General features: G+C 57.0%; 43 protein-coding genes. 29 read left to right on the forward strand and 14 right to left on the reverse strand.

Features of this window, described 5'->3' with window-relative positions:
* Positions 1-22 precede the first annotated feature (22 nt).
* Positions 23-748 (forward strand): HAD family hydrolase, encoded by a 726-nt coding sequence (locus ACEQWH_RS13560; protein ID WP_370231765.1) that lies wholly within the window; start codon positions 23-25, stop codon positions 746-748.
* Here the strand turns inward: ACEQWH_RS13560 and ACEQWH_RS13565 are convergent.
* Positions 745-1,023, reverse strand: coding sequence for an SCP2 sterol-binding domain-containing protein (locus tag ACEQWH_RS13565; protein ID WP_370231695.1), 279 nt, complete (start codon positions 1,021-1,023; stop codon positions 745-747). The genes ACEQWH_RS13560 and ACEQWH_RS13565 overlap by 4 nt on opposite strands.
* A 76-nt stretch (positions 1,024-1,099) precedes the next feature.
* A complete protein-coding gene (locus ACEQWH_RS13570; RefSeq protein WP_370231697.1) occupies positions 1,100-2,326 on the reverse strand; it encodes an argininosuccinate synthase in 1,227 nt (408 codons plus the stop codon).
* A 134-nt stretch (positions 2,327-2,460) separates the two neighbouring features.
* Here ACEQWH_RS13570 and ACEQWH_RS13575 point away from each other — a divergent pair, with 134 nt between their 5' ends.
* Complete coding sequence (locus ACEQWH_RS13575; protein WP_370231699.1) at positions 2,461-3,252, forward strand: hypothetical protein; 792 nt, start codon at positions 2,461-2,463, stop codon at positions 3,250-3,252.
* A 71-nt stretch (positions 3,253-3,323) separates the two neighbouring features.
* On the forward strand, positions 3,324-4,562 hold the full coding sequence (gene ilvA / locus ACEQWH_RS13580) for a threonine ammonia-lyase IlvA (RefSeq protein WP_370231700.1): 1,239 nt from the start codon (positions 3,324-3,326) through the stop codon (positions 4,560-4,562).
* Between the two features lie 27 nt (positions 4,563-4,589).
* Here ilvA and ACEQWH_RS13585 read toward each other — a convergent pair whose 3' ends face one another.
* The gene (locus ACEQWH_RS13585) at positions 4,590-5,033 is read right to left on the reverse strand and encodes an NUDIX hydrolase (RefSeq protein WP_370231702.1); all 444 of its coding nucleotides are present in this window, start codon (positions 5,031-5,033) and stop codon (positions 4,590-4,592) included.
* A 92-nt stretch (positions 5,034-5,125) separates the two neighbouring features.
* Here ACEQWH_RS13585 and ACEQWH_RS13590 point away from each other — a divergent pair, with 92 nt between their 5' ends.
* From ACEQWH_RS13590 to ACEQWH_RS13610, 5 genes are all read left to right on the forward strand, one after another.
* Positions 5,126-6,127: an Hsp33 family molecular chaperone HslO gene (locus tag ACEQWH_RS13590; protein WP_370231703.1), complete on the forward strand. Its 1,002-nt coding sequence runs from the start codon at positions 5,126-5,128 to the stop codon at positions 6,125-6,127.
* Positions 6,124-6,720 (forward strand): CoA pyrophosphatase, encoded by a 597-nt coding sequence (locus ACEQWH_RS13595; protein WP_370231705.1) that lies wholly within the window; start codon positions 6,124-6,126, stop codon positions 6,718-6,720. The genes ACEQWH_RS13590 and ACEQWH_RS13595 overlap by 4 nt, the downstream gene beginning before the upstream one ends.
* The gene (locus ACEQWH_RS13600) at positions 6,717-7,871 is read left to right on the forward strand and encodes a CCA tRNA nucleotidyltransferase (protein ID WP_370231706.1); all 1,155 of its coding nucleotides are present in this window, start codon (positions 6,717-6,719) and stop codon (positions 7,869-7,871) included. Before ACEQWH_RS13595 ends, ACEQWH_RS13600 begins: the two co-directional genes overlap by 4 nt.
* A 49-nt stretch (positions 7,872-7,920) precedes the next feature.
* Positions 7,921-9,138, forward strand: a complete 1,218-nt coding sequence (locus ACEQWH_RS13605; protein WP_370231708.1) for a class I SAM-dependent RNA methyltransferase — start codon at positions 7,921-7,923, stop codon at positions 9,136-9,138.
* A 67-nt stretch (positions 9,139-9,205) separates the two neighbouring features.
* The gene (locus ACEQWH_RS13610) at positions 9,206-9,694 is read left to right on the forward strand and encodes a murein L,D-transpeptidase family protein (RefSeq protein WP_370231709.1); all 489 of its coding nucleotides are present in this window, start codon (positions 9,206-9,208) and stop codon (positions 9,692-9,694) included.
* Here the strand turns inward: ACEQWH_RS13610 and ACEQWH_RS13615 are convergent, their stop codons facing one another.
* The gene (locus ACEQWH_RS13615; protein ID WP_370231710.1) at positions 9,695-10,243 is read right to left on the reverse strand and encodes a CAP domain-containing protein; all 549 of its coding nucleotides are present in this window, start codon (positions 10,241-10,243) and stop codon (positions 9,695-9,697) included.
* Positions 10,244-10,411: 168 nt separating this feature from the next.
* Here ACEQWH_RS13615 and ACEQWH_RS13620 point away from each other — a divergent pair, with 168 nt between their 5' ends.
* Both ACEQWH_RS13620 and ACEQWH_RS13625 read left to right on the forward strand, forming a co-directional pair.
* Positions 10,412-11,014: a L,D-transpeptidase gene (locus tag ACEQWH_RS13620; RefSeq protein WP_370231712.1), complete on the forward strand. Its 603-nt coding sequence runs from the start codon at positions 10,412-10,414 to the stop codon at positions 11,012-11,014.
* 148 nt (positions 11,015-11,162) lie between these two features.
* Positions 11,163-11,342, forward strand: coding sequence for a hypothetical protein (locus ACEQWH_RS13625; protein ID WP_370231714.1), 180 nt, complete (start codon positions 11,163-11,165; stop codon positions 11,340-11,342).
* Between the two features lie 89 nt (positions 11,343-11,431).
* Here ACEQWH_RS13625 and ACEQWH_RS13630 read toward each other — a convergent pair whose 3' ends face one another.
* The 3 genes from ACEQWH_RS13630 to ACEQWH_RS13640 form a co-directional block, all read right to left on the reverse strand.
* Positions 11,432-11,863 (reverse strand): MAPEG family protein, encoded by a 432-nt coding sequence (locus ACEQWH_RS13630; protein ID WP_370231716.1) that lies wholly within the window; start codon positions 11,861-11,863, stop codon positions 11,432-11,434.
* A gap of 48 nt (positions 11,864-11,911) precedes the next feature.
* Positions 11,912-12,964 (reverse strand): ferrochelatase, encoded by a 1,053-nt coding sequence (gene hemH, locus ACEQWH_RS13635; protein WP_370231717.1) that lies wholly within the window; start codon positions 12,962-12,964, stop codon positions 11,912-11,914.
* A gap of 127 nt (positions 12,965-13,091) precedes the next feature.
* Positions 13,092-13,913, reverse strand: a complete 822-nt coding sequence (locus ACEQWH_RS13640) for an SAM-dependent methyltransferase (RefSeq protein WP_370231719.1) — start codon at positions 13,911-13,913, stop codon at positions 13,092-13,094.
* A 14-nt stretch (positions 13,914-13,927) separates the two neighbouring features.
* Here ACEQWH_RS13640 and ACEQWH_RS13645 point away from each other — a divergent pair, with 14 nt between their 5' ends.
* The 5 genes from ACEQWH_RS13645 to ACEQWH_RS13665 are packed head-to-tail and all read left to right on the forward strand — an operon-like array spanning position 13,928 to position 16,373.
* A complete protein-coding gene (locus ACEQWH_RS13645) occupies positions 13,928-14,656 on the forward strand; it encodes a ComF family protein (protein WP_370231721.1) in 729 nt (242 codons plus the stop codon).
* A gap of 35 nt (positions 14,657-14,691) precedes the next feature.
* Entirely contained in the window at positions 14,692-14,946 is a 255-nt protein-coding gene (gene grxC / locus ACEQWH_RS13650) for a glutaredoxin 3 (protein ID WP_370231723.1), read from the forward strand.
* Positions 14,947-14,948: 2 nt separating this feature from the next.
* Positions 14,949-15,776 carry a carbon-nitrogen hydrolase family protein gene (locus ACEQWH_RS13655; RefSeq protein ID WP_370231725.1) on the forward strand — a complete coding sequence of 276 codons (828 nt, stop codon included), beginning with the start codon at positions 14,949-14,951 and terminating at the stop codon, positions 15,774-15,776.
* Positions 15,757-16,209, forward strand: coding sequence for a MarR family winged helix-turn-helix transcriptional regulator (locus ACEQWH_RS13660; protein WP_370231726.1), 453 nt, complete (start codon positions 15,757-15,759; stop codon positions 16,207-16,209). The genes ACEQWH_RS13655 and ACEQWH_RS13660 overlap by 20 nt, the downstream gene beginning before the upstream one ends.
* Positions 16,206-16,373, forward strand: a complete 168-nt coding sequence (locus ACEQWH_RS13665) for a hypothetical protein (RefSeq protein ID WP_370231728.1) — start codon at positions 16,206-16,208, stop codon at positions 16,371-16,373. Before ACEQWH_RS13660 ends, ACEQWH_RS13665 begins: the two co-directional genes overlap by 4 nt.
* On the opposite strand, the gene ubiG is transcribed toward ACEQWH_RS13665, so the two are convergent.
* Entirely contained in the window at positions 16,374-17,120 is a 747-nt protein-coding gene (gene ubiG, locus ACEQWH_RS13670) for a bifunctional 2-polyprenyl-6-hydroxyphenol methylase/3-demethylubiquinol 3-O-methyltransferase UbiG (RefSeq protein ID WP_370231729.1), read from the reverse strand. It abuts the gene before it with no gap.
* 49 nt (positions 17,121-17,169) lie between these two features.
* Here ubiG and pip point away from each other — a divergent pair, with 49 nt between their 5' ends.
* The 11 genes from pip (at position 17,170) to infB (ending at position 30,579) form a co-directional block, all read left to right on the forward strand.
* A complete protein-coding gene (gene pip, locus ACEQWH_RS13675; RefSeq protein WP_370231731.1) occupies positions 17,170-18,141 on the forward strand; it encodes a prolyl aminopeptidase in 972 nt (323 codons plus the stop codon).
* Between the two features lie 196 nt (positions 18,142-18,337).
* Entirely contained in the window at positions 18,338-19,336 is a 999-nt protein-coding gene (locus tag ACEQWH_RS13680) for an ABC transporter permease (RefSeq protein ID WP_370231732.1), read from the forward strand.
* Positions 19,333-20,532, forward strand: coding sequence for an ABC transporter permease (locus ACEQWH_RS13685; protein WP_370231733.1), 1,200 nt, complete (start codon positions 19,333-19,335; stop codon positions 20,530-20,532). Before ACEQWH_RS13680 ends, ACEQWH_RS13685 begins: the two co-directional genes overlap by 4 nt.
* 9 nt (positions 20,533-20,541) lie before the next feature.
* Positions 20,542-22,194 (forward strand): ABC transporter ATP-binding protein, encoded by a 1,653-nt coding sequence (locus tag ACEQWH_RS13690; RefSeq protein ID WP_370231735.1) that lies wholly within the window; start codon positions 20,542-20,544, stop codon positions 22,192-22,194.
* Between the two features lie 54 nt (positions 22,195-22,248).
* Positions 22,249-23,793, forward strand: coding sequence for an ABC transporter substrate-binding protein (locus tag ACEQWH_RS13695; protein WP_370231737.1), 1,545 nt, complete (start codon positions 22,249-22,251; stop codon positions 23,791-23,793).
* A 121-nt stretch (positions 23,794-23,914) separates the two neighbouring features.
* A complete protein-coding gene (gene rpiB, locus ACEQWH_RS13700; protein ID WP_370231738.1) occupies positions 23,915-24,349 on the forward strand; it encodes a ribose 5-phosphate isomerase B in 435 nt (144 codons plus the stop codon).
* Between the two features lie 104 nt (positions 24,350-24,453).
* A complete protein-coding gene (locus tag ACEQWH_RS13705) occupies positions 24,454-25,074 on the forward strand; it encodes a CDGSH iron-sulfur domain-containing protein (RefSeq protein ID WP_370231740.1) in 621 nt (206 codons plus the stop codon).
* A 156-nt stretch (positions 25,075-25,230) separates the two neighbouring features.
* Complete coding sequence (gene rimP / locus ACEQWH_RS13710; RefSeq protein WP_370231742.1) at positions 25,231-25,803, forward strand: ribosome maturation factor RimP; 573 nt, start codon at positions 25,231-25,233, stop codon at positions 25,801-25,803.
* Between the two features lie 4 nt (positions 25,804-25,807).
* The gene (gene nusA, locus ACEQWH_RS13715) at positions 25,808-27,439 is read left to right on the forward strand and encodes a transcription termination factor NusA (protein ID WP_370231744.1); all 1,632 of its coding nucleotides are present in this window, start codon (positions 25,808-25,810) and stop codon (positions 27,437-27,439) included.
* A gap of 24 nt (positions 27,440-27,463) precedes the next feature.
* A complete protein-coding gene (locus tag ACEQWH_RS13720) occupies positions 27,464-28,096 on the forward strand; it encodes an RNA-binding protein (protein WP_370231746.1) in 633 nt (210 codons plus the stop codon).
* On the forward strand, positions 28,093-30,579 hold the full coding sequence (gene infB / locus ACEQWH_RS13725; protein ID WP_370231747.1) for a translation initiation factor IF-2: 2,487 nt from the start codon (positions 28,093-28,095) through the stop codon (positions 30,577-30,579). Before ACEQWH_RS13720 ends, infB begins: the two co-directional genes overlap by 4 nt.
* Before the next feature lie 568 nt (positions 30,580-31,147).
* On the opposite strand, the gene ACEQWH_RS13730 is transcribed toward infB, so the two are convergent.
* From ACEQWH_RS13730 to ACEQWH_RS13740, 3 genes are read right to left on the reverse strand one after another with little or no spacing between them, the layout of a single operon-like run.
* Positions 31,148-31,546: a (deoxy)nucleoside triphosphate pyrophosphohydrolase gene (locus ACEQWH_RS13730; RefSeq protein ID WP_370231749.1), complete on the reverse strand. Its 399-nt coding sequence runs from the start codon at positions 31,544-31,546 to the stop codon at positions 31,148-31,150.
* Complete coding sequence (argJ, locus tag ACEQWH_RS13735; RefSeq protein ID WP_370231751.1) at positions 31,543-32,772, reverse strand: bifunctional glutamate N-acetyltransferase/amino-acid acetyltransferase ArgJ; 1,230 nt, start codon at positions 32,770-32,772, stop codon at positions 31,543-31,545. Before argJ ends, ACEQWH_RS13730 begins: the two co-directional genes overlap by 4 nt.
* Before the next feature lies 1 nt (position 32,773).
* A complete protein-coding gene (locus ACEQWH_RS13740) occupies positions 32,774-33,625 on the reverse strand; it encodes a peptidylprolyl isomerase (RefSeq protein ID WP_370231753.1) in 852 nt (283 codons plus the stop codon).
* 171 nt (positions 33,626-33,796) lie between these two features.
* On the opposite strand from ACEQWH_RS13740, the gene secA reads away from it, so the two are divergent.
* From secA to ACEQWH_RS13755, 3 genes are all read left to right on the forward strand, one after another.
* Entirely contained in the window at positions 33,797-36,496 is a 2,700-nt protein-coding gene (gene secA / locus ACEQWH_RS13745) for a preprotein translocase subunit SecA (RefSeq protein ID WP_370231755.1), read from the forward strand.
* 105 nt (positions 36,497-36,601) lie between these two features.
* Positions 36,602-37,672 carry a translocase gene (locus ACEQWH_RS13750; RefSeq protein ID WP_370231757.1) on the forward strand — a complete coding sequence of 357 codons (1,071 nt, stop codon included), beginning with the start codon at positions 36,602-36,604 and terminating at the stop codon, positions 37,670-37,672.
* Positions 37,673-37,688: 16 nt separating this feature from the next.
* Positions 37,689-39,248 (forward strand): phosphate ABC transporter substrate-binding/OmpA family protein, encoded by a 1,560-nt coding sequence (locus ACEQWH_RS13755; RefSeq protein WP_370231759.1) that lies wholly within the window; start codon positions 37,689-37,691, stop codon positions 39,246-39,248.
* On the opposite strand, the gene radC is transcribed toward ACEQWH_RS13755, so the two are convergent.
* From radC to ACEQWH_RS13770, 3 genes are all read right to left on the reverse strand, one after another.
* Positions 39,245-40,009 carry a DNA repair protein RadC gene (radC, locus tag ACEQWH_RS13760; protein ID WP_370231761.1) on the reverse strand — a complete coding sequence of 255 codons (765 nt, stop codon included), beginning with the start codon at positions 40,007-40,009 and terminating at the stop codon, positions 39,245-39,247. The two genes, ACEQWH_RS13755 and radC, sit on opposite strands and share 4 nt — an antisense overlap.
* 137 nt (positions 40,010-40,146) lie before the next feature.
* Positions 40,147-41,295 carry a molecular chaperone DnaJ gene (gene dnaJ, locus ACEQWH_RS13765; RefSeq protein ID WP_370231763.1) on the reverse strand — a complete coding sequence of 383 codons (1,149 nt, stop codon included), beginning with the start codon at positions 41,293-41,295 and terminating at the stop codon, positions 40,147-40,149.
* A gap of 77 nt (positions 41,296-41,372) precedes the next feature.
* Positions 41,373-42,233 (reverse strand): Hsp70 family protein (locus ACEQWH_RS13770; protein WP_370231764.1); only part of this gene is annotated, 861 nt, incomplete at its 5' end.

Raw genomic sequence — 42,233 nt, forward strand, 5'->3', positions numbered from 1 at the left:
CGCGCAAAAGAATGAGGTCTCGATGCAACCGCCAAAAAAGATCGCCATGTGGAGCGGCCCACGCAACCTGTCTACGGCCATGATGTACAGCTTTGGCAACCGGGCTGATTGCGCGGTGGTCGACGAGCCGTTTTATGCGGCATATTTGGATATGACGGGTCTGGACCACCCGATGCGCGACGACATTCTGGCCAGTCAAACCCGTGACCCGACCGAAGTAGTCGAGAGCCTGATGGGCGATAATCCAGCGCAGAAACCCTATTATTATCAAAAGCATATGACGCAGCATATGATCGACGGGGTGCCTCGAGATTGGATGCGCGATGTGGTGAATGTGTTTCTGATCCGCCATCCTGCGCGGGTCATTGCAAGCTACGCGGCCAAACGTGAAAACCCGACACTTGAAGATATCGGGTTTCGTCAGCAGGCCGAACTGTTCGATTTGGTGGCGGGCTGGGGCCATGCGCCGGTGGTTCTGGACAGCAGCGATCTGCGCGCCGCGCCGCAGGAAAAACTCGAGGCATTGTGTGACGCCATCGGGATCGCGTTTTCACCAAATATGATGAGCTGGGCCAAAGGCGGCCACCCCAGTGACGGGGTCTGGGCCTCGCATTGGTACGGCGCTGTATGGAATTCTGAAACATTCGCTGGCGCAGAAGGGGCGATGCCCGAGATCGCCGAGGACTTGCAGCCCGTCCTGGACCAAGCCCTGCCGTACTATGAAAAACTGGCGGCGGTGAAGCTCTAGGCCAGAAGCTTGCCAAGTTTCATGGCCACGCCCATATCGCCCGAGACCTTCAGTTTGCCCATCATGACGCCCGTCATTGGGTTCAGTTTGCCCGTCAGCAATTTGATCAGATTGTCCTGACTGATTTTGATGGTGCAGTCGGTGTCCTGATCCGTGGTGCTGGCCGCGCCATCTGCCAGAACGATGACGCCATCGTCACCACAGTCAAACTTCAAGGATCCATCAAAGGACTTACCCGTCAGGCCGGCCCCGATTTTCTCGGCAATCTGATCCATTTGGATCCTCCAAACAACAAAGCCCGCCATGGGTAGGCGGGCTTTGAAATTGGATCAATGGTGACGTAAGTGGAGCTTACTTTGCCACGCGTTTGTTGCGCGCTGCCAAAAGCTTCAGGCGCAGGGCGTTCAGCTGAATAAAGCCTGCTGCGTCTTTCTGGTCATACGCGCCTGCATCTTCTTCGAAGGTCACATGCGCCTCGGAATACAGAGAATGGTCGGACCAACGGCCCACACAGGTCGCCGCACCTTTGTAGAGCTTCAGCTTTACGGTGCCGGTGACGTTTTCCTGCGATTTATCAATCGCCGCCTGCAGCATTTCACGCTCTGGCGAGTACCAGAAACCGTTGTAGATCAGTTCAGCATAGCGCGGCATCAGGCTGTCTTTCAGGTGACCCGCACCGGAATCCAGCGTGATCTGTTCGATGCCGCGATGGGCTTCCAGCAGAACAGTGCCGCCGGGTGTTTCATAGATGCCGCGGGACTTCATGCCGACGAAACGGTTTTCGACGAAATCCAGACGGCCAATGCCATGCTTGCCGCCCAGCTCATTCAGCTTGGTCAGGATGGTGGCTGGGCTCATCGCTTCGCCGTTGATGGCAACCGCGTCGCCTTTTTCAAAAGAGATCTCGATGAATTCAGGCGTTTCCGGTGCGTCCTCTGGCGCGACGGTGCGCTGGTACACATAGTCTGGCGCGTCGACGGCCGGATCTTCTAGGACTTTGCCCTCAGAAGATGTGTGCAGAAGGTTCGCGTCAACAGAGAAGGGTGCCTCGCCACGTTTGTCTTTGGCGATCGGGATCTGGTTCTGTTCTGCAAACTCCAGCAGCTTGGTTCGGCTGGACAAATCCCACTCACGCCATGGCGCGATGACCTTGATGTCTGGGTTCAGCGCATAGGCCGCAAGTTCGAAACGGACCTGATCGTTGCCCTTGCCGGTTGCGCCATGCGCCACAGCGTCGGCACCGGTTTCTTCTGCGATCTCGATCAGACGCTTAGAGATCAGCGGACGCGCAATCGAGGTGCCCAGAAGATACAGACCTTCATAGACCGCATTGGCGCGGAACATTGGGAAGACAAAGTCGCGCACAAACTCTTCGCGGATGTCTTCGATGTAGATATTCTCTGGCTTGATGCCCAGCAGCTCGGCCTTTTCACGCGCAGGCTCCAGTTCCTCTCCCTGACCAAGGTCAGCGGTAAAGGTGACGACTTCGCAACCGTATTCGGTTTGCAGCCACTTCAGGATGATCGAGGTATCAAGGCCACCAGAATAGGCCAAAACAACTTTCTTAGGCGCGGACATTAAGCTTTCCCCTTCGTCGGACAACAGCGGGGGCGTAACGGGTTTTGACACTAAGGGCAAGCCGTGTGTAAGTGCGTGGGATATGCGGCCAAAAAATTGTGGTCGTAAAGAAGAATTTTGAGAAAGGACACGCCATGCAAGGTTGGCTGATTTTTAAACATGCAGTTGCGATGCTGTGGGGGAATAAAGGGGAAGTATTGCAGATTGCACTCGCACCGATTTTGATTGCGACAATTTTGATCTTGGGAACAATCGCTACTTTCAGTGATCTGGCAATTATGAGTGAACATTTGTTTGACTCTGATCCCTTCGCTCAGGCTCCCGTTCTGGAGCCTGAACAGTTCGGAAGTTATTTTACGGGTCTTACTTTCTATTTACTTCTCTCAATAGGCTTCACGATATGGGTCATTGTAGCGTGGCACCGCTTTATCTTGCTGAACGAACAACCAAATGGTTGGGTTCCGCCGTTTAACCGCGATAGGATGTGGGCTTATTTTATTCAGGTTCTAAAGCTTTTTGGTGTGGGAATCCTTATCGGCATTCCTTTGACAATCGTGTTTGTTGTGATTGGCGCTGCCGGCGGTGGTTTTGTGGCTTTTCTCGTTACTGGAATTGTTCTTGGCTTGCTGGTGACAGTTCTGTTTGTGCGGTGGTCTTTGATCCTCCCGGCAGCAGCAATCGGGAAGCCACTTTCTTTACGCCAATCCTTTAACGCAACTAAAGGAGCGGCTTTTGCTTTGATCGTGGCTGTTGTACTTGTAGCCATTCTTCAGTTCTGCCTTCAGTTTGTCGCCGGGATTCTGACTGAGTCTTTGTACCTAGTCGGTGTTGCAGTAAATCTCCTAATCGGTTTCGCAATTGGCATGCTGAACGCCAGCATCCTCACCACGCTCTACGGCCACTACGTCGAAGGCCGCGAGCTGTAGGTCTCGGTATACATAAACATACTTCGCCCCGAGCACTTGCTTTGGGGCGAAACCTGCGTCATTGGGGCTGAATGACCCAGTTTCGTACCCGTGCCAAAGTTGCCGAAACTGCCATGCGCAGCGTTTTTGATGCCACGCCTCTGCAGCGCAACGCCCATTTGTCTCAGCGCTATGGCGCCGAGATTTACCTGAAACGCGAAGATTTGACGCCTGTCCGGTCTTATAAGCTGCGCGGTGCGTTTAACGCGATGCGCAAGGTTTTGTCGGCCGACTCGACCAAGGATCTGTTTGTCTGTGCGTCGGCCGGAAATCACGCGCAGGGCGTGGCCTATATGTGCCGTCATTTCGGGGTGCGCGGTGTGATTTTCATGCCGGTGACGACCCCGCAGCAGAAGGTCTTTAAAACTGAGGTCTTTGGCGGTGAGTCCATCGAAGTGAGGCTGGTCGGAGACTATTTTGATGACACGCTTGCCGCGGCGCAGGCCTATTGCGCGCAGGCGTCCGGCACGTTTCTGTCGCCCTTTGACGACCCGGATGTGATCGAGGGACAGGCCTCGGTCGGGGTCGAGATCGAAAACCAGCTGCGCCGCGCGCCTGATCGCGTGGTTTTGCCGGTTGGGGGCGGGGGCTTGTCTGCGGGTGTGACCCAGTATTTCGGGGACGCCTGCCGCTTTACCTTGGTCGAGCCTGAAGGCGGCCAAAGCCTTGCCGCCGCGTTGCATGCGGGCACGCCTACAACGCTCGCGCACGTCGACAGTTTCGTGGACGGCGCTGCTGTGGCGCGGATTGGCGAAACCACGTTTCAGGCACTAAAAACCATCGATCCTTCGGATGTGTTGGCAGCGCCCGAGGACCGGATTTGTTCGACCATCCTTGAAATCCTCAACGTCGAAGGCATCGTCCTTGAACCGGCCGGTGCGCTGGCGATTGACGCCTTGCGCGATATTCAGGACGAGATCAAAGGCAAAACCGTGGTTTGTGTCACCTCGGGCGGCAACTTTGATTTTGAGCGTCTGAACGAAGTCAAAGAGCGGTCGCAGCGGTACGAAGGACTGAAGAAATACTTTATTCTGCGTCTGCCGCAACGGCCGGGCGCCTTGAAAGAATTTCTGGGCATTCTCGGGCCAGAAGACGATATCGCGCGGTTTGAATACCTTAAGAAATCCGCCCGCAACTTTGGCTCTGTTTTGATCGGGATCGAGACCAAGAATCCCGCGAACTTCGAGCGGATTTTCGGCGAGTTGGACGCGCTGGGCATGACCTATACCGACATCACGCAGGACGAAACGCTGGCGCAGTTTGTGATCTGACGGGTACGCGCGCGTCGCGTAAGCCGTCTAAAGACGCGCTACAAAAAACGCGTCGCCATCGTTGACCAACGCATGCAGCGCTTGTGTTTTGGACATCCAGACGGCTTGGTGCCCCGGCTCAATGGGGGGTCCGATCTGTAACGTGGGCCGCGCAACATAGATCGTGCAAAGCTTTTCGGCCCAGAGGTCATATTCCGGCATAAAGGTGAACCGCCGAAACGCCCCCAGTCGCCGTGGGGCCGTCATATGCCAGCCTGTCTCTTCATAGACTTCGCGGTGCAACGCGGGAATTGGCGACTCGCCGGGATCGATACCGCCGCCGGGCAGCTGGATTTCAGGCGTGTCCATCGTGTCGGGAAGATACTGACGCGTCACCAAAATGTCGTCGCCGCGGATCAAGGCGACATATGCGCCGGGGCGTCGTTTATACCGCCGCGCGCCGTCAGGAGGGGTTCCAAACCGTCTAATCATGAGTTACTGGCCCTTTTCACGCGTCTTGCCGCTCCTATATTGTCGCGGTATGCCAATTCTGGGCGCTCTCGTAAACCCCCCAAGGACAGATCATGACTCTTGGAAATAAAATCGCATGGGACGACACCGTATTGCCGTTCCAACTGGACAATTCCGACATTCGCGGCCGGGTGGCCCGGCTGGACGGGGTGCTGCATGGCATTCTGAAACAGCACGCCTATCCTCCGGTGGTTGAAGCTTTGGTTGCGGAAATGGCGTTGCTGACCGCGTTGATTGGCCAGTCGGTCAAGCTGCGCTGGAAGTTGTCGTTGCAGGTGCAGACCAACGGTCCCGTGCGCATGATCGCGACGGATTACTATGGCCCGTCTCAAGAGGGCGAACCCGCCCGTATGCGCGCCTATGCGAGTTTTGATCCCGAGCGTCTGACCGAGGGCGACGGGTTTGCGCAGCTTGGCAACGGGTATTTCGCGGTTCTGATCGATCAGGGCGAAGGCATGCAGCCCTATCAGGGTATCGCGCCTTTGGTCGGGGGCTCATTGGCCGCCAGCGCCGAGGGCTATTTTGCGCAGTCAGAACAGCTGCCGACCCGATTCTCGCTGAAGTTCGGCAAATCCACAGAGGCCGGCGGCGAAGAGCATTGGCGGGCAGGCGGCGTGATGCTGCAGCATATGCCGAAAGCCTCGCCTTTCGCCTCGGGCGAAGGTGGGTCTGGCGAGGGCGGTACTCTTGTGGCGTCGGATCTGCTGTTTGACGATGACGAAGAAAACTGGAACCGCGCCAATATCTTGCTGAACTCCGTCGAGGAACTTGAACTCATCGGCCCGTCTGTGACTCCGGCGGATCTTTTGGTGCGCCTGTTCCACGAAGAAGCGCCGCGTGTGTTTGATGCGCAATCGGTGAAATTCGGGTGCAGCTGTTCCGAGGACAAGGTGCGCCAATCGCTGTCGATCTATTCCTCGCGGGATATCGAGCGCATGACAACAGTCGAGGGCTGGGTGACGGCAGACTGTCAGTTCTGTGGCACGCATTACAGACTCGACCCAAAAACGGTTGGACTTGAGGCCGAAAAAGCCCGGAAGGCTGCGGAAAAATGACGGATCCTCTCGCGCCCTTGCACGCAGCTTTGGCGCGGGATTCCGCCAGCTCGTCCGATTTTGATTTGAACCCAGGGGTGGTTTTGCCCGAGGGACGCAAGCTGCGACCGGCGGGCGTCTTGATGCCTGTTCAGGTGATTGACGGCACCCCGCAGGTTTTGCTGACCAAACGCGCGAGCCATCTGAAACATCACCCCGGCCAGATCGCCTTTCCCGGCGGCAAACAAGAAGACAGCGACGCGGATGTGACAGCCGCTGCACTGCGCGAGGCGCGCGAGGAAATCGGGCTTCCCGAAGACGCAGTGCGAGTGCTGGGGGTTTTGCCAACGCATGAAACCGTCACCAGCTTTACCGTGACGCCTGTTGTTGGACTGATCGAACGGGATTTTCAAATCCAACCTGAGCCGGGTGAAGTAGAAGAGGTGTTCCATGTACCTCTTGCGCATGTCACTGAAAAAGCGAATTTTTCTGTGCAGGGACGGCGCTGGCTTGGGCAAAGGCGGCATTACTATACGGTGCCATTTGGACCTTATTACATTTGGGGGGCCACTGCGCGAATACTGCGTGGGTTGGCTGAAAGGATGTCGGTGTGATCGTCTCGGGTGATTGGCTGACGCGCGCCGAGACCCAGGCGGTTTTTGCGATGTTGGATAACGCCGGTCACAAGGTCTATGCGGTGGGCGGCTGCGTGCGCAACGCCTTGATGGGCGTTGCGGTGTCAGACGTGGACATGAGCACGGACGCAACGCCCGATCAGGTGATCTCGATTGCCAAATCTGCTGGTCTTAAACCCATCCCGACGGGCAAAGACCACGGCACGATCACGGTGGTCTCGGGCGGTATCGCGCATGAGATCACCACCTTTCGCAAAGATGTGGCGACGGATGGGCGCCGCGCAGTTGTGGCGTTTTCAAAAAGCGTGATTGATGACGCGCGCCGTCGCGATTTCACCATGAATGCGCTTTACGCCGACAAAGACGGCAAGGTGCTGGACCCATTGGCAGGTCTCGCAGATCTTAAGGCACGGGTTCTGCGGTTTATTGACGATCCAAACCAACGCATTCGCGAGGATTACCTGCGCATCCTTCGGTTCTTTCGGTTCCATGCGTGGTACGGCGATCCGCAGGCCGGGATGGAGCCAGACACGTTGGCTGCGATTGCTGCGCAGGCTGAAGGGCTGGCCAAGATCTCGAATGAGCGGATCGGTGCGGAAATCCTGAAGCTGCTTGCCGCGACTGATCCGGCGCCGTCGGTTGCGACCATGCGGCACTGCGGTGTTCTTGGACAGATTTTGCCCGGTGGGGATGACCGCGCGCTTGCGCCGCTGGTGCATCTGGAGGCCACCATGCCTGTACCGCCCGATGCCATGCGCAGGCTGGCGGTTCTTGGCGGCACAGATGTTGCGGATGCGTTGCGGCTTTCCAAGAAGCAAACCAATCATTTGGCTTTACTGCGTGAGGGTCTTGAGTCGGCTGAAACGAGTGCGGTGCAGGCCTACCGTCACGGTCGCGACGTCGCTCTGTCCGTTGCGCTATTGCGGGCAGCGGTATTTGAAACTCCGGTGCCAGCGGATCTGGACTCAGACATCACACGTGCAGAGCAGGCTGTTTTCCCAATCACGGCCTCTGATTTGATGCCAGCCTTGTCCGGCGCGGATTTGGGGCGCGCTTTGAAAGAGCTTGAGTCGCATTGGATTGCGTCCGGGTTTCTGGCCAGCAAAGAGACCTTGCTGAAGCGGCTATAGTCACGCCAAGATGCTTTGCTTTGGCAGGCCGACAGGGTAAAGGCGCGGGATGACACGCAGCGAACATTTTATCGAACGACTGGGACACCATGGCGACGGCATCGCCTCTGGCCCCGTTTTTGCCCCTTTGTCCCTGCCGGGTGAGACGGTCAGCGGTGTGCTGGAAGGGGATCGCTTGCGTGATCTGCGTGTGGTGACCCCATCGGATCATCGCGTCAAAGCGCCCTGCGCACATTTCAAAACCTGCGGCGGATGTGGTTTGCAACATGCGTCTGATGCGTTTGTTCAGGACTGGAAAGTCGACGTCGTGCGACAGGCGCTGGCCGCCGTGGGCGTGGAAAGCGACTTTCGTCCGATCAAAACCTCGCCCCCGCGCAGCCGTCGTCGGGCGGTGATTTCTGCACGGCGTACGAAAAAAGGCGCGATGGCCGGGTTTCACATGCGCGCCAGCTCGGTGATCGCGGAAATTTCGACCTGTGATGTGCTGCACCCCGACTTGATGCCGTCGTTGGACATCGCGCGGGTGCTTGCGGTGTTGGGCGCTTCTCGCAAAGGCGAATTGTCGGTGACTGCAACGCTGTCGGCGGGCGGTCTGGACGTGGCGGTCAGCGGCGGCAAACCCTTGGATGGCGCGTTTCAAGCGCAGTTGGGGCAAGAAGCGCAACGGTTGAAAGTCGCGCGTCTGACCTGGGACGGCGAGGTCATCGCGACCTTGGTCCCTCCGGTGCAGCGGTTTGGAGTGGCCTCGGTCGTGCCACCTCCGGGAGCGTTTTTGCAGGCCACACAGGACGGCGAGGCGGCGCTGGTTTCGGCTGTGTCTGAGATCGTTGGCGATGCAAAATCGGTGTTCGACCTGTTTGCGGGCTGTGGAACGTTTTCACTGCCGCTGGCCAAAACCGCCGAGGTGCATGCCATCGAAGGCGAAGGCGCGATGATGAAAGCGCTGGATCGAGGCTGGCGCGAGGCGACGGGTCTTAAACGGGTCTCGGTGGAAACGCGGGATTTGTTTCGCAATCCGGTTATGGCCGAAGATCTGAGATGCGACGCCGTGGTGATCGACCCTCCCCGCGCAGGCGCTCAGGCGCAGGCTGCGGAATTGGCGCGCGCGTCGCTACAGCGTATTGCCTACGTCTCGTGCAACCCCGTGACTTTCGCGCGTGACGCTCGTGTTTTGGTGGACGCGGGATATCGGCTGGAGTGGGTTCAGGTCGTGGATCAGTTCCGCTGGTCCAGCCACGTCGAACTGGTCGGCGCATTTACGCGCTGACGTATTTGTGAGGTGGGCCGCTTTAGGCTTTCGTGATAAGGTCGCGCCAAACAACAACGAGCATAAAATGCGGGCGTTTTTTCTGATAATTGCAGCAGGGCTGTTTCTGGCAGCCTGCGGTCAAAGTGTTGGCACCTATACGGGGCCAAAGGTCACGCGCATCGTGGTCGAAAAGGCCGAGCGTAAAATGTATCTGATGCACGGGCCGATCGTGCTGCGTGAATATGACGTTGGCCTCGGGTTTGCGCCTATTGGCGATAAGGTCCAAGAGGGGGATGGTCGCACGCCCGAAGGCGTCTATGAGATCGACCGGCGCAACCCTCAAAGCCAGTTCTATTTGTCTCTGGGAATTTCATACCCCAATGAGCAGGACATTGCAGAGGCCAAAGCGCTGGGCGTTGATCCAGGGGGAGATATCTTCATTCACGGGCGGCCGAAACGGTACCAGAGCGATCTGATCGACTGGACGCTTGGGTGTATCGCGGTGACAAACCGTGAAATGCGCGAGATTTATACGATGGTCGAGACCGGCACCAAGGTCGTCATCCGCGAGTGATTACTGCGCTTCGGCGATCAACTCGGGCTTTGTTTCTGCGCCCAAAACCATGACCCACCAGATTTTCCCGTTCGGCTCTTGCAGCCAGGCAAATCCCATATCGGTTGCATCCGGATCGATGATCACAGCCCGAGAGCCGGGCTCTTCGGTCCAGGCGGCCAGGGTTTCCAGCTCGGTTTCGAATGTTTCGGAAATGGTTTCACCGATCAGCTCACCGGTAAATCCAGATCGCGCAACGCGTTCCAGTGGCGATGAGCCATCCGAACCAAAATGCCAAGGGCGGTTTTGGACCGACATATCCAGCGCATGGGTGGCCGCGGCTGCGATCAGATTTGCGTCCATTTCAATCGCGCTGACACCGGCAGCGCGGCGCAAAGCATTTACCGAATCCAGCATTCGTAGCTGGATTTTCCCGACATCGCGGTCCTTGATTTTATAAAGACGTGGGAGCGGTTTTCCGTCACTTCCCAGAGTAGGGGCAGATGGGGCGCCGATTGTGCATCCGGATACGGTGATCACAATGGTCATCAACACAGCAATAAAACGCATGAGAACCCCTCTATTTCTGGTCTTTGCGTACCCATTTCTTTAGCCCGAGTATCGTTGCGTTGAAAGCCCACATTCCTGTGACCATGGCAAGATGACGCTTGTTTGATTTGCGACTGCGGCTTTACAGCCATAAATTGCCGCCAAACCTATGTCATTGAGGGGCATATTATGCGCAATTCTCCGTTTGGTCGCGTCAACCGACGCCAGTTTTTGGCCACCAGCACCGCGTTCCTGGGCGCGCCGGCTTTGGCGCAAGACGACGTAAATGCAGAGTCGACCACAGAGATCGAGGCCGAGATCGAAACCTCGCGTCGAAATATTTCCAGTTTCAGAGGGTTATCCTGGGAGCCGTATTTCAAGAATCTGAAAAACGGGGCCATCCTTTGCGATACAACAAGCCGCGCATTGCACTATTGGAGCGAGGATGGAAACACTTACAAGCTGTATCCATCTTCGGTTCCACTGACTGAGGACCTCACCCGATTGGGTCGCACAAAAGTTGTACGCAAGGTCGAAGGTCCAAGCTGGCGCCCTACGCCAGCCATGCGTGAACGCAATCCAGAATGGCCGGAATTTGTCGGTCCTGGGCCGGATAACCCATTGGGAACACATGCACTTTATCTGAGTTGGACCTACTACCGGATCCACGGTACGCATGACGAAAGAAAAATCGGACGCAGATCGTCTAATGGCTGTATTGGCCTTTACAATGAGCACATCGCAGAACTGTTCGAAATGGCCAAAGTTGGCACTCAAGTGTTGCTAATTTGACCACATTATGGCGCTGAGCCTTGGATAAGTGTGTGATTAGGTTTGCAAAGATCAGGATCAAGCCATTACACAGGAATCACGAGGTAAGTCTTACGTGCTTGCGCTCATTCTTTAATTTTGGCGCAAGCTGATACTGGAGGGTACTACTATGAAAAAACTCGTTCTCGCAGCAGCAGTTACTGCAGCAGCTTCCACCGCATTCGCAGGTGGCATGGAAGAAGCAATGATGGAAAAAGAAGTTGTTATGGAAGAGGCAGCATCCTCTTCTTCCAACATCGTCGTTCCACTGCTGGTTCTGGCGATCCTGGCGGTTGCTCTGGACAACTAAGTTTAAGGCAGAATTTTCTGCTTTTGACAAAAAGAGGCGTTGCTTTGGCAGCGCCTCTTTTATTTTGCGCCCAGCAGATACGGGTGCGGTTACGCCGTAAAGGCGGCCACAGCCGCATGTGCAGCCAGTGCAACCAAGACCAGTCCTGAGAGGGCAAAAATCCCGAACCTGACCACAACGCGATTGCCCAAGATCTGCGACAAGCTGTGCAAAATGCGCAGCGCGACATAGATCCAGGCCAGCGTCAGCGCCGTTGCGCTCTGGCTTTCAAGAAGCGCCAAAGTCAGCATCAGGGCATAAAAGACCGTCGGCTGCTCGTGCAGGTGATTATAGTTATCGGCGACCCAATTCACATGTTCGGGCAGTTTTTCACGCCAAGCCCCACGCGGACTTTGAGCGGTTTGCGGATGCACATGGGCTTTGCTCATCGCGGGGATGCGGGTGGCGTACATCCACAGCCAGACGACAAGTGTCCATAGAATAAGACCGACAACGGGTTGCAGAAAACTTTGCAGGGACACGAACTACTCCTTCACCAGACCGGGGTGTCTGGGTGTGGACAGTATGGGTCAGAGCCAGCCTTGCAAGTTTTCCGTCGCGATATCCGCAAGTGCCTGCATGTGATCGTCGCGATCGTTGAGGCATGGAATATAGGTGAACACTTCGCCGCCCGCTTCCTCAAAGCTCTCTTTGATCTCTTCGTTGATCTCTTCGAGCGTTTCAATGCAGTCCGCAGAGAAGGCGGGGGCGATAACGGCGATGTTTTTCTTGCCGTCTTCCTCGGCCAGTCGCGCAACTTCTTCGACGGTATAGGGCTGAAGCCAGTCTTCGGGTCCGAATTTCGACTGGAAGGTAGTGACCAGATCCGTGTTTTCCCAACCCAGGCGCTCTTTTAGCAGGCGTGTGACCTTGGCGCACTGACAGTGATAAGGGTCGCCTTGCTTCAGATACCGCAAGGGCATGCCGTGATAGCTGACGACAAGGATGTCTGGCTTTTTGTCGAGCTGCCCATAGGCCTCTTCAACCGAGTTGGCCAAAGCATCGATATAGCGTGGATCCGCATAATAGGGGTCGATGGTGCGCGATGCAGGCTGCCAGGTTTCCTTCATCAGTGCGCGAAAGAACTGGTCATTGGCCGTGGCAGAGGTGGCGCCCGCATATTGCGGGTAGAGCGGGAAGAACAGAATACGCTCGCAGCCCGCTTTGACCATTTCGCGGACCTTGGACTCTGTCGAAGGATTGCCGTACCGCATGCAGAAATCCACCATGACGCGGTCGCCGTAGCGTTCGGCCATAAGATCCGCGAACTTGGCGGTCTGGTCTTTGGTGATCGTCATCAAAGGGCTTTCGCCTTTGTCGTGATTCCAGATCGACTTATATGCGGCCCCCGAGGTGAACGGCCGTTTCGTCAGAATAATCAGCTGCAACAGCGGTTGCCATTTCCAAGGCGCATAGTCGATGACACGACGGTCCGAGAGAAACTCGTTCAGATAGCGGCGCATTGGCCAATAGCTGTAGTCGTCCGGCGTTCCCAGATTGGCGAGAAGGATGCCAGTTTTGCCACGCGCGACCTTTGGGTGGTCAGAGGGGGCATGCTCGGGGCGGGTGGCGTTCGTGGTCATGGGCTTCCCAATGTGTTGAATTGAAGCAGAGATAGTGTCTTGGCGGTTTGGGTCAATCGTCAAATATGGGATTGCGTCATTTTGGGCCTGCGGCCCAAGTTTGGATATTTATGGCAAGAGAAAGCGGTCACGGTTTTAGCTTGGTTTCACTGGTTTTCAACGCATCGGCGAGACGGGCGCTGGCCGAGCCGGGCCGCAGCGGTTTTGGCTGGCTTTCATCTGGCGACCATCCGGTCATGAAAATGATCTCGAAAGTGGCTTTGAGGCGATCGTCTTCTGCGAATGACTGGCGATAGAGTTCTTCGGTGCGGGCAAAAATCGCGCGGGCGGTGCCGGTTTTGCGGCGCGCGAACAGCGCGTTGTTTTCGCCCATTGCGCGCAGATCACGCATCAGGTCCAACGTGGTTTCATAGCTGACATCCAATGGCAGGCTGTCGGCAACCGGAAGGGCAAAGCCCGCGCGCTGTAAAAGTGCGCCCAGATCGCGGATTTCCCCCATGGGCAGGATGCGGGGGCTGAGGCCTCCGGTCACGTCGGATTCCGCTTGGGCGAGGCAGGCGCGCAGCTCTTGCAGGGTTTGGCCACCAAAGCTTGCCGTCAGCAAAAGGCCGTCATCTTTCAATGCGTGGCGACACTGGATCAGTTGTCCGACGGGGTCATTTGCCCAATGGAGCGCAAGTGCGTGGATGATCAGGTCGTGACTTTTGGCGGTCAGGGCGAGGGTGTCTGTGTCTGACACGATCGTCGCATCGGGCATTCGCGGCTGCCAGATGTCGGGAAACCCCGTGATGATCGCGATGTCGGTAAAGTCTCTGTTAACCAGACTTAGGCGATCCTGAATGTCGTCCGCGACCAGCGTTTGCAGAAACATCCCCTTGGGTTTCTGGGCACGCTGGCGGTTGCGCAGCAGCGCGGCGCGGTCGGTCATTTGAGGGGGCGATTGGGTCATGAGCGGTATCTAGGATGAAATTTCGCCAAGCACAAACTTTGCTGCAGATGATTTACCCGTCCCGCTGTCTTGGGTGCGGGACATTGGTTGAGGGGGACTTTGGTCTTTGTGGCGCCTGTTGGCGTGAGACACCCTTTGTGACAGGGGTCAGCTGTGACGACTGTGGGGTTCCGTTGTTGGGGGCGGACCCTGCCGAAATTGCCCATTGCGATGCCTGTTTGGGAGAGGAGCGCGCCTGGGATCGCGGGCGGTCTGTTCTGGAGTATCAGTCATTTGCGCGTCAGCTTGTCCTGCGCCTGAAGCACGGAGATCGCACGGATATGGCCGCTGTGATGGCGCAGTGGATGGCGCGACGCGCGCGGGATTTGGTGTGCGAGGACATGCTGGTGGTGCCGGTCCCGCTGCATTGGCGGCGGATGCTGAAGCGCACCTACAATCAGGCGGCGTTGCTGTCGACTGCCTTGGCCCGCGAGCTGGACGTGGACCATTGTCCGGACGCATTGAAACGGCGTGTCGCCACACAGCCTCTGAAGGGTGATCGTGATGCGCGGCGTCAGACGATGCGCTCTGCGATTGTCATCAACCCAAAACAGGCCAGTAAGGTTCAGGGGCGCGCCATTCTTTTAGTGGATGACGTTATGACGTCGGGGGCTACGCTGGATGCGTCGGCCCGGGTTTTGATGTCAATTGGCGCACGGAAAGTTGACATCATCACTCTGGCACGCGTTGCATTGGATCACTAAATCGCGCAAGACACTGACAGATAGGAAGTCGATCCATGAAACAAGTTGAAATCTATACCCGCCCTCTCTGCGGTTTTTGTGCGGCGGCAAAGTCTTTGCTGGACCGGAAATCTGTGGCCTATACCGAAGTGAACGTGTGGCAGAACCCTGATCGCAAACCAGAGATGGTTCGGCGCTCTGGTGGCCGGGCGACCTTTCCTCAGATCTTCATCGACGGCAAACACGTTGGTGGCTGCGATGATCTGATGGCTTTGGAGCATGGCGGCAAGCTGGATAAAATGCTGGCCTGATTATGAAAACAGCGCTCCTGCAGATCACGTCGTCAGAGGCTCCGGACCAAAACCTTGCGATGTTGCAAGACCGGATCGCCGAGGCGGCAGGGCAGGGGGCTGGATATGTTCTGACGCCCGAAGTGTCCAATTGTGTGTCGGCAAGTCGGGCGCATCAGAACGAGGTATTGCGGACCGAAGACCAAGACGCGACGCTGGCCGGACTGCGTGAGTCAGCCCGCACGCATGGCATCTGGCTGACGATCGGGTCACTGGCGCTCAAGACGACGGATCCGGATGGGCGATTTGCCAATCGGCAGTTTCTGATCGATCCGCAGGGCGAGATCCGCGCGCGCTATGACAAGATCCATATGTTTGACGTTCAGGTCACGCCGGAAGAGACCTATCGAGAATCATCGGGATACCGGCCTGGCACGCAGTCCGTTGCGGCAGAGACTCCTTTTGCGAAAATTGGGCTGACGATTTGTTATGACGTGCGGTTTCCAACGCTGTTTGCGGGATTGGCGCGGGCTGGGGCCGATGTGATCACCGTGCCTGCTGCGTTTTCGCGGGTGACGGGGGCTGCGCATTGGCATGTTTTGCTGCGCGCTCGGGCGATTGAAACCGGATGCTGGATTCTGGCGCCAGCGCAGTGCGGAGAGAATGCGCCAAAACGCAAAACTTATGGGCATTCACTGGTTGTGTCCCCTTGGGGCGAAATTGTCGCCGAAGCAGGGGTTGATCCTTGTACTATATATGTGGATCTTGACCGCGACCAAGTGGCCGAGGCGCGCCGTCGTGTGCCTTCGCTGACCCATGAGACGAAATTTGATGGCCCACTCTCAAAATGACACCGATGCGCTGGCGATTTCGCTGTTCAGCGAGATCCTGATGGCGGATCAGTTGGCGCGCAGCCGCTTGACCAAAGCGCTGCCCAAGGGGATGGAACTGTCGCATTTCTCTGTGTTGAACCATCTGTCTCACTCGGGTGTCGAGCGTACCCCTGCGCAGCTTGCCAAAAGCTTTCACGTTACGCGCGGTGCAATGACCAATACATTGGCTAAGCTGGAAGCGGCCGGGAATGTGCATATTCGTCCGGATTGGGATGATGCGCGCCGCAAGCTGGTCACCATCAGCCCCGCAGGGCGACGCGCCCGTGATGCTGCGCTGGCGAATATTGCGCCGATCATTTCGGAAGTGGTGGTCGAGTTGGGCGAGCATCGGGTGCGGTCTGCCCTGCCGATCCTGCGCGAATTGCGGGTGAAGCTGGAGGAAGATGCATGACGCCAGTTCGCAAAAAGTCGATGAATCTGGTCGCCGTTGGCGCGGCGGTCGTCTTTATTCTGGTCTATACAATCCCTACGATCCAGCACGCGGCCGCGGTGGACGCCTGTACCGAGCAGGGCGGCCAGTTCGACTTTGAAAAAGAGGTTTGCGTGACCGATTGATCAGGCTGGTTTTTGGCTTGTGGTAACGTAGTTTACGCTAAGATCTCGGTCCGAGATGGACCAGCCCCAGGTGATCGGATTGAACACGAATCCCTTGCGGTCCACCGGTGTCAGACCACCGTTTTGCAAAAAGGCATAGAGCTCGTCTGGCGTGATGAACTTGCTCCACTCATGCGTGCCTTTTGGCAGCCAGCGCATGACGTATTCTGCGCCGATGATCCCCATCATAAAGCTTTTGGGATTCCGGTTCAGGGTGGAACAGATCATGATGCCGCCGGGTTTCAGCAAGGTCTGACAACAGGTCAGAAACTCTTGCGGGTCGGCCACGTGCTCGACGACTTCCATGTTCAGAACGATGTCGAACCGCTCACCTGCTGCAGCGATCGCTTCGGCTGTAGTGTGGCGATAGTCGATGGTCAGGCCGGATTGCTCGGCGTGAATTTGGGCGACGGGAATATTGCGTTCGGCCGCATCTGCGCCAACGACCGTTGCGCCCAGGCGGGCCATGGGTTCGCTTAGCAAACCGCCGCCGCAGCCGATGTCCAGAATAGTCAGCCCCTCAAACGGACGCGCGGTGTTTAGATCACGATCATACTCTGCCGCGATTTGCTGCGTGATATAGTCCAGACGACAGGGGTTCAGCATATGGAGCGGCTTGAACTTGCCTTTCGGATCCCACCACTCTGCGGCCATTGCTTCAAATTTGGCCACTTCGGATGGATCAACTGTATTCAACTCGGGTTGCATTCTGATCTCCATATGATCTTTTGTGCGCGAGTTACTATATAGTGTCACTATGGACAAACATTCAGGTCAAAAGCGCGCAGTTTCTTATCTTTATCCGCCGGTCGAGCCTTTCGACCGCCGTATGATGGATATGGGCGACGGACATCAGATCTATGTCGAGCAGGCCGGCAACCCGCAAGGTAAACCCGTTGTGGTGTTTCACGGCGGCCCCGGCGGTGGATGCAGCCCGACGATGCGGCGTTATTTTGATCCCAAGGTGTATCGCATTGTTTTGTTTGACCAGCGTGGTTGCGGGCGTTCCAAGCCGCATGCGTCCACCGAGAACAACACGACATGGCATCTGATTTCCGACATCGAACGGATTCGAGATGCACTGGGCATTGAGCAATGGGTGGTGTTTGGCGGCAGCTGGGGCGCGACATTGGCGTTGCTCTATGCCCAGACGCATCCGGAGCGTCCGACTGCGCTGATCCTGCGCGGTATCTTTGCAATGACCCAAGCCGAGCTGGACTGGTTCTATGGCGGCGGTGCGGGGCAGTTTTTCCCGGAAACCTGGGCGAAATTCGCCAATATGGTGCCAGAAGACGAGCGCGGCGATATGATTGCGGCCTATCACAAACGGCTGTTCAGCGGTGATTTGACCACCGAAATTGCATATGCACGTGCCTGGGCTGCGTGGGAAAATGCCTTGGCGTCTGTGTATTCGGACGGCAGCACAGCCTTGCCACCCGCCGAATATGCACATGCGTTCTCGCGGCTTGAGAACCATTATTTTATCAATTCCGGGTTTTTAGAGACCGACGGTCAGATTTTTGAAAACATGGGCCGGATTGCGCATATCCCCGGCCGAATCGTGCAGGGGCGCTATGACATGATCTGTCCGCCACACACGGGCAAGAAAATCGCGGATTTGTGGCCCGCCGCGCATCTGAGCATCATTCGTGACGCAGGTCACGCGCTGTCAGAACCTGGCATTAGCGCGGAATTGGTCAGAACTATGGATTCCCTTGCCTCGGCTTAAGTCCAGATACAGCAATGTATATATCCAAAAAATAGCAGAAACTATCCATTTGAGAGCGTGAGCCCAACCTGTTGCGCCCCAGGGGAAGGCCGAACACAATATCTTCTCTGATTTCATTTCTACGTTCTTTACAGCCCGACGTCCTCAACTCACGATGGTTGGTAATCAAAAACAAAACCCAACCAGGTGAGGACAATTGGCCTCTATTTTACGAATTATTGTGCAGCGTTTGGCACTTGGTGTGCTTACGCTGTTTGTTGTGTCCATCGTCATCTTCGCAGCCGTCAACATGCTGCCAGGAGACTTTGCCCAAGCGATCTTGGGCCAGGGAGCGACGCCCGAAGCCGTCGCGGCTATCCGTGAAGACCTCGGGCTCGATAAGCCTCCGGTGACGCGCTACTTCGAGTGGCTCGGCGGTGCGGTGCGAGGCGATCTCGGCAATAGCTTCGCGCAGGCGAACTTTGCCTCCTTCGTGGGCACGGACGGGGCTAGCACGATGGGGTCAGTGGCCGCACAGATCGGTCCACGGTTTGCCAATACGATGTTCCTTGCAGGTGTGACCGCGATGATCGCGGTGCCCTTCGCGATTATCCTGGGCCTGTTGGCGGCGCTCTATCGCAACTCTTTGTTTGACCGGGCCGCGAACATCTTCACGCTCAGCTCTATTTCGTCGCCTGAGTTCTTTCTGGCCTATGTCCTGATCCTGTTCCTTGCGGTGCTGAACCCGATCTTGCCGTCGCTGTCCAACATTTACGCGGATATGGCCTTTTCGGAGCGGCTTGAAAAAACCCTGCTGCCGGCGCTGACGCTGACCCTTGTTGTGACCGCGCATATGATGCGCATGACGCGGGCGGCGATTATTAACCTGTTGGCTTCGCCTTATATCGAAATGGCGCGTCTGAAGGGCATGTCGCCCGCGCGGGTGATTGTGAAGCACGCGCTGCCGAATGCACTGGCTCCGATCATCAACGTGATCGCGCTGAACCTTGCGTATCTGATCACCGGCGTTGTGGTTGTCGAGGTTGTCTTTGTTTATCCCGGCATCGGCCAGCTGTTCGTCGACAGTGTGAAGATCCGCGATATCCCGGTTGTTCAGGCCTGCTGTCTGATCTTTGCATCCGCATACATCCTGTTGAACCTGACAGCTGACATCCTGTCGATAATCTCCAACCCACGTCTGAGGCATCCGAAATGAGTATCTGGATCCAACTTATTCTTTTCGCCGTGGGTCTGTTGGCCGCTGGCTGGGTGTTCCGGTTTGCTGGCCAGAAGGCGACCTCTAATGCTCCGTTCTTCCGCGATATGCCGACAGGCGTCGCCTTTGGTTATGTGCTCGGCGCGGTGTGTCTGATCTGGGCGGTGTGGACCTATTATGTGGCGCGCACCGTAGACCCTTCGATTGCGAACAAGTACTTCTTTTTCCGCGTCGCCGTAGATGGGTTCATTCTGTTTGGCATTGCCGCCTGGGTGTTCCGCCTGTTGGGGCGGACGGTCGGAACGGCCGCATCGCGTAAACTGTTCCGCAGCATGCCACTGACCGCCAGCTTTGGCGTGATGATGATCCTGATTTACGCGTTCGTCGCCATTTTCGCAGGTGCGATCGCGCCCTATGGACAGGAAGAGATCCTTGGATCGGCCAATGTGGTTCCCGGCGGCAATCCGGCGATGGGGGGCAACCCTGATTTCCCATTGGGCACTGACCAGATTGGCCGCGATATTCTAAGTCGCCTGATCTATGGCGCGCAGAACACAGTTGGTATTGCCTTTGCCACCACCTGTCTGGCGTTCTTCATCGGGGCTAGCCTTGGCTTCCTTGCCGCAGTTTTGCAAGGCTGGCTGGATCAGCTTTTGTCCCGCGGCGTTGATGTGCTTATGGCGATCCCCTCACTGATCTTTGCGCTTTTGCTGATGACGATCGCGTCTGCTTGGGCTGGATCCGAGAAGGGTCTGCTGACCTTCTATATGGTTATCATCATCGCGGTGATTGACTCGACCCGCGTGTTCCGGCTGGCCCGTGCGGTGGGTCTGAATATCGTGGTCATGGATTATATCGAGGCCGCGAAATTGCGGGGCGAGGGCTTGGGATATCTGATGTTCCGCGAGATCCTTCCAAATGCGGTTGCACCTTTGCTGGCCGAGTTTGGTCTGCGGTTCTGCTTTGTGTTCCTGACGATTGCGTCGCTGTCCTTCCTCGGTGTGGGCATCCAGCCACCGCTGGCGGATTGGGGCACGATGGTGCGTGACCTTGCGCAGTTCATCAACTTTGCAGCCTTTGCGCCGCAAGTGGCCACAGCGCCATTGCTGGCAGCCGGTGCCATCGCCTTGCTGACGGTCGCGGTTAACTTTGTTGTCGACTGGATGCTGCACGCATCCTCGGGCCTGAAAGAATAGGAGATAGACATGAGTGAAAAAGATCTCCTTCTGAAAGTTTCCGATATTTATATCGACGGTCGTTCGGACGAAGTCTGGCACCCCATCATCAAAGGCGCGAGCTTTGAGCTGCGCAAAGGTGAGGTGATGGGTCTGATCGGGGAATCCGGGGCGGGCAAGTCCACGCTGGGTTTGGCTGCGATGGGTTACACGCGCGACGGCTGTAAGATCACCAGCGGTAAGGCAGAGTTTGACGGCATCGATCTGGTCAACGCCTCTGCTGCCGTGAAGCGTGGGTTGCTTGGCAAACGCATCGCCTATGTCGCGCAATCTGCGGCGGCGAGCTTTAATCCGGCGCACCGTTTGATGGATCAGCACACCGAGGCGCCGACACAGCACGGCGTCATGTCCAAGTCTGAAAGCGAAGCGGACGGCATGGAGCTGTATCGCAAGCTGCGCCTTCCGAACCCGGACTCTATCGGGTTCCGCTATCCGCACCAGGTTTCAGGCGGTCAGTTGCAACGGGCGATGACGGCAATGGCGATGTCCTGCCGTCCAGAGCTTATCATTTTTGACGAACCGACCACTGCGCTTGACGTGACGACTCAGATCGAAGTTCTCGCATCGATCCGCGAGATCGTCGAAGAGTTCGATACCGCTGCGATCTATATCACGCACGACCTTGCCGTCGTGGCGCAGATGGCGGACAAGATCAAAGTCATGCTGAAAGGCGACGAGGTCGAAGAGGCCGAGACGCGCAAGATGCTGTCTGATCCGACCGAGGATTACACCAAATCGCTTTGGGCTGTGCGCAGTTTTCAGCGTCCGCAAAAGCCCGCGGTTCACACTGGCACCACGCCGGTTGTGTCCGTGAAAGGGGTCGATGCGGCCTATGGGACGGCCAAAGTTCTGCACGATGTCAGCTTTGACATTCACGAGGCGCGCACTGTTGCAGTCGTTGGGGAATCCGGATCCGGCAAATCGACGACCGCGCGGTGTATCACCGGGTTGCTGCCGCCGACCAAGGGTCACATAGAATTTGACGGCCAGTCGCTGCCGCTGGACTATCGCAAACGCGATCGCGGCCAGTTGCGTCAGGCGCAGATGATTTACCAGATGGCGGACACGGCGCTGAACCCGCGCAAGACGATTGGCGAGCTGATCGGGCGTCCGGTTCAGTTCTACATGGGCCTAACCGGAAGCGAGAAGCGGCGTCGGGTGGAAAACCTGCTCGAAGAGATCGAGCTGGAGCCAAGCCAGTATTACAACCGTCTGCCGTCAGAACTGTCCGGCGGTCAAAAGCAACGTATCGGGATTGCCCGCGCGCTGGCGGCCGAGCCGAAGTTCATCATTTGTGACGAGGTCACATCGGCGCTGGACCAACTGGTGGCCGAGGGCATTCTGAAATTGCTGGCACGACTCCAAGACACCTTGGGGCTTTCCTATATGTTTATTACGCACGACCTCGCGACGGTCCGCTCGATCGCGGATGAGGTTGTGGTGATGAAGGATGGGCGTGTGGTTGAACAGGGTCTGAAAGAAGACATGTTCCAGCCTCCGCATCATCCCTACACAGATCTGTTGCTCAGCTCGGTTCCTGAAATGGACCCGGACTGGCTGACAAATCTGTTAAATGAGCGAGGGGTAGAAAACATCGGCGATGCCGCCGTAGAAAAAATGTAACCTCTTATTAACAATAACCAATACATGACTTTGTCCTCACTAGGGAGAATGAGAATGACACAAATTAGCAGACGCGGCCTTCTAAAGACCGGTGCAGCAGCTGGTGTTCTGGCTGCAACCGGTGTGCCTCTGAAGGCGGCTCCGAAGCGTGGTGGTACTCTGCGTCTTGGTCTGGCGGGTGCGAACACATCCGACAGCTGGGATGGCCGGACACACTCTGACAGCTACATGATCATGACAGCGCATGGCGCGGTGTTTGATACGCTGACCCAGGTTGCGGCAGACGGTCAGTTGATCGGCGAACTGGCGGAAAGCTGGGAGGCAACCCCTGACGCGAAGACCTGGACATTTAAGCTGCGCCAGGGCGTGACGTTCCACAACGGCAAAGCGTTCGGTGCAGACGATGTTATGGCATCTCTGAACATGCACGTGGCCGAAGGTGCGAAATCCGCAGCGAAGCCAATCGTTTCGGCAATCACCGAAATGAATAAAATCAGCGACCACGAGCTGGCGCTGACTCTCGAGGCTGGCAACGCGGACTTCCCGTTCCTGCTGTCAGACTACCACATCCTGATGTACCCAGCGGGTCAGATCGAAGAAGCGATCGCCAAAGGTATCGGTACAGGTCTTTATAAAGTCGAAAGCTTTGACCCAGGCGTGCGCACCGTTATGAGCCGCGTTGACGGTCACTATAAAGACGGGTCCGAAGGCTGGTTTGACTCTGTCGAAGTCATCGCGATCAACGACGCATCCGCGCGTATGAACGCCCTGATGACAGGTCAGGTTGATGCGGTGAACCGCGTTGACTTTAAAACCGAAGCGCTTCTGAAAGCGAATCCGAACGTCAACATCTTTGAGGTGACTGGTAACCAGCACTTCACCTTCCCGATGCTGACTGGCCTGTCTCCGTTTGATAACGTCAAAGTGCGTAAGGCGCTGAAGCACGCGATCAACCGTCAGGAAATGGTCGACAAGATCCTTCTGGGTCACGGTGCTGTTGCGAACGATATTCCGATCGGTCCAGCGAACCAGTATTTTGCGGCAGATCTTCCGCAGAACACCTACGATCCAGACCTCGCGAAGTCCTTGCTGAAAGAAGCAGGTCTGGACGGTCTGTCGATTGACCTGTCCGCATCCGACGCGGCCTTCCCGGGCGCTGTTGACGCGGCTCAGCTGTATCAGGCGTCTGCGAAAGCAGCTGGCATCGACATCAACGTTGTTCAGGAACCAGCGGATGGTTACTGGTCCAACGTTTGGCTGAAGAAGCCTTGGTGTGCTTGCTACTGGTCCGGTCGTGCGACCGAAGACTGGATGTTCTCGACTGCCTACGAGACTGGCGTTCCTTGGAACGACACCGGTTGGGAAAACGCACGCTTCCAAGAGCTGCTGATGACCGCACGTGCAGAGCTTGACGCAACCAAACGTCGCGAGCAGTACCACGAGATGCAGGCAATCATGTCCGCAGAAGGTGGAACTGTCATTCCGATGTATGCAAACTACGTCGACGCGCATTCCACGAAACTGACCAACTCTGGCACAATCGGTAACGTGTTCCAGATGGACAGCTCGCGCCTGATCGAGCGCTGGTGGTTCGCGTAAGCTTTACGCCATATCAAACAGGGAACGCCTCGCTTTTGCGGGGCGTTTTCTTTTGGGGATTGCTCGGGCGGGCGTTTCCAGACAAAAGGCAATCACATTCTGATTTGGGGATCTGAAAGCCATGAGTAAACGCATTGTTCTGTCCAGCGACCACGCCGATATCGAGCTGCGCAAATCTATCGCGCAACACGTGGCGGACCGTGGCTATGAGGCGATTGATATCGGTCCGATGACCTCGGAAAGCACCCATTATCCCAAGCACGGCCGCGAAGCCGCCGAGATGATCGCCCAGGGCGATGCGGATCTGGGCATTCTGATCTGTGGTACAGGGCAGGGGATTATGATGTCGGCCAATAAGGTCGAAGGCATCCGCTGTGGCGTTTGTTCTGATGTGTTTTCAGCCAAGATGATCCGCGCGCACAACAATGCGCAGATGCTGTCGATGGGCGCACGTGTGATCGGTGCAGGCCTCGCGCTAGAGATTGTTGATGCGTTTCTGAACACAGAGTTCGAAGGCGGTCGTCACGCAACGCGCGTGGATATGATCGAGGCCTAAGTCTCGCGTTAGTGCGGGGCGTCTGTGCGTCCGCGCGCGGTCTTTGCTATTTGGCAAACGGAGTGTTCGCGCTAGCCTTCTGTGCATAGCCAGAGGAGAGACGCATGTCTGACACCCCAGCCATCGAAGAACGCGAAAACGGCCCGCTTGTGGTCAAAGGTCTGTCGTCCATGAAAAACACGGACGGCAGCGAGGTCGAGACCAAACCCATTATGGCGCTGTGCCGATGTGGTGCGTCTAAAAGCAAACCGTTCTGTGACGGGTCGCATAAAGATATTGGATTTGAAAGCAGGGGCGGGACACCGTCAGGGCGCGATCGAATTCTGACCTATGACGGCACCGAGGTGTCGGTGACCTATAATCCGTTGCTGTGTTCCCATGCGGCTGAATGTGGACGCCTTGCCAGCCATATTTTTAATCCGGCACAGAAACCCTGGGTGCAGCCTGACAATGGCAGCGCCGAAGAGGTGCGCGCCGTGATTGCAGCCTGCCCATCTGGCGCGCTTGCTTTGGCCGACGAGATGCCGCCGCATCTGTTTGCCGACCGTGCCGAGATCGAGGTGGAAAAGAATGGCCCCTATTGGGTCAAGGATGTGGTGTCTCCGGTTGCGCCGCAGGGAGAAGGCCAATCCGAGCGCAAATACGTGCTGTGTCGCTGTGGTTTGTCGGGCAATAAACCCTATTGCGACGGCTCACATCGGGACGCGAAGTGGCAGGACGACTAGGCGGCTTTGGGCGGGTCAGAACTGAGGGCTTGCAGACTCAGGCTGAACCGCCTATATCCCCCTCAACAGCGGCGCGCTGAACCTCAGCGCCCACCGGAAACGACAACGGGCCGCGGGCCCGTTTTTTTGTGCCCGCTGCTCTGAATGGACAAACGCATGAGCAATATGATTGCCAAATCTGCGATGGATCGCCGTCTTGCCGAGATCGTTGGCCCTGTCATCGAAGACATGGGCTTTGAGTTGGTGCGCCTGCGCTTTATGGGCGGCAAAACACATACGCTTCAGATTATGGCGGAAAAACCAGAAGGCGGCATCGAGGTCGATGACTGCGCGCAGATCAGCAACGCGATTTCTGCGGTTCTGGATGTCGAAGACCCGATCGAAGACGGCTACGCGCTTGAAGTTGGCAGCCCCGGCATCGACCGCCCGCTGACTCGCCTGAAAGACTTTGACACCTTTGAGGGCTATGAAGCCAAGGTTGAAACCAGCGAATTGATCGATGGTCAGAAACGCTTCAAAGGCGTGATTGCCGGTGTTGAAGGCGAAGAAGTTCTGATCAACATCGAACAAGGCACCGTGGGGCTGCAGTTTGACTGGCTGTCTGACGCGAAACTGGTGCTGACCGACGACCTAATCAAAGAAATGCTGCGTCAACGTAAAGAGGCCGGTGTGCTGAACGAAGACGCATTTGACGAAATTGAAACCGAGTCCGGTTCTGAGGAGGACTGATACGATGGCAATTACTTCTGCAAACCAGCTGGAGCTTTTGCAAACCGCCGAGGCCGTGGCCCGCGAAAAGATGATCGACCCAGGTCTGGTCGTCGAAGCGATGGAAGAGTCTCTGGCGCGTGCGGCCAAGTCCCGCTATGGCGCGGAAATGGACATTCGTGTGTCCATTGACCGTCGCACCGGCAAGGCCACCTTCACACGTGTGCGCACCGTTGTTGAAGAGGAAGAGCTGGAAAACTACCAGTCTGAGTTCACTGTAGAGCAGGCCAAACAGTATCTGGAAAACCCGGAAGTCGGCGACACCTATGTCGAAGAAATCCCGCCGGTCGAGTTGGGCCGTATCGCGGCGCAATCCGCCAAACAGGTTATCCTGCAGAAAGTGCGCGAAGCCGAGCGTGATCGTCAGTACGAAGCCTTCAAGGACAAGGCTGGCACCATCATCAACGGTCAGGTCAAACGCGAAGAATACGGCAATGTGATTGTTGACCTTGCGGGCTATGGCGAAGCGATCCTGCGTCGCAACGAAAAAATCGGCCGCGAAAGCTATCGCCCGAATGATCGTATCCGCTGCTATGTCAAAGATGTGCGCCGCGAGACTCGTGGTCCACAGATCTTCCTCAGCCGGACAGCGCCAGAATTCATGGCCGAGCTGTTCAAGATGGAAGTGCCAGAAATCTATGACGGCATCATCGAGATCAAAGCCGTGTCTCGCGATCCCGGATCGCGTGCAAAGATTGCCGTGATTTCTTATGACGGATCCATCGATCCAGTCGGCGCCTGTGTTGGTATGCGCGGATCACGCGTACAGGCGGTTGTGAACGAGCTTCAGGGTGAAAAGATCGACATCATTCCTTGGAATGAAGATCAGCCAACCTTCCTTGTGAACGCGCTGCAGCCTGCGGAAGTGACCAAGGTTGTTCTGGACGAAGAAGCCGGCAAAATCGAAGTTGTTGTTCCAGAAGAGCAGCTGTCTCTGGCGATCGGTCGCCGTGGTCAGAACGTGCGTCTGGCGTCTCAGTTGACCAACCTTGATATCGACATCATGACCGAGGCCGAAGAATCCGCGCGTCGTCAGAAAGAATTCGAAGCACGCACTTCCTTGTTCCAGCAAGCGTTGGATATCGACGAATTCTTCGCCCAGCTGCTGGTGTCCGAAGGCTTCACCAACCTCGAAGAAGTTGGCTATGTCGAAATCGACGAGTTGCTGGTTATCGATGGTGTTGACGAAGGCACAGCCAACGAACTGCAAACTCGTGCCCGCGAGTATCTGGAAGCAGCGGCAGCCGCAGCTCTGGAAGCGGCTCGTGCGCTGGGCGCAGAAGACAGCCTTATTGAATTTGAAGGTCTGACTGCCCAAATGGTAGAGGCGCTGGCCAAGGACGACGTGAAATCTTTGGAAGACTTCGCGACTTGTGCGGACTGGGAACTGGCCGGTGGCTGGACCACAGTCGACGGCGAGCGCACCAAAGACGACGGCAGCCTGGAGCCTTTTGGAATCACTTTGGAGGAAGCACAGGATATGATCATGACCGCTCGCGTGATGCTGGGTTGGGTTGATCCTGATGAATTGCTGGCGTCTGAGGACGATGCCGAAGAAACCGCCGAAGGCGACGCTTCCGAGGAGGCCGAGGCCTGATCTCAGGCCTCGAGAGGCTGACAGATGGGGCGCGGCGGGCGAACCAAAGACCGGAGCGACGGTCCTGAACGCAAGTGCATTGCAACGGGCGAGGTGCACCCTAAGTATGGGTTGATCCGTTTCGTTGTGGGCCCTGACAATCAGGTTGTTCCGGATATCCTGGGCAAATTGCCCGGCCGCGGGATCTATGTCTCGGCTGAGCGGGCTGCGCTTGAAAAAGCAGGCAAAAAGGGCGCGTTCGCGCGCGCTGCGAAACAGCAGGTCTTGGTGCCTGACGGTCTGGCAGACGAAGTCGAAAGCCAGATTGCGCGACGTGTGGTCGAGTTGATCAGCCTTGCACGCAAGTCCGGTGCAGCGGTCGCTGGCTATGAAAAAGTGAAAGACTGGCTGTCCAAAGAATACGCGGAAGTGTTGATTCAGGCGTCTGATGGATCGGGCCGGGGCAAGTCAAAACTCAGCACGCCGCACTTTGGTTCGTATATCGGTTGGCTCACAACCGAAGAGCTGGGGGCAGCATTTGGGCGACAAACTGTGATTCATAGTGCGCTTGCGTCTGGTGGACTCACGCAACGTGTTGTAGAGGAAGCCCAACGACTAAAGGGCGTACGGAAAAATACGGCGGCAGGGGCCGCCCGGAAGGAACAGAAAGCTACATGAGCGATAACGACGGTAAAAAGACATTGGGTCTGCGCGGCGCGCGTCCTGGCAACGTAAAGCAAAGCTTTAGCCACGGGCGCACCAAGAACGTCGTGGTGGAAACCAAACGCAAGCGCGTTGTGGTGCCCAAGCCGGGTGCGGCCAAGCCTTCGGGTGGCGGTGCTGTGGGTGGTGATCCTTCCAAACGTCCGGCTGGCATCTCTGATGCGGAAATGGCACGTCGCCTGAAAGCGCTTCAGGCTGCGAAAGCTCGGGAAAGCGAAGAAGCGGAACGCCGCGCTGCCGAAGAAAAGGCACGCGAGGAAGAACGCAATCGTCGCCGCGCCGAAGCCGAAGCCAAAGAGCGCGAGCAACGCGAAGCGGAAGCACGTGCAAAGGCCAAAGCCGAAGCCGAGGAACAGAAACGCAAAGACGCCGAAGAAGCCGCCAAGCGCGCTGCTGCCGAAGCGGCCGCGGCGAAATCTGCGCCTGCTAAAGAAGCCGGTCCAAAGCGTGATCTGTCCAGCCGTCCGGCACCTTCACCGACACCGCGCAAAGCGGACCGTGAGCGCGAAAACCGCGGCCGCGGTGGTCGTAACGAAGGCCGTCGCTCTGGCAAGCTGACCCTATCCCAAGCCACCGGTGGCGAAGGTGGCCGTCAGAAGTCTCTGGCGTCGATGAAGCGGAAGCAGGACCGTGCACGTCAAAAGGCGATGGGCGGATCTGTCGAGCGCGAAAAGGTTATTCGTGACGTTCAGTTGCCAGAAGCCATCGTGGTGTCTGAGCTGGCAAACCGCATGGCGGAACGTGTCGCGGACGTCGTGAAAGAGCTCATGAAAATGGGCATGATGGTGACGCAAAACCAAACAATCGACGCCGACACCGCCGAGCTGATCATTGAAGAGTTTGGCCACAAGGTTGTGCGCGTATCTGACTCTGACGTCGAAGACGTGATCTCGGATGTCGAAGATTCCGATGACGACCTGCAGGCCCGTCCTCCGGTCATCACCATCATGGGCCACGTTGACCACGGTAAAACCTCGTTGCTGGACGCGATCCGCGACGCCAAGGTTGTTGCGGGCGAGGCCGGTGGCATTACCCAGCACATCGGTGCTTATCAGGTCACCACAGACAGCGGCACGGTTCTGTCGTTCCTCGACACTCCGGGCCACGCGGCGTTTACGTCGATGCGCTCACGCGGTGCGCAGGTGACGGATATTGTTGTTCTGGTTGTTGCGGCGGATGACTCTGTGATGCCGCAGACGATCGAAGCGATCAACCACGCGAAAGCGGCCGAAGTGCCGATGATCGTGGCGATCAACAAGATCGACAAAGAAGCTGCTGATCCGATGAAAGTGCGCTCTGAACTGCTGCAGCACGAAGTCATCGTGGAAGCCATGTCAGGCGAAGTACAGGACGTCGAAGTCTCGGCCCACACGGGTCAGGGTCTGGACGAACTGCTTGAAGCGATTGCTCTGCAGTCGGAAATTCTTGAACTGAAGGCCAACCCTGATCGTGCCGCGCAAGGCGCCGTCATCGAGGCCCAGTTGGACGTGGGCCGTGGCCCTGTTGCGACTGTTCTGGTTCAGAAAGGCACGCTGCGCCAAGGCGATATCTTTGTTGTGGGCGAGCAGTACGGTAAGGTCCGTGCGCTGATCAACGACAAAGGCGAGCGCGTCAAAGAAGCTGGCCCATCGGTGCCGGTTGAGGTGCTTGGTCTGAACGGTACACCCGAAGCAGGCGACGTTCTGAACGTGACCGAAACCGAAGCGCAGGCGCGTGAAATCGCGGCCTACCGTGAGCAAGCTGCGAAAGACAAACGCGCAGCGGCCGGTGCGGCGACCACACTTGAACAGCTGATGCAGAAGGCGAAAGAGGACGAAAACGTCTCTGAACTGCCGATCCTGGTCAAAGCTGACGTTCAGGGTTCTGCCGAAGCGATCGTTCAGGCGATGGAGAAAATCGGCAACAACGAAGTTCGCGTGCGGGTACTGCACTCTGGCGTTGGTGCGATTACGGAAACCGATATCGGTCTGGCCGAGGCCTCCGGCGCGCCGGTCATGGGCTTTAACGTCCGTGCCAATACTTCGGCACGTAACACGGCCAACCAGAAGGGCGTCGAGATCCGTTATTACTCTGTGATCTACGACCTCGTGGATGACGTCAAAGCCGCGGCCTCTGGCCTGCTGTCTGCCGAGATCAAAGAGACCTTCATTGGCTACGCGCAGATCAAAGACGTCTTCAAAGTGTCCAACGTTGGCAAGGTTGCCGGCTGTCTGGTCACCGAAGGTGTGGCGCGTCGTTCTGCTGGCGTGCGCCTGCTGCGCGACAACGTTGTGATCCACGAAGGCACACTGAAGACGCTGAAACGCTTCAAGGACGAAGTTGCCGAAGTGCAGTCCGGTCAGGAATGCGGCATGGCGTTTGAGAACTATGATGACGTCCGCGCAGGCGATGTGATCGAGATCTTTGAACGCGAAGAAGTGGCGCGTGTACTGGACTAAAGGTCTGGATCAGATTTGGAAATGAAAGCGCCGCCTGATGAGGGCGGCGTTTTTTTGTGTTGATTGAGTATTGGAAGCCCGTTAGCTTTTTGAAACTGCTTTGATTTTTTGCTGTTATGACTAAACGGCCCACAAGAATTGGATTATCCCTCGTCGCCTGTTTCATTGCAGTGGAATTTGGTGCTTGGATTGCGCTTGCAACTCTTTCAGTGCGAAGTTCGGGCCTGTTGAGTGTGGCTGACGCCACCTTACTATGGGCCTTCGGACAAATCGCAATCCTCCCTGCGGCTATGGTCATCGTGCCGATTGGTCTATTGCTGCGTGATTGGCTTGGACAAAGGTTTGAGCAACCAAGGCCGATCGCACTTTTGACTGGATTGGTCGCGGGTGTTGTAATCGCCACAATAGTCATGTTTGCGACAGGAAACTCTGAAAATACTCTGCTCTGGAGTGAAATGTTAGGCGCGGGCGCATGGGCTGGGTTCTGCGCTGGGTGGATTTGGTGGCGAATAGAAAAACGCTATCTCGAATCATAAACAGCCAACAGACGTAGCTTGAGGCCGAATTTCTACACCCAGTCCCTTATCATCGGAATCAGAGGGATATCCGCAGGCGGCATTGGGTAATCTCGGAAATCCTTGGGATAGACCCATTTCAACACCTGACCTTCGCGCGCGACCGGCGTGCCTTCCCATTTGCGGCAGGCAAATAGGGGCATCAGGAGGTGAAACTTCTCGTAGGTATGAGACGCAAAGGTCAGCGGCGCCAGACAGCTTTCCCAGGTGTTGATCCCCAGCTCTTCGTCAAGCTCGCGGATCAGGGCGACCTCAGGCGTTTCGCCCTCTTCGACCTTGCCGCCCGGGAATTCCCAAAGGCCCGCCATGGATTTTCCTTCGGGACGCTGCGCCAACAGAACCCGCCCGTCGCGGTCAATAAGGCAGACGGCCGATACTAGAACTGACTTCATGAACGATAGTCCGCGTTGATGGTGATATAGCCGTGGGTCAAATCACAGGTCCAGACCTTTGCAGCCCCGTCGCCCAAGCCCAGATCCACCCGGATCACGAGGTTCTGGGCCTTCATATAGGCCGCGCCTGCCTCTTCGGAATAGCTCTCGGCAACCCAGCCTTTTTCCGCAACCAGAACATCGCCGAAATGGATGCTGAGTAGGTCGCGATCGGCGGCGGCTCCGGATTTTCCGATGGCCATGACGATTCGGCCCCAGTTCGGATCTTCGCCCGCGATAGCCGTTTTTACCAAAGGCGAATTCGCGATCGCCATGGCATGGGTTCGGGCGTCTGCATCACTGGCCGCGCCTGTCACCGCAACTTCCACGAATTTCGTGGCACCTTCGCCGTCGCGTACGACCAGATGGGACAGCTCTCGCATGACGTCGTGAAGTGCTGTCGCAAAGGGGCCGTCTGCGTCGGTGATCTGAACGCCAGAGGCACCGGTTGCGCCCAGCAAAAGCGTGTCGGATGTCGAGGTGTCGCTGTCGACCGTGATCGCGTTAAAGGTCACGTCGGTCAGGTCAGACAGGATTTTTTGCAGCAGGCTGCGCTCTACCTGTGCGTCGGTGAAAATATAGACCAGCATCGTCGCCATGTCGGGCGCGATCATGCCAGACCCTTTGGCAATGCCTGCGATTTTCACAGGTTTGCCCTCGATCATGACCGTTGTGCCCGCACCCTTGGCATAGGTGTCGGTCGTCATGATACCGTGCGCCGCGTCTTCGATGGACTCTGGCGACAGTCCGGCCACCAGTTCGTCGATTTTTGCCGTGATGCGGTCGTGCGGCAGTCTCTCGCCAATGACGCCGGTGGACGAGGTAAAGATGCGCGTTTCAGGTAGGCCCGTGACCTTTGCGACCGCCTCGCAGATCGCCGCGACAGAGCCTTCGCCCGCGCGCCCTGTGAAGGCGTTAGAGTTGCCAGAGTTGATGATGAACGCAGCCCCCGCGTCGTTGTCCAGACCGACCTTGGCCTGACAATCCAGCACGTTTGCAGATCGGGTCGCTGACTTGGTGAACACGCCGGCCACCGAACTGCCCGGGGACAGCTCGATCAGTGTGACATCCTTGCGGCCCTGGTATTTTACGCCCGCTTCGACGGCAGCAAACCGCACGCCGTCGATGACTGGCAGGTCGGGAAAGCCCTCGGGGGCGAGGGGGGAAACGTCGGTGATCTGGCCCAAGTTAGTCGTCCAGCAAGTCGAATTGCGCGATCACGTTCGGATCAAGAGCCTCGGCTGCGGATTCGTCGATCACGCTGACGTCGCGCAGCTCCGCCACATAGGCCGATGCTGCCGCATTTTCTGCGTCGATCTGAATTTCCTGCCTAACTTGCTCAAGCGTCGGCGCTTCTTGGGTGCGCTTGTCGTTCAGGATGATGACGTGCCAGCCGAACTGCGTTTCAACAGGGTCAGATACTTCCCCAACGTTCAGCGCAGCGACTGCGGCTTCGAACTGGGGCACCATCTGGCCCGGACCAAACCAGCCCAAGGCGCCGCCGCGTGGGCCTGACGGACCAGTGGACTTGGCGATCGCGGTTTCTGCGAAATCGGCGCCAGCGCGGATTTCTGTCGCGATGGCCTGTGCTTCTTCCTGTGTTTCCACGAGGATATGGCTTGCATCAAACTCTGGTGTGCCAACAAAGTTTCCGTATTTGGCGTCATAGGCAGCTTGCAGGGCAGCGTCGTCAACGCGGCCTGCGATCACGGAATCCACGGCGACGTCTGCCAAAATGGCGGTGCGTTGTACTTCGAGCGTCTTGGCCGCGCGTGTCGGGATGTCATCGCCAATGGTCTGCGCCAGCAAGGTTTGCTGGATGATCTGATCCAGAATGCCGCTGAACAGTACAGATGGCTGCAGCGATTGGTATTGCTGCGGCAAAGATTCCCGCACCGCAATCATGTGACCCAATGTGATCTCGGTGTTATTGACCGTTGCCACTACTGTTTCTGCTGTCGGCGTTTCCTGAGCAAACACAGGTGCAGCAAGGAAAACAGATGCCGCAGAAATGCGCAGAGCTTTGAGTGTTTTTGACATCGGAACGTCCTTGGTTCGGGCCGCAGAGGGGGGCGGCGTTGACACTGTATATATTGGCCCTTACATCGCTTTGAGGCCGATGCACGAGTCCTTTGCCCTGTTTGTATGAGCAGGCACCAGAACGAGCAAGCACAAGCGGCTAAAGATTTTGTCAACGAAGGACACATTCGCATGTTGGGTTTTGGAAAATTGTCTAAAATGGTCTTCGGAACGCCGAACGACCGAAAGATCAAGGCGACCAAAACCATCGTCGAAAAGATCAATGCTCTGGAGCCTGAATTTGAGGCATTGAGCGATGATGGGTTGATCGAAAAAACCACCGAGTTCAAATCGCGTCTGGAAGGCGGCGAAAGCCTTGATGCGCTGTTGCCAGAGGCTTTTGCCAACTGTCGCGAAGCGGCCAAACGCGCCTTGGGTCTGCGTGCCTTTGACACTCAGCTGATGGGCGGGATGTTCCTGCACGAAGGCAATATCTCCGAGATGAAAACCGGCGAAGGTAAGACCCTCGTGGCGACATTCCCGGCCTATCTGAACGCGTTGACCGGCAAGGGCGTGCATATTGTCACCGTGAACGATTACCTCGCCAAGCGGGACGCGGAATGGATGAGCAAGGTCTATGGGGCCTTGGGGCTGACAACTGGTGTTGTCTATCCACAGCAGCCAGATGACGAAAAGAAAGCAGCCTATGGCTGTGACGTCACCTATGCGACCAACAATGAGCTGGGTTTTGACTATTTGCGCGACAATATGAAATCCGAGCTGTCTCAGATTTTTCAGCGCAACCACTATTTTGCCATCGTGGACGAAGTTGACTCGATCCTGATCGACGAAGCGCGGACCCCGCTGATTATCTCGGGCCCAGCGGCTGACCGGACCGACATGTATATGGCGGTGGATCAGATCATTCCTGACATTGGCGAGGAACATTACACGCTGGACGAAAAGACGCGTGCGGTGTCCTTTACGGATGACGGCAATGACTGGCTGGAAGCCAAGCTGCTTGAGGCAGGCATTCTGCCCGAGGGTCAGTCGCTTTATGATCCAGAAAGCACCACGATCGTGCACCACGTGAACCAAGGCCTGCGGGCGCATAAGCTGTTCACGCGCGACAAAGACTATATCGTGCGCGGTGACGAAGTTGTTCTGATCGACGAATTTACCGGCCGTATGATGGCAGGCCGTCGCCTGTCTGAAGGTCTGCATCAGGCGATCGAGGCGAAAGAAGGCGTGTCCATCAAGCCAGAAAACGTGACGCTGGCGCAGGTGACCTTCCAGAACTACTTCCGCCTGTATGACAAGCTGGGCGGCATGACCGGCACGGCGTTGACCGAGGCCGAAGAATTCCAAGAGATCTATGGTCTGGGTGTGGTCGAAGTGCCGACCAACCGTCCGATCGCGCGGCAGGACGATGACGATGCGGTCTATCGTACGGCCAAAGAGAAATACGACGCCATCGTTACGACCATCAAGGAAGCCAGCGAAAAGGGCCAGCCAACCCTCGTCGGCACCACCTCGATTGAAAAGTCCGAATACCTCAGCCAGCTGCTGACCGAGGCCGGTCTGCAGCACAACGTTCTGAACGCGCGTCAGCACGAACAAGAAGCACAGATTGTTGCGGATGCGGGCAAACTGGGTGCCGTGACCATCGCCACCAACATGGCGGGTCGTGGTACGGACATCAAATTGGGCGGCAACGTCGAGTTTAAGATCATGGAAGCGATTGCCGCGGATCCCGAGGCGAACCCTGATGAAATCCGCGCCAAGATCGAAGACGCGCATCAAGCCGACGAAAATGCGGTGAAAGATGCTGGCGGTCTGTTTGTTCTGGCCACCGAACGTCACGAAAGCCGCCGTATCGATAACCAGCTTCGCGGTCGGTCTGGCCGTCAGGGGGATCCGGGTCGGTCTGCGTTCTTCCTGTCGCTCGAAGACGATCTGATGCGTATTTTCGGCTCGGACCGTTTGGACAAGGTTCTGTCGACCCTTGGCATGCAGGAGGGCGAAGCGATTGTGCACCCTTGGGTGAACAAATCCCTTGAACGCGCGCAAGCGAAAGTCGAGGGGCGCAACTTTGACATTCGTAAACAGCTGCTGAAATTTGACGACGTCATGAACGATCAGCGTAAAGTGATCTTTGGCCAACGCCGCGAGATCATGGAAGCCGAGGATCTTTCCGATATCGTACAGGACATGCGCCACGAGGTGATCGCCGACTTGATCGACGTGCACATGCCTCCGAAATCCTATGCTGAACAATGGGACACCGAGGGTCTGAAGGCCTCGGTTCAAGAAAACATTGGCATCGATGCGCCCGTCGTGGAATGGGCCGCTGAAGAAGGCGTGGATGACGAAGACATTCAGGAGCGTCTGGAAAAGGCGGCCGACGAGTTCATGGCGCAAAAGGCCGTGCAATTTGGCCCCGAGCAGATGCGCAACATCGAGAAACAACTGCTTTTGCAGACCATCGACAGCAAATGGCGCGAGCACCTGCTGACGCTCGAACACCTGCGGTCGGTTGTCGGGTTCCGTGGCTACGCGCAGCGCGATCCGCTGAACGAATACAAGACAGAAGCGTTCCAGTTGTTTGAAAGCCTGCTGGAAGGATTGCGTGAGGAAGTCACCAAAAACCTCGGGAAAATCCGTCCTCTGACCGAAGAAGAACAGCGCCAGATGATCGCGCAGATTCAGGCGCAGCAAGAGGCAATCTCGAAAGCGCAGCCAGGCGGCGAAGCACCAAAGAACGACTACGTTCCGCTGGTCGAAGGCTTTGACGAAGATGACCCATCCACCTGGGGCAACCCGGGGCGCAATGATGCGTGTCCTTGTGGATCAGGCAAGAAATTCAAACACTGTCACGGCAGCTATTCCTGACCTGATTTTCTAAAGTTTCCAAAAATCTCCCAAAGGGCGCCACTTTCGCGCCCTTTTTCCTGTGCAGAAACAAACTCGGGTTTTTGTGAGTCAGGAGTGGGCCCGATGAAATTCAATGTAAAGAAACTTAAGCGCCTTAATAAGCTTAAGCGGCTTAAGAAATTCTCGGTCAAGAAAGACAGCGCAACCAAAGTCGCCTTGGTGGCCTTCACCATCGCAACAGCGGGTGCCATCGGATTTTTGATGCAGAGTGGCTCGCCGCTTGAGGCATCTGCCGTCGAACAACCGCGCAGCAAATTGATCGCAAAATCGATTGATACCGGATTGGATGCCGATCTGGTTCTGGGACGCGATGCGACTGAAAATGCCCTGCCTGAAATGCCCGCCGAACGTTATGCCGAGGCAAGCCTGCCCGCACAGCCGATTATTTTGACCGTCGCTGGCGAGGTGCCTGTGGCGCCGATGCCAAAAGAAGAGGCCGCGCCGCTTCTTGGATGTGACATCAATGTTTCTGCCGCCCCCGCTGTGGCCGCGATGGTTAATCTGAGCGTGACCGCAAGCTGTCTGCCGGGCGACCGCGTGACGATCACTCACGCCGGCCTGACCTTTACTGAAGTGCTGGACGCCGACGGTGTTCTGGAGATTTCTGTTCCTGCCATGGAAATGGATGCACGGTTTGATGTGGCGTTCCCCAATGGGTATGCGGCCTCGACGACCGCTGATGTGGGATCTTTGCAGTTCTATGACCGTGTCGCGGTGCAGTGGACTGGCGAAACCGGCCTGCAGATCCACGCGTTGGAATTTGGCGCAACTTATGGCGAAGAGGGCCACGTCTGGTTTGGCAACGAGCGCGACCTGACCGCGGTTATCGGGGGCCGTGGCGGTTTTCTGATGCGCCTTGGCGACGGCTTTAGCGAGCTTTCAAAGATGGCGGACGTCTATACATTCCCCACCAGCAACGCCGCCGAAGCCGGTGACGTACAGCTTACGGTCGAGGCCGAAGTGAACGGTGCGAACTGTGGTCGCGCGATCTCTGCGACGACATTGCAGGTGAAACCCGGTGGCGAGCCGATCAAAAAGACACTCAACGTAGAAATTCCGAGCTGCAGCGCATCCGGTGATTTCCTCGTGCTGCAAAATCTGCTTCAAGATCTGACATTCGCCCAAAAAGGCTAGTCAGTAAGGGTATACAATGCGGCATCTGCGTGCGGCGGTTTTCGCCGCACTTTGTCTGTTTCAATCGGTTCTCGCTGCGGCAGCTCAGGACATTACGCTGACCGCACCGGATGGGGCCGTGGAAATCTCGGGCACATTGCTGGGATTTGACGGCGAATTTTACCGAATAGACACGATTTATGGCGTTCTGACCGTCGATGGCACCGGCGTGAACTGCGAGGGGCCGGCCTGTCCAAGCCTGACCAACTATGTGGCCGAAGTGGTGATGTCCGGCGCAAGCAGCATGGCGGATGTACTTATGCCCGCACTGGTCGAGGCCTTTGCCTTGCGCAACGGCTATTCGATCCTGCGCGACGCCTCAAACGACAACCTGGTGCTCTATGAGCTGAACAATCAGCAAAGCGGCGACACGATTGCGCGGTTTGCGATCAATGCCACGACAACCGACGAAGGCTTTGCCGACCTGATCGCCAATGAGGCAGATATTGCCATGGCACTGCGCGAGATCCGAGACCCAGAGGCCGCGCGCGCCGAAGAATCGGGTCTGGGGGATCTGCGACACGACAATCGCAGCCGCGTGTTGGCGCTGAGCGCGTTGATCCCGGTGACTGAAATCAGCAACCCAGTGACCTCATTGTCGGCCCTGCAGTTGGCGCAGGTCTTTGCGGGCAAAATCCAGAACTGGAAAGAATTGGGTGGTGCAGATGCCCCGATTTCCCTGCACCTGCCAGCGCGCGGGTCGGGATTGCTGCAAGCCATCGAAGATGAATTGATGGGGCCTGCAAATCTGAAGTTTTCGTCCAAAGTGCTCTATTATCCGCATCTGACCGATCTGGTGCGGTCGGTTCAGTTTGATCCCTTTGCACTGGGGATTTCCGCCTTTGAACGCACGGGCAGCACTCTGCCGATGAAACTGTCTGGCGGCTGCGGCCATGAAATTTCGGCCACACGGCGCGGGATCAAAACCGAAGACTACCCGCTGTCGGCCCCCATGTACCTCTATATCCCCGCCCTGCGTCAGCCCAAAGTAGTGCGCGACTTTCTGCGCTACGTGCAAAGCGATGCTGCACAGGTTGTGATCCGGCGCGCGGGCTATGTCGATCAGGACAGCGAGGAAATCCCGATGGCGGCGCAGGGCGAACGTCTTGTGAATGCAATCGGACAGGCAGGCGATGCCGTCAGCATCGAAGACGTGCAGAAGATGGTGACAGAGCTGTCGCCAATGCGGCGGCTTACAACCACATTTCGGTTCACCACAGGTGTGTCGGAACTGGATGCTCATTCCCTGTCCAACGTCGACCTCTTGGCCCAGCGTGTGGAGCGCGGCGAGTTTGACGGGCAGACCCTGACCTTTGTCGGGTTCTCTGATGGGTCCGGCGGCGCAAGCGCGAACTTACAGGTCTCGTTGCGGCGGGCTAACAAAGTGCTCGAGGCGGTCAAGGCTGCCCTGGAAACTGCCGATCTGAACCAGGTGACCCTGTCCAGCACCGGCTATGGCGAAGCGCTTCCGGTGGCTTGTGACGACACCGCTTGGGGCCGGCGCGTCAATCGCCGTGTCGAAGTCTGGGTGCGCTAGCCAAACAGCAACCCCGCAGACCTAAAGCTTAGCTCGCGTGATTTACCGATCACCAGATGGTCGTGCAGCTTGATTCCCATAACTTTACAGGATTCCCGGATCTGTTCCGTGATCTCGATATCGGCCTGACTGGGTGTCGGGTCGCCAGACGGATGGTTGTGGATCAAAATCAGGGCCGTCGCGTTCAGCTCCAACGCCCGTTTGACCACCTCGCGCGGGTAAACCGGCACATGGTTCACCGTGCCACGCGCCTGTTCTTCGTCAGCAATCAGCGTGTTCTTGGTGTCCAGAAACAGAACGCGAAATTGCTCGATATCGCGATGCGCCATGGTGGTTTGACAATAGTCCAGCAACACATCCCAACTGCTAAGAATACGTCGTTGCATCACCTTGGAGCGCGCAAGGCGATGCGCCGCCGCTTCAACAAGCTTCAGCTCGCAGATGACAACCGCGCCAACACCTTTCACCTCGGCGAGCCGCGCGGCAGGCGCTGACAGAACCCCGTTGTAGGTGCCAAAGATCTCAAGCAGCCTGCGCGCCAGCGGTTTGACATCCTGGCGCGGGATGGCGCGAAAAAGCACCAGCTCCAGCAATTCATAGTCCGGCAGTGCCGCCCCCCCGGCCGTCATAAACCGATCGCGCAGGCGTTTGCGGTGATCGCGGATATACGACGGCATCTGTCCACTGGGAAGTGGTGCTGGTTTGGCTTCGTCACCCCGAAACAAAGGCAAGGCCACATCTGAAAAACCGCGCGAGGACATCGTGGAGCAAACCTGCCCGCAATCGGTTAAACAAACGTGAACGCCGCTCTTTCTCTTGCAGAAAATATCCTGGGGTGAAGACCGCAGGTCGAGGGGCAAAGCCCCAAAAGAAAACGGGGCCCGCAGGCCCCGCATAATCAGCTTTTCATCGAGTCCCAAAACCCTTTGACGGACTTAAAGAAACTGTCCTTCTCAGGATTGTTCTCCTCGGATTCTTTCTCGAATTCCCGCAAGAGTTCCTTCTGGCGGCTGGTCAGATTGACCGGCGTTTCCACCGCAATCTCGATGAACATGTCGCCCTGTCCGGCCCCGCGCAGCGCGGGCATCCCCTTGGAGCGCAGACGCATTTGACGTCCAGACTGGCTGCCCGCCGGGATTTTCACACGGCTGCGGCCGCCGTCGATGGTCGGAACTTCGATGTCGCCGCCTAAAGCGGCGCTCGCCATTGACACAGGCACACGGCAGAACAGGTTTACGCCATCACGTTCAAAGATCTCGTGTTTGGCGACATCGATAAAGATGTACAGATCACCGTTCGGGCCGCCCCGCATTCCAGCTTCGCCTTCGCCAGCCAGCCTGATGCGCGTGCCAGTTTCTACGCCCGACGGAATATTGACCATCAAAGACCGGTCTTTCTCGACACGACCCGCACCACCGCAGACCTTACAAGGGTTCTGGATGATCTTGCCCAGACCGGAACAGGTCGGACAGGTGCGTTCGACAGTAAAGAAACCCTGCTGGGCACGCACTTTCCCCATGCCCGAACATGTCGGACAAGTCGATGGCTCGGCACCACCTTCGGCGCCGGTGCCATTACAGGACCCACAGCTGACCGAGGCAGGCACCTGAATAGATTTCTGCAGGCCGGAATAAGCGTCTTCCAAAGACACGCGCAGATTATAGCGCAGGTCTGATCCACGTGCCGCGCGCTGGCGTCCGCCACCGCGACCGCCGCCGCCCATAAAGTCGCCAAACAGGTCGTCAAAAACGTCCGAGAAGGCACTTGCAAAGTCACCCTGGCCCGGATGTCCGCCACGACCGCCGCCGCCCATGCCGCCCTCAAAGGCTGCATGACCATAGCGGTCATAGGCCGCCTTTTTCTCGGCGTCCTTCAGAACTTCATAGGCCTCGTTGGCCTCTTTGAACTTTGCTTCGGCTGCCTCGGCGTTGTCAGCGTTGCGATCTGGGTGAAACTCTTTGGCCTTCTTGCGATAAGCCTTTTTGATTTCATCAGCAGAGGCCCCTTTGCTGACGTCAAGCACCTCATAGAAGTCGCGTTTTGCCATAGGTTGCTCCTCAGTATCGGAATGAGAAGGGCCGATCCTTTTGGGACCGGCCCGTCCATCAGGGTCTGAGCAGGCGCTTAGCGCTTGTCGCCGTCCAGATCTTCGAAGTCCGCGTCAACGATGTCATCATCGCCCGCGCCCATGTCCGCATCCGCTGGTTCTGCGGCACCCTCTGCGGCGTCTTGGGACGCTTTATAGATGGCTTCGCCCAGCTTCATGGCAGCTTCGGTGACGTTTTGTACGCCAGATTTGATCTTTTCAGCCGAGGCTTTCTCGTCTTCCAGATCGTCTTTCAACGCGGCAATCGCCAGTTCGATCGCTTCGATGGTGGTTGGGTCAACCTTGTCGTTGTGCTCTTCCATGGACTTTTCAGTCGAATGGATCAGGCTTTCCGCTTGGTTGCGCGCTTCGATCAGCTCTTTGCGCTCTTTATCCGCCTCGGCGTTGTCCTCAGCGTCTTTCACCATTGCTTCGATGTCCTCATCAGACAGACCGCCAGAGGCCTGAATGGTGATGGACTGTTCTTTGCCGGTGCCCTTGTCTTTCGCACCAACAGAGACGATGCCGTTTGCGTCGATGTCAAAAGTCACTTCGATCTGTGGCATGCCGCGTGGGGCCGGAGGGATATCCTCGAGGTTGAACTGACCCAGGATCTTGTTGTCCGCGGCCATCTCACGCTCACCCTGGAACACACGCAGCGTCACGGCGTTCTGGTTGTCTTCGGCGGTCGAGAAGACCTGAGACTTCTTGGTTGGGATCGTGGTGTTGCGGTCGATCAGACGGGTGAAGACACCGCACAGGGTTTCGATACCCAGGGACAGAGGTGTCACATCCAGCAGAACAACGTCTTTCACGTCGCCTTGCAGAACACCGGCTTGGATCGCTGCACCCATCGCCACAACTTCGTCAGGGTTCACACCCTTGTGCGGCTCTTTGCC

It is taken from the genome of Cognatishimia sp. (assembly GCF_964229375.1).
Lineage (GTDB): Bacteria > Pseudomonadota > Alphaproteobacteria > Rhodobacterales > Rhodobacteraceae > Cognatishimia.

Bases quoted from the DNA above. Each gene is read 5' to 3' on its own strand.
- ACEQWH_RS13740 (WP_370231753.1), bottom strand. From the start codon at position 33,625: ATGTCAAAAACACTCAAAGCTCTGCGCATTTCTGCGGCATCTGTTTTC.
- ACEQWH_RS13640 (WP_370231719.1), bottom strand. From the start codon at position 13,913: ATGACCCAATCGCCCCCTCAAATGACCGACCGCGCCGCGCTGCTGCGC.
- secA (WP_370231755.1), top strand. From the start codon at position 33,797: ATGTTGGGTTTTGGAAAATTGTCTAAAATGGTCTTCGGAACGCCGAAC.
- ACEQWH_RS13750 (WP_370231757.1), top strand. From the start codon at position 36,602: ATGAAATTCAATGTAAAGAAACTTAAGCGCCTTAATAAGCTTAAGCGG.
- ACEQWH_RS13605 (WP_370231708.1), top strand. From the start codon at position 7,921: ATGACACGCAGCGAACATTTTATCGAACGACTGGGACACCATGGCGAC.
- ACEQWH_RS13665 (WP_370231728.1), top strand. From the start codon at position 16,206: ATGACGCCAGTTCGCAAAAAGTCGATGAATCTGGTCGCCGTTGGCGCG.
- ACEQWH_RS13585 (WP_370231702.1), bottom strand. From the start codon at position 5,033: ATGATTAGACGGTTTGGAACCCCTCCTGACGGCGCGCGGCGGTATAAA.
- infB (WP_370231747.1), top strand. From the start codon at position 28,093: ATGAGCGATAACGACGGTAAAAAGACATTGGGTCTGCGCGGCGCGCGT.
- ACEQWH_RS13575 (WP_370231699.1), top strand. From the start codon at position 2,461: ATGCAAGGTTGGCTGATTTTTAAACATGCAGTTGCGATGCTGTGGGGG.
- pip (WP_370231731.1), top strand. From the start codon at position 17,170: ATGGACAAACATTCAGGTCAAAAGCGCGCAGTTTCTTATCTTTATCCG.
- ACEQWH_RS13705 (WP_370231740.1), top strand. From the start codon at position 24,454: ATGTCTGACACCCCAGCCATCGAAGAACGCGAAAACGGCCCGCTTGTG.
- radC (WP_370231761.1), bottom strand. From the start codon at position 40,009: ATGTCCTCGCGCGGTTTTTCAGATGTGGCCTTGCCTTTGTTTCGGGGT.
- ACEQWH_RS13685 (WP_370231733.1), top strand. From the start codon at position 19,333: ATGAGTATCTGGATCCAACTTATTCTTTTCGCCGTGGGTCTGTTGGCC.
- ubiG (WP_370231729.1), bottom strand. From the start codon at position 17,120: ATGCAACCCGAGTTGAATACAGTTGATCCATCCGAAGTGGCCAAATTT.
- ACEQWH_RS13690 (WP_370231735.1), top strand. From the start codon at position 20,542: ATGAGTGAAAAAGATCTCCTTCTGAAAGTTTCCGATATTTATATCGAC.
- ACEQWH_RS13590 (WP_370231703.1), top strand. From the start codon at position 5,126: ATGACTCTTGGAAATAAAATCGCATGGGACGACACCGTATTGCCGTTC.
- ACEQWH_RS13570 (WP_370231697.1), bottom strand. From the start codon at position 2,326: ATGTCCGCGCCTAAGAAAGTTGTTTTGGCCTATTCTGGTGGCCTTGAT.
- rpiB (WP_370231738.1), top strand. From the start codon at position 23,915: ATGAGTAAACGCATTGTTCTGTCCAGCGACCACGCCGATATCGAGCTG.
- ACEQWH_RS13655 (WP_370231725.1), top strand. From the start codon at position 14,949: ATGAAAACAGCGCTCCTGCAGATCACGTCGTCAGAGGCTCCGGACCAA.
- ACEQWH_RS13660 (WP_370231726.1), top strand. From the start codon at position 15,757: ATGGCCCACTCTCAAAATGACACCGATGCGCTGGCGATTTCGCTGTTC.
- nusA (WP_370231744.1), top strand. From the start codon at position 25,808: ATGGCAATTACTTCTGCAAACCAGCTGGAGCTTTTGCAAACCGCCGAG.
- ACEQWH_RS13610 (WP_370231709.1), top strand. From the start codon at position 9,206: ATGCGGGCGTTTTTTCTGATAATTGCAGCAGGGCTGTTTCTGGCAGCC.
- ACEQWH_RS13730 (WP_370231749.1), bottom strand. From the start codon at position 31,546: ATGAAGTCAGTTCTAGTATCGGCCGTCTGCCTTATTGACCGCGACGGG.
- ACEQWH_RS13595 (WP_370231705.1), top strand. From the start codon at position 6,124: ATGACGGATCCTCTCGCGCCCTTGCACGCAGCTTTGGCGCGGGATTCC.
- rimP (WP_370231742.1), top strand. From the start codon at position 25,231: ATGAGCAATATGATTGCCAAATCTGCGATGGATCGCCGTCTTGCCGAG.
- ilvA (WP_370231700.1), top strand. From the start codon at position 3,324: ATGACCCAGTTTCGTACCCGTGCCAAAGTTGCCGAAACTGCCATGCGC.
- ACEQWH_RS13645 (WP_370231721.1), top strand. From the start codon at position 13,928: ATGAAATTTCGCCAAGCACAAACTTTGCTGCAGATGATTTACCCGTCC.
- ACEQWH_RS13560 (WP_370231765.1), top strand. From the start codon at position 23: ATGCAACCGCCAAAAAAGATCGCCATGTGGAGCGGCCCACGCAACCTG.
- dnaJ (WP_370231763.1), bottom strand. From the start codon at position 41,295: ATGGCAAAACGCGACTTCTATGAGGTGCTTGACGTCAGCAAAGGGGCC.
- ACEQWH_RS13695 (WP_370231737.1), top strand. From the start codon at position 22,249: ATGACACAAATTAGCAGACGCGGCCTTCTAAAGACCGGTGCAGCAGCT.
- ACEQWH_RS13615 (WP_370231710.1), bottom strand. From the start codon at position 10,243: ATGCGTTTTATTGCTGTGTTGATGACCATTGTGATCACCGTATCCGGA.
- hemH (WP_370231717.1), bottom strand. From the start codon at position 12,964: ATGACCACGAACGCCACCCGCCCCGAGCATGCCCCCTCTGACCACCCA.
- ACEQWH_RS13755 (WP_370231759.1), top strand. From the start codon at position 37,689: ATGCGGCATCTGCGTGCGGCGGTTTTCGCCGCACTTTGTCTGTTTCAA.
- ACEQWH_RS13625 (WP_370231714.1), top strand. From the start codon at position 11,163: ATGAAAAAACTCGTTCTCGCAGCAGCAGTTACTGCAGCAGCTTCCACC.
- ACEQWH_RS13720 (WP_370231746.1), top strand. From the start codon at position 27,464: ATGGGGCGCGGCGGGCGAACCAAAGACCGGAGCGACGGTCCTGAACGC.
- grxC (WP_370231723.1), top strand. From the start codon at position 14,692: ATGAAACAAGTTGAAATCTATACCCGCCCTCTCTGCGGTTTTTGTGCG.
- ACEQWH_RS13565 (WP_370231695.1), bottom strand. From the start codon at position 1,023: ATGGATCAGATTGCCGAGAAAATCGGGGCCGGCCTGACGGGTAAGTCC.
- ACEQWH_RS13620 (WP_370231712.1), top strand. From the start codon at position 10,412: ATGCGCAATTCTCCGTTTGGTCGCGTCAACCGACGCCAGTTTTTGGCC.